Origin of the sequence: Chryseobacterium sp. GP-SGM7 (assembly GCF_049166575.1) — a bacterium.
In the GTDB taxonomy this organism is placed as follows: Bacteria; Bacteroidota; Bacteroidia; order Flavobacteriales; family Weeksellaceae; genus Chryseobacterium.
In genome coordinates this window covers 1,557,128-1,614,798 of sequence record NZ_JBMHFF010000001.1, presented here as the reverse complement: position 1 = coordinate 1,614,798, position 57,671 = coordinate 1,557,128, and the positions used below count along the sequence as shown (strand labels likewise).

At 32.6% G+C, this 57,671-nt stretch carries 54 protein-coding genes and 1 tRNA gene; 29 read left to right on the top strand and 26 right to left on the bottom strand.

Annotated elements, in window-relative coordinates; translation table 11 throughout:
- Positions 1-133 precede the first annotated feature (133 nt).
- Positions 134-1,000, bottom strand: coding sequence for a sigma-70 family RNA polymerase sigma factor (locus tag ACOOWA_RS07180; RefSeq protein WP_027385416.1), 867 nt, complete (start codon positions 998-1,000; stop codon positions 134-136).
- Positions 1,001-1,736: 736 nt separating this feature from the next.
- The gene (locus ACOOWA_RS07175; RefSeq protein WP_421374196.1) at positions 1,737-2,528 is read right to left on the bottom strand and encodes a S1/P1 nuclease; all 792 of its coding nucleotides are present in this window, start codon (positions 2,526-2,528) and stop codon (positions 1,737-1,739) included.
- Between the two features lie 294 nt (positions 2,529-2,822).
- Between ACOOWA_RS07175 and ACOOWA_RS07170 the strand changes: the two genes are divergently transcribed.
- The 7 genes from ACOOWA_RS07170 (at position 2,823) to ACOOWA_RS07140 (ending at position 11,412) form a co-directional block, all read left to right on the top strand.
- Positions 2,823-3,764, top strand: a complete 942-nt coding sequence (locus tag ACOOWA_RS07170; protein ID WP_421374195.1) for a type VI secretion system baseplate subunit TssG — start codon at positions 2,823-2,825, stop codon at positions 3,762-3,764.
- 54 nt (positions 3,765-3,818) lie between these two features.
- Complete coding sequence (locus ACOOWA_RS07165; protein WP_421374193.1) at positions 3,819-4,712, top strand: TssN family type VI secretion system protein; 894 nt, start codon at positions 3,819-3,821, stop codon at positions 4,710-4,712.
- 30 nt (positions 4,713-4,742) lie between these two features.
- Complete coding sequence (locus ACOOWA_RS07160; RefSeq protein WP_421374192.1) at positions 4,743-5,888, top strand: hypothetical protein; 1,146 nt, start codon at positions 4,743-4,745, stop codon at positions 5,886-5,888.
- Positions 5,889-6,130: 242 nt separating this feature from the next.
- Positions 6,131-7,309 carry an aminotransferase class V-fold PLP-dependent enzyme gene (locus tag ACOOWA_RS07155; RefSeq protein ID WP_421374191.1) on the top strand — a complete coding sequence of 393 codons (1,179 nt, stop codon included), beginning with the start codon at positions 6,131-6,133 and terminating at the stop codon, positions 7,307-7,309.
- 412 nt (positions 7,310-7,721) lie between these two features.
- Complete coding sequence (locus tag ACOOWA_RS07150) at positions 7,722-10,124, top strand: prolyl oligopeptidase family serine peptidase (RefSeq protein WP_421374190.1); 2,403 nt, start codon at positions 7,722-7,724, stop codon at positions 10,122-10,124.
- A gap of 154 nt (positions 10,125-10,278) precedes the next feature.
- Positions 10,279-10,854 carry a Crp/Fnr family transcriptional regulator gene (locus ACOOWA_RS07145; protein ID WP_421374189.1) on the top strand — a complete coding sequence of 192 codons (576 nt, stop codon included), beginning with the start codon at positions 10,279-10,281 and terminating at the stop codon, positions 10,852-10,854.
- Between the two features lie 51 nt (positions 10,855-10,905).
- Complete coding sequence (locus ACOOWA_RS07140) at positions 10,906-11,412, top strand: GNAT family N-acetyltransferase (RefSeq protein ID WP_421374188.1); 507 nt, start codon at positions 10,906-10,908, stop codon at positions 11,410-11,412.
- Between the two features lie 51 nt (positions 11,413-11,463).
- Here ACOOWA_RS07140 and ACOOWA_RS07135 read toward each other — a convergent pair whose 3' ends face one another.
- Entirely contained in the window at positions 11,464-11,856 is a 393-nt protein-coding gene (locus ACOOWA_RS07135) for a helix-turn-helix domain-containing protein (RefSeq protein ID WP_421374186.1), read from the bottom strand.
- 114 nt (positions 11,857-11,970) lie between these two features.
- On the opposite strand from ACOOWA_RS07135, the gene ACOOWA_RS07130 reads away from it, so the two are divergent.
- The 5 genes from ACOOWA_RS07130 to ACOOWA_RS07110 all read left to right on the top strand — a co-directional run bounded on the left by ACOOWA_RS07130 (position 11,971) and on the right by ACOOWA_RS07110 (position 15,715).
- Positions 11,971-14,043, top strand: a complete 2,073-nt coding sequence (locus tag ACOOWA_RS07130; RefSeq protein ID WP_421374185.1) for a hypothetical protein — start codon at positions 11,971-11,973, stop codon at positions 14,041-14,043.
- Positions 14,031-14,465 (top strand): hypothetical protein, encoded by a 435-nt coding sequence (locus ACOOWA_RS07125; RefSeq protein ID WP_421374184.1) that lies wholly within the window; start codon positions 14,031-14,033, stop codon positions 14,463-14,465. Before ACOOWA_RS07130 ends, ACOOWA_RS07125 begins: the two co-directional genes overlap by 13 nt.
- A 12-nt stretch (positions 14,466-14,477) precedes the next feature.
- Positions 14,478-14,846, top strand: coding sequence for a hypothetical protein (locus tag ACOOWA_RS07120; RefSeq protein WP_421374183.1), 369 nt, complete (start codon positions 14,478-14,480; stop codon positions 14,844-14,846).
- Positions 14,847-15,050: 204 nt separating this feature from the next.
- Entirely contained in the window at positions 15,051-15,329 is a 279-nt protein-coding gene (locus ACOOWA_RS07115) for a hypothetical protein (RefSeq protein ID WP_421374182.1), read from the top strand.
- The gene (locus ACOOWA_RS07110; RefSeq protein WP_421374180.1) at positions 15,317-15,715 is read left to right on the top strand and encodes a hypothetical protein; all 399 of its coding nucleotides are present in this window, start codon (positions 15,317-15,319) and stop codon (positions 15,713-15,715) included. The genes ACOOWA_RS07115 and ACOOWA_RS07110 overlap by 13 nt, the downstream gene beginning before the upstream one ends.
- A 675-nt stretch (positions 15,716-16,390) precedes the next feature.
- Here the strand turns inward: ACOOWA_RS07110 and ACOOWA_RS07105 are convergent.
- The 10 genes from ACOOWA_RS07105 to ACOOWA_RS07060 all read right to left on the bottom strand — a co-directional run bounded on the left by ACOOWA_RS07105 (position 16,391) and on the right by ACOOWA_RS07060 (position 26,684).
- Positions 16,391-16,777 (bottom strand): HU family DNA-binding protein, encoded by a 387-nt coding sequence (locus ACOOWA_RS07105; protein ID WP_421374179.1) that lies wholly within the window; start codon positions 16,775-16,777, stop codon positions 16,391-16,393.
- Positions 16,778-16,921: 144 nt separating this feature from the next.
- A complete protein-coding gene (locus ACOOWA_RS07100) occupies positions 16,922-17,425 on the bottom strand; it encodes a GNAT family N-acetyltransferase (protein WP_421374178.1) in 504 nt (167 codons plus the stop codon).
- Positions 17,426-17,490: 65 nt separating this feature from the next.
- The gene (locus tag ACOOWA_RS07095) at positions 17,491-18,885 is read right to left on the bottom strand and encodes an MATE family efflux transporter (RefSeq protein WP_421374176.1); all 1,395 of its coding nucleotides are present in this window, start codon (positions 18,883-18,885) and stop codon (positions 17,491-17,493) included.
- A 70-nt stretch (positions 18,886-18,955) separates the two neighbouring features.
- A complete protein-coding gene (locus ACOOWA_RS07090; RefSeq protein WP_421374174.1) occupies positions 18,956-20,140 on the bottom strand; it encodes a sigma-54-dependent transcriptional regulator in 1,185 nt (394 codons plus the stop codon).
- 56 nt (positions 20,141-20,196) lie between these two features.
- Positions 20,197-20,856, bottom strand: a complete 660-nt coding sequence (locus ACOOWA_RS07085; protein WP_421374173.1) for a YggS family pyridoxal phosphate-dependent enzyme — start codon at positions 20,854-20,856, stop codon at positions 20,197-20,199.
- 164 nt (positions 20,857-21,020) lie between these two features.
- Positions 21,021-21,884, bottom strand: a complete 864-nt coding sequence (locus ACOOWA_RS07080; RefSeq protein ID WP_421374171.1) for a polysaccharide deacetylase family protein — start codon at positions 21,882-21,884, stop codon at positions 21,021-21,023.
- A gap of 118 nt (positions 21,885-22,002) precedes the next feature.
- The gene (locus tag ACOOWA_RS07075) at positions 22,003-22,728 is read right to left on the bottom strand and encodes a DUF72 domain-containing protein (RefSeq protein ID WP_421374169.1); all 726 of its coding nucleotides are present in this window, start codon (positions 22,726-22,728) and stop codon (positions 22,003-22,005) included.
- 91 nt (positions 22,729-22,819) lie between these two features.
- On the bottom strand, positions 22,820-25,552 hold the full coding sequence (locus ACOOWA_RS07070) for a heavy metal translocating P-type ATPase (protein WP_421374167.1): 2,733 nt from the start codon (positions 25,550-25,552) through the stop codon (positions 22,820-22,822).
- Between the two features lie 173 nt (positions 25,553-25,725).
- Entirely contained in the window at positions 25,726-26,286 is a 561-nt protein-coding gene (locus ACOOWA_RS07065) for a helix-turn-helix domain-containing protein (protein ID WP_421374166.1), read from the bottom strand.
- Positions 26,283-26,684, bottom strand: a complete 402-nt coding sequence (locus tag ACOOWA_RS07060) for an acyl-CoA thioesterase (RefSeq protein WP_421374165.1) — start codon at positions 26,682-26,684, stop codon at positions 26,283-26,285. Before ACOOWA_RS07060 ends, ACOOWA_RS07065 begins: the two co-directional genes overlap by 4 nt.
- Positions 26,685-26,940: 256 nt before the next feature.
- Here ACOOWA_RS07060 and ACOOWA_RS07055 point away from each other — a divergent pair, with 256 nt between their 5' ends.
- Complete coding sequence (locus tag ACOOWA_RS07055) at positions 26,941-27,318, top strand: RNA recognition motif domain-containing protein (RefSeq protein ID WP_421374164.1); 378 nt, start codon at positions 26,941-26,943, stop codon at positions 27,316-27,318.
- A 114-nt stretch (positions 27,319-27,432) separates the two neighbouring features.
- On the opposite strand, the gene ACOOWA_RS07050 is transcribed toward ACOOWA_RS07055, so the two are convergent.
- On the bottom strand, positions 27,433-27,906 hold the full coding sequence (locus ACOOWA_RS07050; RefSeq protein WP_421374162.1) for a BlaI/MecI/CopY family transcriptional regulator: 474 nt from the start codon (positions 27,904-27,906) through the stop codon (positions 27,433-27,435).
- A 48-nt stretch (positions 27,907-27,954) separates the two neighbouring features.
- Positions 27,955-28,602, bottom strand: coding sequence for a phosphatase PAP2 family protein (locus ACOOWA_RS07045; protein WP_421374160.1), 648 nt, complete (start codon positions 28,600-28,602; stop codon positions 27,955-27,957).
- A gap of 126 nt (positions 28,603-28,728) precedes the next feature.
- Here ACOOWA_RS07045 and pdhA point away from each other — a divergent pair, with 126 nt between their 5' ends.
- Positions 28,729-29,730 (top strand): pyruvate dehydrogenase (acetyl-transferring) E1 component subunit alpha, encoded by a 1,002-nt coding sequence (gene pdhA, locus ACOOWA_RS07040; protein WP_421374159.1) that lies wholly within the window; start codon positions 28,729-28,731, stop codon positions 29,728-29,730.
- An 89-nt stretch (positions 29,731-29,819) separates the two neighbouring features.
- Positions 29,820-31,433, top strand: a complete 1,614-nt coding sequence (locus tag ACOOWA_RS07035) for a 2-oxo acid dehydrogenase subunit E2 (RefSeq protein ID WP_421374158.1) — start codon at positions 29,820-29,822, stop codon at positions 31,431-31,433.
- 559 nt (positions 31,434-31,992) lie between these two features.
- Here ACOOWA_RS07035 and ACOOWA_RS07030 read toward each other — a convergent pair.
- Positions 31,993-32,316, bottom strand: a complete 324-nt coding sequence (locus tag ACOOWA_RS07030) for a hypothetical protein (RefSeq protein WP_421374157.1) — start codon at positions 32,314-32,316, stop codon at positions 31,993-31,995.
- 240 nt (positions 32,317-32,556) lie between these two features.
- Between ACOOWA_RS07030 and ACOOWA_RS07025 the strand changes: the two genes are divergently transcribed.
- The 3 genes from ACOOWA_RS07025 (at position 32,557) to ACOOWA_RS07015 (ending at position 36,058) form a co-directional block, all read left to right on the top strand.
- The gene (locus ACOOWA_RS07025) at positions 32,557-34,272 is read left to right on the top strand and encodes a helix-turn-helix domain-containing protein (protein ID WP_421374156.1); all 1,716 of its coding nucleotides are present in this window, start codon (positions 32,557-32,559) and stop codon (positions 34,270-34,272) included.
- A 559-nt stretch (positions 34,273-34,831) separates the two neighbouring features.
- A complete protein-coding gene (locus ACOOWA_RS07020) occupies positions 34,832-35,710 on the top strand; it encodes an SPFH domain-containing protein (RefSeq protein ID WP_421374155.1) in 879 nt (292 codons plus the stop codon).
- A gap of 159 nt (positions 35,711-35,869) precedes the next feature.
- Positions 35,870-36,058: an Arc family DNA binding domain-containing protein gene (locus ACOOWA_RS07015; protein ID WP_421374154.1), complete on the top strand. Its 189-nt coding sequence runs from the start codon at positions 35,870-35,872 to the stop codon at positions 36,056-36,058.
- Between the two features lie 49 nt (positions 36,059-36,107).
- Here the strand turns inward: ACOOWA_RS07015 and ACOOWA_RS07010 are convergent, their stop codons facing one another.
- Positions 36,108-36,302 carry a hypothetical protein gene (locus ACOOWA_RS07010; protein ID WP_421374153.1) on the bottom strand — a complete coding sequence of 65 codons (195 nt, stop codon included), beginning with the start codon at positions 36,300-36,302 and terminating at the stop codon, positions 36,108-36,110.
- Positions 36,303-36,438: 136 nt separating this feature from the next.
- On the opposite strand from ACOOWA_RS07010, the gene ACOOWA_RS07005 reads away from it, so the two are divergent.
- The 11 genes from ACOOWA_RS07005 to ACOOWA_RS06955 all read left to right on the top strand — a co-directional run bounded on the left by ACOOWA_RS07005 (position 36,439) and on the right by ACOOWA_RS06955 (position 49,217).
- Positions 36,439-37,989: an aldehyde dehydrogenase family protein gene (locus ACOOWA_RS07005; protein WP_421374152.1), complete on the top strand. Its 1,551-nt coding sequence runs from the start codon at positions 36,439-36,441 to the stop codon at positions 37,987-37,989.
- A 30-nt stretch (positions 37,990-38,019) separates the two neighbouring features.
- A complete protein-coding gene (lat, locus tag ACOOWA_RS07000; protein WP_421374151.1) occupies positions 38,020-39,345 on the top strand; it encodes an L-lysine 6-transaminase in 1,326 nt (441 codons plus the stop codon).
- A gap of 62 nt (positions 39,346-39,407) precedes the next feature.
- Positions 39,408-39,638 carry a DUF2007 domain-containing protein gene (locus ACOOWA_RS06995; RefSeq protein ID WP_421374150.1) on the top strand — a complete coding sequence of 77 codons (231 nt, stop codon included), beginning with the start codon at positions 39,408-39,410 and terminating at the stop codon, positions 39,636-39,638.
- A gap of 401 nt (positions 39,639-40,039) precedes the next feature.
- Complete coding sequence (locus ACOOWA_RS06990) at positions 40,040-40,558, top strand: GNAT family N-acetyltransferase (RefSeq protein WP_421374149.1); 519 nt, start codon at positions 40,040-40,042, stop codon at positions 40,556-40,558.
- A gap of 123 nt (positions 40,559-40,681) precedes the next feature.
- Entirely contained in the window at positions 40,682-41,137 is a 456-nt protein-coding gene (locus ACOOWA_RS06985; RefSeq protein WP_421374148.1) for a transcriptional regulator, read from the top strand.
- A 2-nt stretch (positions 41,138-41,139) separates the two neighbouring features.
- Positions 41,140-42,324, top strand: a complete 1,185-nt coding sequence (locus ACOOWA_RS06980; protein WP_421374147.1) for an efflux RND transporter periplasmic adaptor subunit — start codon at positions 41,140-41,142, stop codon at positions 42,322-42,324.
- Position 42,325: 1 nt separating this feature from the next.
- A complete protein-coding gene (locus ACOOWA_RS06975; protein WP_421374146.1) occupies positions 42,326-45,472 on the top strand; it encodes an efflux RND transporter permease subunit in 3,147 nt (1,048 codons plus the stop codon).
- Positions 45,473-45,493: 21 nt separating this feature from the next.
- Positions 45,494-46,903: an efflux transporter outer membrane subunit gene (locus ACOOWA_RS06970; protein ID WP_421374145.1), complete on the top strand. Its 1,410-nt coding sequence runs from the start codon at positions 45,494-45,496 to the stop codon at positions 46,901-46,903.
- Between the two features lie 134 nt (positions 46,904-47,037).
- Positions 47,038-47,111, top strand: a tRNA-Ala gene (locus tag ACOOWA_RS06965).
- Between the two features lie 795 nt (positions 47,112-47,906).
- Complete coding sequence (locus ACOOWA_RS06960; RefSeq protein WP_421374144.1) at positions 47,907-48,230, top strand: hypothetical protein; 324 nt, start codon at positions 47,907-47,909, stop codon at positions 48,228-48,230.
- Between the two features lie 279 nt (positions 48,231-48,509).
- Entirely contained in the window at positions 48,510-49,217 is a 708-nt protein-coding gene (locus ACOOWA_RS06955; protein WP_421374143.1) for a DUF421 domain-containing protein, read from the top strand.
- A 74-nt stretch (positions 49,218-49,291) separates the two neighbouring features.
- Here ACOOWA_RS06955 and ACOOWA_RS06950 read toward each other — a convergent pair whose 3' ends face one another.
- The 9 genes from ACOOWA_RS06950 to ACOOWA_RS06910 all read right to left on the bottom strand — a co-directional run bounded on the left by ACOOWA_RS06950 (position 49,292) and on the right by ACOOWA_RS06910 (position 57,538).
- Positions 49,292-49,708: a hypothetical protein gene (locus ACOOWA_RS06950; protein WP_421374141.1), complete on the bottom strand. Its 417-nt coding sequence runs from the start codon at positions 49,706-49,708 to the stop codon at positions 49,292-49,294.
- A 135-nt stretch (positions 49,709-49,843) separates the two neighbouring features.
- A complete protein-coding gene (locus tag ACOOWA_RS06945; protein WP_421374139.1) occupies positions 49,844-51,133 on the bottom strand; it encodes a cryptochrome/photolyase family protein in 1,290 nt (429 codons plus the stop codon).
- Positions 51,120-51,812 carry a lycopene cyclase domain-containing protein gene (locus tag ACOOWA_RS06940; RefSeq protein ID WP_421374137.1) on the bottom strand — a complete coding sequence of 231 codons (693 nt, stop codon included), beginning with the start codon at positions 51,810-51,812 and terminating at the stop codon, positions 51,120-51,122. Before ACOOWA_RS06940 ends, ACOOWA_RS06945 begins: the two co-directional genes overlap by 14 nt.
- Positions 51,813-52,271 carry a beta-carotene hydroxylase gene (locus ACOOWA_RS06935; RefSeq protein ID WP_421374136.1) on the bottom strand — a complete coding sequence of 153 codons (459 nt, stop codon included), beginning with the start codon at positions 52,269-52,271 and terminating at the stop codon, positions 51,813-51,815.
- 1 nt (position 52,272) lies between these two features.
- A complete protein-coding gene (locus ACOOWA_RS06930) occupies positions 52,273-52,734 on the bottom strand; it encodes an SRPBCC family protein (protein ID WP_421374134.1) in 462 nt (153 codons plus the stop codon).
- 15 nt (positions 52,735-52,749) lie between these two features.
- Positions 52,750-53,586: a phytoene/squalene synthase family protein gene (locus ACOOWA_RS06925; protein ID WP_421374132.1), complete on the bottom strand. Its 837-nt coding sequence runs from the start codon at positions 53,584-53,586 to the stop codon at positions 52,750-52,752.
- 8 nt (positions 53,587-53,594) lie between these two features.
- Positions 53,595-55,061, bottom strand: a complete 1,467-nt coding sequence (locus ACOOWA_RS06920) for a phytoene desaturase family protein (RefSeq protein WP_421374130.1) — start codon at positions 55,059-55,061, stop codon at positions 53,595-53,597.
- 2 nt (positions 55,062-55,063) lie between these two features.
- Positions 55,064-55,735 carry a MarR family winged helix-turn-helix transcriptional regulator gene (locus ACOOWA_RS06915; protein WP_421374129.1) on the bottom strand — a complete coding sequence of 224 codons (672 nt, stop codon included), beginning with the start codon at positions 55,733-55,735 and terminating at the stop codon, positions 55,064-55,066.
- Between the two features lie 435 nt (positions 55,736-56,170).
- Positions 56,171-57,538: a hypothetical protein gene (locus ACOOWA_RS06910; protein ID WP_421374127.1), complete on the bottom strand. Its 1,368-nt coding sequence runs from the start codon at positions 57,536-57,538 to the stop codon at positions 56,171-56,173.
- Positions 57,539-57,671 lie beyond the last annotated feature (133 nt).

Genomic DNA, 57,671 nt, shown 5'->3' with positions numbered 1-57,671 from the left:
GTTAAAAATCTGCAAAATCCCCCAAATCTGCATGAGGCTTTAATTTATTAAAAATTAGTTAAAAAACTTTCAAATTCATAAAAAAACGGAGCCTGAAAAAATCAAGCTCCGCTAATCATTATGTAAACTAAAATTATTTACCTAAATAAGACTTCAAAATCTTACTTCTTGTATTGTGTTTCAGTCTTTTAATTGCTTTTTCTTTAATCTGACGAACTCTTTCTCTTGTAAGGTCAAAAGTTTCTCCGATTTCTTCCAAAGTCATTGGATGTTTTCCGTTCAATCCGAAATACAGTCTTACCAAATCAGCCTCTCTTGGCGTCAAAGTGTTCAATGCTCTTTCAATTTCAATCTGAAGAGATTCAAGCATCAGATCTTTATCCGGACTTGGAGATTCTCCGGAACGTAATACGTCATACAAGTTAGAATCTTCACCTTCCACCAATGGCGCATCCATAGACAAATGTCTTCCGGAGTTTTTCATTGATTCTTTGATGTCTTCCTCGCTCATATCCAAAACTTCAGCCAATTCTTCCGGAGAAGGTGGTCTTTCATTTTCCTGCTCAAGGTGAGCGTAAGCTTTGTTGATTTTATTGATCGAACCGATTTTGTTCAATGGCAATCTTACAATTCTCGACTGTTCTGCCAAAGCCTGTAAAATCGACTGACGAATCCACCAAACTGCGTAAGAGATAAATTTGAAACCTCTGGTCTCGTCATATCTTTTTGCAGCTTTCATTAATCCTAAATTCCCTTCGTTGATCAAATCGGGAAGAGAAAGTCCTTGGTTTTGGTACTGTTTAGAAACGGAAACTACGAAACGAAGGTTGGCTTTAATTAATTTTTCCAAAGCGGCTCTGTCGCCTGCACGGATTCTCTGTGCCAAATCTACTTCTTCGTCTGCCGTAATCAGTTCTACTTTACCAATTTCCTGCAAATACTTGTCTAATGAAGCGGTTTCCCTGTTGGTAACCTGCTTGGTTATTTTTAATTGTCTCATTTAATTTATGCTCAAAAATTGAGTTGCTATTATATTATACGTTTGAAACATTAAAAAGGTTACACACGTTACAATCTTTTTTTACTGAATTAATTTGAAGTAAGAAATTTAGTTGTAAATTATTCCGCTCTACAAAATTGCAATTGCGAAGAACGAAAGAATTCCGAATCAGGAGCTTAATCCCGCTTTCCACTGTATCTTTTTGGTAACAGTCTCCTCTTCGTTCCGCCTGCTACCAAAAAGGATGTCGTTTCTATCGGGGCTATGGTTGGAGTCATAAATTCAACATTCGAAAAAAATATGCACAGAGTTTGCCTTGCCGAAAGGATCTGAGCTGGAATGTTTCAATTATTTTCTTAACCTATGTTGAGATGTTTTTAAAATCAAAAAAAACCTCATAGGTTTCTAAAACCTATGAGGTTTGGAAGATAATTAAAAATCGAAACCGAAGTCCCGTTCAACATTTTAAAGGTACACTTAAAATTGATTTTTAAAATTTTATATCCCGAAAATATCTACAGAGTTTGTCATCCTGAAAGGATCTGAGCTGGAATGTTTCAATTATTTTCTTAAACTATGTTGAGATGTTTTTAGAATCAAAAAAACCTCATAGGTTTCTAAAACCTATGAGGTTTGGGAGAATAATTTCCATAAAAAATCGAAACCGAAGTTCCGCTCTACATTTTAAGGGTAAAAATAAAATTGACTTTTAAAATTCACCATTGACCTTTCACATTTAAAACAAATCATTCAACAACTTCGCCAATCTCAAACCTCCGTACAAAAGCTGTCTTTCCATAATATCATTAAATTTATACTGATAATCAAAAGATAATTTAGATCCATCCGGAGTTTGTGCATAGATTTTATTGGCAATCTGATGAGAATCGTACAACCAGTTTTCCAACGTTCCGGACTGAATCTGTTTTACTTCATCCTTAGTTTTAATATCCAAAAGATGAGCATATTCCGTATAACTGTATTTTTGGGAATCAACCAGTTTTCCGTCCCAAACTGAGTGCAGATTTGTTTTTTCTCCAAAATAAGTAACGTTAATTTTGTTTCCTCCCAAATCTTCAGATCTTCCGGTGTGCATGGGTTGCGCTAAATCTCCCATCATATGAATAAGGAAAATCAAAGCAATTTTTCTGTCTTTTTCAGAAGTTTTTTCATCCTTAATCTGGCTGGATAAAATTTTAATCTGTGAATAAAGATTCGCTCCAGCCTGAGCTTTCAAATCTTTTTCGAACAATGTAAAATCTGTTTTAGGATCGATATTTACATAATGCCAAGCTGAAGCCTGTTTCCAGGTTCCTGTAGTATCAGATTTTATAAAATCCGGCCAGTTTGCCCAATACGCCATTCTTTCCTGCCCCAACATTTTTCTGATTTCTCTTTTTGCTTTCCCGGAGAGATGGTTTTCTGCAATTTCTGCAATCACTCTGTGCCCCGTTAATCCCCATGCATAAGAATAAACTGAACTTGCAACGAATGCCAAAAGCAGAATTTTAGAATAAATACTTTTCATTTCTTTAAATTAATTTTCGAGTTGCAAAGATAAGTCAGCCTTATGGAAATTCAGGTTTAAAATCATTATTTGTTGGTTGTGTCATTGTTAATTTTATGTAAAATTCGTATTAGGAGTTTAGTTTTAATTTGACTATATTCAAAGAATATCTACTTTAATAAAGATTAATATATAAGCAAATCAATAGTTTAGATTTAATTTTAAGATTATGCCTGAAAAACTGGTGCAAATACTTTTTCAATATGAAGAGATAATTTATCTTTACAATACCAATCATGACTACAGAATATAAATATGTACGACCACAGCACGATAGATATGCAATACAACAAGCTGCAAACGGACTTCAGAGCCGAAGCAGTTGCTGTAAATCTTCTCAAATATCACAGATCTGTAAGCAATATTTTTATTGAAAGAATAGGAATTAACGACAGAGCTTATCTTAAAGATATTAAAAGTATTTCAAGCCATTATTTGGGCTTTGATGAAGAAGTTTTGAATATTAAGACGTATAGAGAAGGTATTTACGATTATCTTCCGGAAGGTCTTTTTCATCCGCCGTCACTCAATACTTCTAGAAAAAATATTGAAAGTGTAGTAAAAGAAATTCGTAAACAGAAAAGAGTAGAAAACGATGCCAGGAAATTCTTCAGACCTTTTGAGCTTGAAATTTTCTTTACAGAAATCAGTGCTTTGCTTAAAGAATACGATTTTGATTTGGCAAGTGACACAGATTCTCTCCTTCATATTTTCAGCGAACTCTGGCCAATTATTAAAATGCTGGACAAACAGGATGCTTACATTTTTCTTCATATTTTACCATTTTTTCACAACATCAGGGGTGATAAAAAATGGTTTGAGCGATGTATGACCGCTTTTCTGAAAGTTCCTGTTGAAATTACTTTTACGCCCAATGAAATCGACAGGATGAAAGAAGATGATTCTTCCATTCTTTTAGGAAATTCGAGATTGGGAGTCACCTATATTGCAAGCGGAAAACACATGGATGGCGAAAGAAACTGGATTGTAAATATTGGTCCTATTCCTTATGACGAAATGAAAAATTACATTCCCGGACACCCTTTCAGAAAAGTTTTGCAAGCTTTGTACGATTATTGCCTTCCTGTTTCTGTAGATATTGAAGAAAATTTTATTACAGAAAAAAAAGACTATTCGTTTGTGCTCGAAGACGGCCAAAGAAATGCAAACAGACTCGGTTATTCTACGTTTCTGTAAAATATTTTAATTATATTTACAATTCATCAATCAATTAAATATTAAAAGAAATAAATGGAAATTTCTTCAGTAAAAGGTATATTTTTAAGGTATATTTTGGTGCCGCTTATTGCTGTTATCATGATGGTGATTTTGGGGCTAATCAGAAAAAATCAACCTGCTGTAAAAATAAGAGTCATTATTATTTATGTGCTTTTAAGCAGCTTATGTCTTGCATTGCCTGGTTTTTTTGGTTTTGCAGGAAATTCATTTAGTCCTTATTGGTATTTAATTTCACAGATTATATACTTGATTTTTGGGATTATTCATGTAAATTTAATGCACAATTTCTTTAGAAAACATTTTCAGTCTCAAACGTTAAGCATTACTTTCGAATCGGTTTTATCGGTAACCTGCGCTCTTGTAGGAGCTTATCTTTTCGTTTTGATCTTCGGATGGATCAGTAAAGGAGCGGGATATCCTGTAATGTCTGCAACCAGCGTTCTGATATTTTTTGTACCAATGGTTTTCTATTACTGTTACATTATGTTTATCAGCATTCCTGTTGATATTTATAAAACCTGGAGATATTCTCCGGATCAGAAACCTCCGGATTTCGACGGAGCAGATTTTGATCGTTTAATGGTTTTGAATGTTGAATTGAGCAAAAATCTGGAGGATGCCAACAGATTCAGAATTAAAGCTAAAACTTTACCTACCGGAGTGACTTTCGGAGACTGGTTTTTCAGAGTTGTGGACGATTATAATCACAAAAACCCGAAATCGGTTATTCATTTGACAAACGAACAAAAAGAGTCTTATTACTGGATATTTTATACAAAAAAATCTTTTTTCAGTTTCAGAAAATATATCGATTTCGATCAGGATATTACGACAAATACAATTTCTGAGAATGAAGTGGTAATTTGTAAAAGAGTAATTCAGCACGAAGAAGAAGGAAAAAAATAAATCAAATCACACCAATAAAAATATGACACTATGATACAGCCCATAAAACATTTTGCTATCAACTGGGTTGATGGAATGAAAGTTTCGCAGAGACATCTTAATGATCAGGATAATTTTTTAATAGACACGATAAGAGATGCCAATTCTCTTGCGATCACCAATTATAATTACGGTTTGCTGCCTTTATCGAATGAGTATACAGATAAAACCATTTTTGATGTTCATAATACGGCAACAAATGACGTTCAGCTATTTATTAAAAACTGCAGTGCTGTAACTTTGGCAGGTTACAGGCTGGAACTGAAAGATAGAAGAGTCAGCGTCAAAACTCTGGCTAAATCTTTAAATATCGACGAAAATCAAATGGATGGAGATTATTACATTCTGATATCCGTAAATCCTTTTGATAAAGTACCTTTCGGAGATATTGACCCCGAAGAAATTCCCCCGAGACATCCGAATGCCCATTCAAATTATCACATCGAATTGCTTCCTGTAAGTTCGCTGAACAGCAATTATTCCGGAGGAAATTACCTTGTTGTAGGGAAAGTAGATTTTAAAGGAAATATTGCACAGGTGAACACCAATTTTATTCCGCCTTGTACATCAATTCAGAGTCATCCTGTTTTAATTGATTATTACAACGGATTTGCAAAATCAATCGGTAATTTGCAGCAATATGCGTTTAAAATCATTCAGAAAGCTTCCCATAAAAATCAGAATACATCTTTGGCATTGAATGTAAAAGCTTTGTGTAATGTTTTGGTCAATACTTTCGGCGATATGTATTTCCAGTTCAGAAATATCATTCCGTATCAACCGCCGGTATTTTTAATTGAAACTTTTGCAAAATTAGCGTTGAGAATGTACAATTCAACCCAGATTTTAGTTCCCGGAGAGTTGGAAGAAATGCTGAATTACAGCTTGGAATGGAGTGAAATTGCGCCTCATACTTTATTGAATCAGCTTTCGACCGTTGCAGAAACGAATTATGATCATCACAATTCCGGCGAACCACTTTTACATATCAGCCTGATGCTTAAAAGTTTGGAAAGTATTTTCTCAAAACTGAGTGAGCTTGATTATATCGGTCAGCGAAAAGAAAATATCATTGTCAACGAGCAGGAAGTTTCTTCAAATACCAATCCGAAAAGAGGTTGGAGTGTTTTAGACTAAATAAAATAAATTTTAAAATAGATAAATCCCGATACTTCAGATTCGGGATTTTTTGTATAAAATTGTTGCATCTAATTACGGATGAAGTTTTTTTTAAGTAGAGAAGAAAGTAAACATTGGTTTGTCATTCCGCAGGAATCTAAATCTATTATTAAAATCTTTGCTGAGATTCCTACGGGATGACAAACTCTGTGAATAAAAGTGTAAATAAATTACAGAAAAATATTCAAATTAAATGTAAAATGAATACAGATAAAATAAGACAGGAAATAAGAGGTTTATCAGACGGAAAATTATTTTTCAACAATGCTGGCTCATCATTAATGCCCAATATTGTTTTAGATTCAATGATTGATTATCTTAAACAGGAAGAGCAGTTCGGAGGATATGAAGTTGCCAACAGAAATACGGATTTACTTGAAGAATTTTATTCTGAAACCGCAAAACTCGTTAACTGCAAACCTTCCAATATCGGTTTCATGACGAGTGCTACAGAAGCTTTTGCAAAAGCGCTTTCAAGTATTATTTTTAAAGATGGAGATGTTATTATTACGACAGTTGATGACTATATTTCCAATCAGATTACCTTTATTTCACTGCAAAAAAGATTAAATATAAAAATTATCAGAGTTCAAAAATTGGAAGATAATGAACTCGATTTAGAACAACTTGAAAATTTAATAAAACAACATCAGCCAAAATTGGTCGCTGTTACGCATATTCCGACTAATTCAGGATTGATTCAGGATGTTGAAAGTGTTGGAAAAATTTGTCGTCAATATAATATTCTGTATTTGGCAGATTGTTGTCAGTCGGTCGGACAAATGGTTGTTGATGTTGAAAAAATCGGTTGTGATTTTCTGACTGCAACAGGACGAAAATTTATGAGAGGACCAAGAGGAAGTGGATTTTTATATGTTTCTGACAGAGCTTTGGAACAAGATTACGCTCCGGTTTTACTGGATATGAGAGGAGCACATTGGTCTGAATACGATAATTATGAATTATTTAAAACAGCCAAAAGATTCGAGCATTGGGAAGTTTCCTATGCTGCCGTTTTAGGAATGATGGAAGCTGTGAAATATGCTAATAATATTGGTTTAGACCATATTGAAAATTACAATAGAAATTTAGCTGAAACACTTCGGACAAATTTAGCAGAAAGTGGTTTTAAAGTTTTAGATATTGGAAAAAACTTAAGCAGTATCGTTACTTTTTGCGGTCCGGATAACGATTTGGAAAATATTCAAACTGTTTTAAGAGAAAATAATGTATTCTTTTCTGCAAGTTATAAACATTCAGCACTAATTGATTTTACGGATAAAAAAGTGGACGGCGCGGTAAGACTTTCACCTCATTATTTCAACACTTTAAAGGAAATAGAACAGGTTTCTGAAATTCTAAGGAATAGTTTAAAATAAAATATATTCTGTTTTATTTAAATAGAGACAATAGAAATTTTAACTTATTGATTTTTCAAAATAAGATTATTTTATCGCAAGGAAAAACAAAGAAATATTACTTTTTGAAATGCTTTTAAGTTAAACAATGCCACTTCGTTTATCAAGATAATACAAGAATATTAAATTTTTTGAAATTATGCGATTAATACATTTGTTTTGCTTTGCGTTTTATATAGATTTATCCTGAACTGAGGCTTAAAAAATATTTTGGTCTTTGATGAGTGAAATCGAAGATTCGACGAAGTCAAACGCCTTTGCGAACAAAAAAATATGAATAACAATATTAAAAAATCTTTGCGCACTCTGCGTTAAAAACAAATATCAAGATTATAATTACTTTTCATTAAATTCGTAAAAAATCAAAAAGGAAATGAAGATCAAGCTAACCATCTGTCTTCTTGCGTTTCTCAATTTTTACGAAGCACAGGAAAATATTACGTATCAAAAACCATCTGCTGAAATTCTCAAACTGGCAGATTATGACCGACCGCCGAGTGTGATGACCAATTCAAAAAAAGACTGGGTAGTTTTCACTTATCGTCCGACATATAAAACTTTGGATGATCTTAACCAGCAGGAAATGAAACTGGGAGGTTTAAGAATCAATCCCGTGACGAATATTTCAAGTTCAATTACCTATTCCAATAATCTTAAAGTTCGTAAAATAAATGATAAGACCGAGGTTAAGGTAAAAGGTCTTCCGCAAAATCCAAAAATTACGAATACTTCTTTTTCGCCAGACGAAAAGAAATTAGCATTTACCAATACAACAGATCAGGGAGTTGAACTTTGGATTGTTGACCTGGAAACAGCAATGGCAAAAAAGATTACAAAAGATAATCTTAATTCAAACCTGGGAAATCCTTATTCTTGGATGAAAGATTCTCAGAGTTTTCTGATTAAAGTTCTTCCGGAAAACCGCCCGAAATTAATTGATGTGTCAAAAGATCTTCCGACGGGACCGATTGTTTCAACTGCAGACGGAAAAGTTTCTCAGAACAGAACCTACCAGGATTTGCTTAAAAATCCGCAGGATGAAAAGAATTTCGAAACACTTACCAACTCAGAATTGTATCATGTAGATTTTAACGGAAATCTGAAAAAATTTAAAGACAAAGATATTTTTGCAGGTCTGAGTTATTCTCCTGATGGAAATTATTTAATGGCAACAACGATCAAAAAGCCGTTTTCCTATATTGTTCCTTTAAGCAGATTTCCGTCAACAACAAAAATTTATGATGCAAAAGGAAACGAAATAAAAGTAGTGAATGAAGTTCCGCTTACCGAAATTATGCCTAAAGGTTTCTCATCGGTAAGGACGGGCAAAAGAGATATGAGCTGGAGAGCAGATCAACCTGCAACTTTGGTTTTTGCTGAAGCTTTGGATGGAGGAGATCAGTCTAAAACCGTTGATTTCAGAGACGAAATTTTCACATGGAATGCACCGTTTTCTGATCAGCCGAAATCTTTTTTTAAAACAAAACAGAGATATGAAGGAACAAGCTGGACGAATAATCATTACGCCATTGTTTCTGAAGGTTGGTATGATACGAGAAATACAAAATCTTACCTGGTTGATTTGAATAACGGCGAATCAAAAGTTATAGAGGACAGAAATTATCAGGATGTTTACAACGATCCCGGAAATTTCAACACCACAAAAAATGATTTTGGAAGATACGTAATCGATATGAAGGGCGAAAAATCTTATCTGATCGGAGACGGATTTACCAAAGACGGACAACATCCATTCATTGATGAGATGGATATGAAATCTTTAAAAAAGAAGAGACTGTACACCTCAAATCTTAAAGGGGCTAAAGAAGAAATCATTGATATTATTGATCCTAAAAAAGGAGAGGTATTGACGATTCAGCAATCGGCAAGTCAGTATCCGAATTATTTTAAGAAAAATATTAAATCTAATAAAACGGAGGCTGTAACCAATTTTGCCAATCCGTTTGAAAGCATCAAAGATGTTTACAAAGAGGTGATTACTTACAAAAGAAATGACGGAGTTACTTTAACGGGAACACTTTATTTACCTGCAAACTACGACCGAAAAGCGAAAAAAGAAAAACTTCCGTTGTTAATCTGGGCATATCCTACAGAATATAAAGATAAAAATACAGCAGGACAGAATACGCAGAATCCAAACGATTTTACGTTTCCTTATTACGGTTCGTTTGTGTATTGGACGGCAAAAGGTTATGCAGTTTTGGATGATGCTGCATTCCCGATTATCGGAGAAGGAAAAACAGAACCGAATGATACGTTTATTCCGCAACTGGTTGCCAATGGAAAAGCTGCTATTGATGCAGTTGATCAGTTAGGATATATTGACCGGACAAAAGTTGCAGTAGGTGGACATTCTTACGGTGCATTTATGACGGCGAATCTTTTAACGCATTCCAAAGATTACGCTTGTGGAATTGCAAGAAGTGGAGCGTACAACAGAACTTTGACGCCATTTGGTTTCCAGAGCGAACAGAGAAATTACTGGGACGTTCCCGAAATTTATAATACAATGTCTCCATTTATGAATGCCGATAAAATGAAAACACCATTATTGCTGGTTCATGGTGACGCAGACAACAATCCGGGAACATTTACTTTGCAGACCGAAAGATACTTTCAGGCTTTGAAAAACCTGGGTGCTCCGGTAAGGATGGTTCTTCTTCCGAAAGAGTCTCACGGCTACGCCGCAAAAGAAAATATTCTTCATTTGCTTTGGGAACAGGATCAGTTTCTGGAGAAATGTCTGAAAAAATAATGATATTTAAAACTCGTTCTTTGGAGCGAGTTTTTTTTATGGATTTAATTTTAAATAATTCATATTCTATTCATTTAAGTTTTTGTAATTTTCTGCTGATAAAACTGAGTATAAATAATAGATTCCGAAAGGGAGTCTGAATGAAATAAAAATTATGTTAAGAACGAATCAAGCTTTTTTAAATTATTTAGAAATACTTTACAGCAATCAGGAACATAAAGAAAACATCATTTTAGAATCTTTTGAAAAAGACGAAAAATTATTGACCCAAAATGAGGTTTCCGACAAAATAATGCTGATAAAAAGTGGCATTACCAAATGTTTTTTTACTGAAGAAAATAAAGAGGAATATATTGTTGAGTTTTTAGGAAAAGGAGAAATTCTTGGGGAAATAGAAATGATGAAAAATGTTCCGTGTATCTGCAGCATTGAAGCGATTACCGAGGTTACTGTATTCACCATAACAATTCCGTATTTCCAATCGTTGATTAAAAGTGATTTGAACTTAAACAATCTACTGTTGGATGTTTTTGCAGAACGTATTGTGAATACCTCAAACAGGTCATCTTATCAGCAACTTCACGCTACAGAACATACGTTGTCTCAGCTTCTAGATTTAAAAGCCAAAGAAATGAAAATTTCGAAAGAAGACATGGCTTCCTATTTAGGAACGACAGTGAAAAGTCTTACCAAAGCCATTAAAGATTATGAAAAGAAAAAGGCTGTGTAATTAAAGTCTCAATTAAATCTTCCATTATCTTTGTAGAAATTCTGTTATAAAATGAGTGAATTGAAGTTCAGAGATGCAAAATTTGAAGACTTAGAACGAATCGTTGAAATTTACAACTCAACCATCGAATCCAGGATGGTTACTGCAGATACAGAATCTATTTCTGTAGAAAGCCGGCATCAATGGTTTTACGAGCATATTCCTGAAAGAAGACCGCTTTGGGTAATCGAAGATTCTGAAAATAGTATCGTGGGATGGGTAAGTTTTTCTTCATTTTATGGAAGACCGGCTTACAACGAAACGGTTGAAGTCAGTATTTATATGGATGAAAATTTCCGTGGTAAAGGTTATGGTAAAAAAACGTTGCAGTACTGTATCGACAATGCCGGGAAATTTGGCGTAAAAACTTTGCTGGGTTTTATATTTCTTCACAACGAACCAAGTATAAAACTCTTTCAGCATTTCCGGTTTGAAGATTGGGGAATTTTGCCTAATGTTGCGGTTTTGGATGGAGTAGAGCGTAGTTTGAAAATATTGGGGAAAAGAATTGATGAATAAAAACTGCGCCTCGTTTGAAAAATGAGGCGCAGGTTTTTAATTGAATTTTATTTATCCTTTCAGTGTTTTGATAATATCCTGAAGTTGCTCAATCATTTTATCTTTGTCTTTTAGTCTTTCTTCGTAGAGTGTTTCTATTTTTTCTGTTTTGTCTTTATTTTCCTGATAAAGATTTTGAATATCCTGATAACCTACAGAAGCATCATAAAAATTCTGCTGATTATAAATATTGTTAGGATTTGCATCTAATAGCTCATAAACAGGAGCTTCTAATATATCGGCAATCTGATACAATCTGTCTACCGTCAGTTTGGTTTCATTCTTTTCGATTTTACTGTAAGCTGCCTGACTTATATGTAATTCTTCTGCCATATTCTCGTGAGAATAGCCTTTCTTTTTGCGGTATTCTTTTATTTTTTCGATAATAACTTCCATGGTGTCCATAACTAAATGTTATAATTATAAGAGCAAAAGTAATATTATTTTTGAAAAAGTTGTGTGAATTATTTAAGAAATGTTTTAATATTGTAATATTAAATAATTTAAAAACAAACAAATATGAAAAAAAACAGTTTCCTGATGCTTTTTGCATTAATGCTATTTTTTGTAAGCTGTAGAAACGAATTAGATTCGCTACAGGAAAGTACTCCAAGTTCTCTACAGGCTCAAGAGTTCAGCTCATCTCAACTTATTTCTATGAGTAGGGTGAAAAAAGAAATTAAAAGTTTCAGTAAGATACATAATAAATTTATTGGATCTAAAACAGCTAAAACTTCTGGAATTGTAAATTCAGACAATGTTTTATACCGTAAGTGGGAAAATGCGGCGACAGGAGCTAAAACATATACATTGCCAATCAATACCTATTCTGCTGAAAATCCCTATTACATGATACAGCAAATTTTAGTATCTTCTACAGGAGTTGAGACGACGAGATATTTGAAAATAATCCCAACAACACCTCCTGCTTACAAAACACAAGATGTACTAAAAACACTCACAGGAAGTATTGAAATCTATGATGAAGATCTTTCTTTTGTTTTTGCTACAGATTATATTAATGGTATTGCAACGGAAAACGGTAACAAACAATTAGCCAATAAATCTGCAGGAGAATGTACAGTTAGCTATTCTATTAGTGAAGTTACCTGTTCCAATGGTGGAGGCCACGGTGTCGGTGCATCTTGTAACCCTGGATTAACCAATGATGCACATTATGTAGTAAATATTGATATCAGTTGTCCGCATGATTTTGGACCATCCGGAATCGGAAATCCTGGAACAGGAAGCAGTGGAAGCGGTAGTTTAGGCGGAGGTTATGTATTTGATGAGCAGCTGAACTCATTGCTGACTAATCCGACTTTTTTATATGGAGATTATTTAACTTCGCCTGGTCATGAACTTCTTTTGCAAATTGTAAGACAATGGATTCCGTCTAACATTACAGATCTAAATGGAGATCTATCTGATCTGAACAACAGATTGCAACATTTCTCTAATAACGATCAAATGTTTAATGATCTTGCCGTATATAACCAAAATACACCTAATGTACCAAATGCAGAAGTAACTGATTATAGCATCAGAGTGTATGAGCTTTTTAAGTTTCTGCTCAATAATCCTTCTCCTGAAAATGGTCAGATTGCAGCTTGGGCTGTAAGTTTCTTTGATCAAAACAGGTTCGTATCTTGGGAAGAGTTCAGAAACACTCATATTCTAAATACAGGATTTGTTTCTTATATAAATACATTGCCTATGACGTTGAAACAGACAATATACAATCAATCAAATCAAGCGTTTTTATTTGGGCTTAACAGTTATTATTCTTCTCAAGGGGGAAGTCAGAAAACACAAAATTTTATCAATTGGGCGCTGCAGTTTAAAGCAAACGATTCTTCTCTAACTTGGGCGCAATTTCAAAACTGGTTTATAGAAGAACCAATATTAAACAACACTTTACAAAATGAGTTGTTTGAAGATTGGGCAGATCCTAATAGGGTAAAACCTACAACGAGATTTAAAAATCACACTAAAATTAATGGAATTTATAATCAAATAAAATCAGCTTCTAATTTTAAGCAGTATCTACAAAATTTTGAACCTACTTTTTCTGTAGCACATTTAATGTTTGATCTGGATGCTACACAAAATCCAAATGCGCTAGCAGAAACTAATCCTCCAAGTAATTATTGGATAAAGATTATATTTAATAAAAATAAAGATTGGAATAATACTCCTAAAGTAGTAATTGCTGATACTTTTATGCACGAAATGATTCATGCGGAGATTTATAGAAAATTAATGTCGCTTGCTTCAACTAATGGAAATATCGATGTAAATAAAATAACGGCTGATCTTTTGCAACATAATTATCCCGGACTTTTTGACTACTATGTTAGATTTACTAACGGCGATGCCGATGCACAACATCAATTGATGGCAGCACATTATGTAAATATTATGGTAAATTTTTTGAAGCAGGTTTATGGAACTCAATATTCCGATGTTGAGTACAAAACAATTGTCTGGATGGGTCTGCAAGGTACTAAGGCATGGAATCTTTTGCAGCAATCTGAAAAAACACTATATTTAAATACTTGGAATTCAAATTATTGGTTATGGGAATTATAAAAAAAATACTATTAGTATACGGTTTATTATTAAATCTATTATTTGTCAAACCTCAAATTGTCAAATTACAAAAAGACGACTCAATAAAATTGATTAAAAAAGATGAGCTTAAAGAAGATGGGCTTACTTTTTATAAAGATGAATATGTTCTTACTATTTATAATAAAGACAATATTAGTTTTAATAAAAAAAATGGGTACAAATATAAATTGCTAGCGGGTGGAGTAAGATATTGTGACAAATGTAAAAAAGAAAGCTATGGTTTTATTATTAAAAAGATTAAAAGCGTTCCATCACAAAAATATAGTGTTTACTCAACTAATTATCTATTTAAAAATATAAATAAATATTCATTTGGTGGAAGTTCATATTTTCTAATAAAAGGAGTGTATTATAAGAGTTTGGGAATGCCAATAGAATAAAAACTATTTAAGATGAAGAAAACATTAATTTTATTTTTTATAGTTTTCACGCCTCTATTTTTTTTCTCTCAGAAAAAAAATCCAGATACAATTTATATACAGTTTGATTATACGAAAGATAGGCATCATGAGAAAAAAAATGAAATAAATTTTTTTGAAATCTGTATTGATAATAAGAGATATGTTCATTTCCAATATGGAACATCTAAAACTAAAACAATTAAGAGTTTTGATAATAAAGTTATGAACAGAACTAACTTATCTGCATTTATTAAGAATGATAGTGGAGAAAAAAATGTCAAATACATTATAGTAAAAAAATTGAAGAATAATTATAATTTATACGACGCAGATCATATCTTCAGAACAATAAGAGACTAATTTCTAAAATAATTTTTTACCGCAGAAAACTCTGCGGTTTTGTTATTTGTAAAACATTCCCAAAATCCTCTTGGGGAAATAGAGGTGGGAAGTTACCAAAGTCCCGCCTTCATTTTATAGCTGCTTTTAAAAAAAATTAAAATGAAAAAAATATTACATTTATTTTCATCTAATTGAAATATTGATGCTTCTCTATTAGGTACAATGCTTAATCAAAATAATTATCCTGGATTATTTGATTATTATATTAAAAATGTGAAAGGAAATGAATCAGCTCAACATCAAATGATGGGTGCTCATTATATGAATATTATTGTAAACTTTTTTAAACAAGTTTATGGCAATCAATATACGGATACAGAATATCGATCTATTGCTTGGCAAGGGCTGAAAGGAACTACCGCATGGACTTTGCTGACACAAGCTGAACGAGATTTATATGATAATACATATCAAAATAACTATAATTCATGGGAAAAATAAAATACTTAATTGTTTTAATATATAGTTTACTTTATTCAAAATTACCAGCACAAACTACTGTTGTTAAGATTAACAAAAAAGACTCTATACAGTTAAATAAAATTGAATCTGAACGATTATATATTAGAATATATGATATTGAACATGTAAAATTCAATAAAACTAAGAAAAAAGTAAAGCAAATCGATGGTACCACTTATTGTGCAGAATGCAAAAAAGAATATTTTGTCTACATTGTAGAAAAAATCAATCGAAAGCATATACCTGCTAATTTGAAAGTCATTAATGTCGATCAGTTAAAGAAGCAAAAATTCTATGTTTTTTATAAAGGTTATTTTTTGATAAATAAGATTTATTATAAATCTTATGGCACTGTTGAAAGTTAAGTCTCTTCAAATTAAAAATATAAAAAATAGGTTAGCAACTATATTATATTTAATACAAATTATTGGTTATGGGAGTTATAAAAAAATGCATTATATTAATATTCCTATTAATTATTAGTATTAATGTTTCCTCACAAATTTTAGAGATTAAAAAAAACGATTCTATTTTGTTGAGAAAATCCTGATAATAAAAATGAATACTATATTACTTTATTTAATAAAGAAAATATTAAGTATAACAAAATAAATGGATTTAAGTATGATACTATTCCGCACATAGGAACAGTTATAAAATGTAATGAATGTAGAGTACAGTCATATGGGTTTTTGATTAGAAAAATAAAAGATAACAAAAAAAATAAAGGCTCTATTCGTACTGTTGAAAGTCTGTTTAAAGATAAGAAAGGTTTTAATTTTGGCGGAGGATACTTTCTGATAAATGGTATTTATTACAAAAATTTAGGTACACCAATAGAATAATTGGAATAATCCCCAAGCAACCTCCCAAGGATTATACCAAAAGCTCCCGTCGATTTACACAAATCCTCGGGAGCTTTTGGTAAAATAGAGGCGGGGACTTCGATAAGTCCCCGCCTGCATTTTTAAAATGCCCGCCAGTAATTTAAAAATGCTCAGTAAGCAGTTTAAAATTACTGGCGAGGAGTTTATTTTTCCTTACTTAGCTTTTTCAAACTTCGTAATGGCAAGCATTTCCTTGAGGTCTATTCCCGGACGAAAAGTTATTTTGGGTGCTTTAATCATCGAAGAATTAAACTTCTCAGCACTTTCTGCACCTTCACTGCTTAGTCGCATGCTGAAAGAACCAAAATCACCGAATCTTACGATTCTTCCCTCTGAAAGATGTTTTGCAAGAGCTTTGCTTAAATCGTTTAAAACTGCTAAAACATCAGTGTCGCTCACTGTAGTAGAAGCTCCTGCAATCTCCTTGCTAAGGCTTCTGAAAGTAACTTCACCTGTAGATTTTGCAGTTGCATAGAATTTTTTAGGGGCAGATTGATCTGCAGGATTTCCTTTTTCGCTTAATGTATACTGTACTGGCATATCATTGTGTTTTTAATTGTTAATAATATCAAATATACTATTTATGGCGATATTTTAAAATAATATTTCAAATATTTTTACTTTTCGTTATAAAAGTCGTTAAATTTATTTTGTTAATCGGGGTTTTCAATAATATCTTACAAGTCAATGACGATCAATTTTGTATATCAAGCCATCTTTTCCATCAAAGTCAAAATCTTTTTCATATTGAAGTCCGATTTTCTCTAAAACTTTTATGGAAGCTGTATTTTCTTTCATGGCTCTTCCTAAAATCGTTTTTAAATTTAATTCTTTAAAACCATAATCGATACAGGCTTTAGCACTTTCTGTAGCCAATCCCTGATTCCAGAAATGTTCAAAAAATCGGAAACCGATATCGGTTTCGTCTAATTTTTCATCATATTTTAATCCGCACCAACCGAGAAATTGATTTGTAAATTTATCAATAACTGCCCATCTTCCGTATCCGTTTTTATGATAATCAGAATAGTTTTCAAGAAATTCCCTGGCTTCATCAATATCTTTAAACGCAGAATTTCCGGTATATTTTATAACGTTTGGATTTAAGTTTAATTCATAGAAACTTTCTGCATCGATGATCTCAAATTCCCGAAGTAAAAGACGGTTGGTTTCAAGTATTTTTTTCATCAGGAATTATTTTTCGAGTTTTAAAGATAATAAATAAAAAAAGCGATCCAAAGACCGCTTTCAAATTATATTTTATTTCCTTTAATACGTTTTGCAGACATATTCAGAAACCTTTTTACCAACATACATGCGGAAATCGTTAATCCCAATCCGAGAGCAATCCACATTCCGAAAGCACCCATTTTCAATGTTACGCAAAGAAAATATCCCAAAGGAATTGTAATCAGCCAATACGCAATAAATGTAATGATGGACGGAATTTTCACATCCTGCAAACCTCTCAACATTCCCAGAGCCGTTACCTGAATTCCATCAGAGAGCTGGAATAATGCAGCAATAATCATCAGTTTTGAAGCTAACATAATTACTTCGATTTCGTTTGCTTTTGTAAAAAATGTAGGCAGAATATGTCTTGCTAAAATGAAAATGATTCCACAAATACACATGAAAAGAAAGGCAATCTTAAGGTTGTTAACTCCTATTTTTCTTAATTCGATAAAATTCTGTTCGCCCAGTTTTCTACCAATCATCACTGTTGAAGCCACACTGAAACCAATACACAAATTAAAGGTAAACGAAGCTACACTTAAAGCAATTTGATGAGATGCAATTTGATGGGCTGCATATTGTTGTGAAATCAGATCGTCACCAAAAGTTATACCGCAGATAAATGCTGCACCAGCAAAAGCGGTAACTTCAAAAAACATCTGTAAAGCAGTAGGAAAACCTAACCGTACCATTTTTTCAAACATTTTTTTAGAGAAAACCTGCATCTTCAATGAAAATTCTTTGATGTATTGCTTGGTTTTTGGTTCTTTGATCAATACAAAATAAAGGAAAACAACCATAGAAATTCTGGCAATTAAACTTGCTAATGCAGAACCTTTTACGCCCATTTCGGGGAAAATCCAAAGTCCTTTGATTAAAATGTAATTCAAAATTATGTTAATAACATTCGCAATAATGGTGGCTTTTGTAACTCCGATTGTATATGATAATCCTTCAGAAACTTCTCTCAAAGTCTGAAATGCCATAAACGGAATAATACTGATTGCCATGATCCAAAGAAAATCTACTGTGTCAGGAATAATTTTCGCCGGTTGTCCAGAATGATAGAGTAGCGGTAAACCTGCAAATAAAACCAGCATTAAAATAATTCCGACCGTCATATTGATTACAAATCCATGACTGAAAACTGAATTAATCGTTTTATGATCATTCTGAGAATGCGCCTCAGATACCAATGGCGGAATAGCAAATGAAAAACCCAATGCCAAAACGAACATTGAGAAAAACACAGCATTTCCCAAAGAAACCGACGCCAAAGCATCTGCACCCAACAATTTTCCAACAATGATATTGTCGAAAAGGTTTACAGAAGCCTGCCCAACCTGCGTAAGCATTACAGGAAGAGCCAATGTTAAGGCTTCTTTCGTGTAATTTTTATTTAAAAAGCTCATAATAGTTCAAAAAAAAATCTGCAGCATAAATACTGCAAATTTTTTATATATATTTTAATTTATAATTAAATTATTTTCTCACAAAACTTGCAACGTCTTCTTCAGAAACCGAGTTTCCTCCAAGAATAATTAGCCTTTCCACAACGTTTCTCAGCTCTCTGATATTTCCAGTCCACGAAAGTGCTTTTAAAGCATCAATCGCTTTATCATCAAATTTTTTCACAGCAGTTCCATGTTCATCAGCAATCATTCCGGAGAAATGACTTACCAAAAGACTGATGTCTTCTTTTCTGTCATCCAATGGCGGAACGTAGATTTCAATCACAGAAAGTCTGTGGTATAAATCTTCTCTGAATCTTCCTGCTTCAATTTCGGTCTGCATATTTTTGTTGGTTGCAGCCAAAACTCTTACGTCAACTTTAATTTCTTTGTCGCTTCCAACTGGAGAAACCTTGCTTTCCTGCAATGCTCTCAACACTTTTGCCTGAGCGATAAGACTCATATCTCCAATTTCGTCTAAGAAAATCGTTCCACCGTTTGCCTGTTCGAATTTTCCCTGTTTGTCTTTTATTGCACCTGTAAATGAACCCTTCACATGTCCGAAAAGTTCAGATTCAATCAATTCAGAAGGAATAGCCGCACAGTTTACTTCAACCATCGGTCCTCTCGATCTTTCACTTAAATTGTGAATCGAATGAGCTACCAATTCTTTTCCGGCTCCGTTGGGTCCTGTAATCAAAACTCTCGCATCAGAAGCAGCGACTTTTTCGATCATATCCTGAATTTTTTTCAAGGCAGCAGATTCACCAATCATTTGGTATTTCTTGTTGACTTTCTTTTTCAGGGTTTTATTTTCAGTCTGAAGATTTTTGTTTTCTTTCTTCAACGTTTCCTTTACCAAAGCATTTTTTACGCTTGTAATCAGTCGGTTGATATCAATTGGCTTGGAAATAAAATCGTATGCACCATCCTTTAAGCAAGAAACTGCAGAATCGATGTCGGCGTGTCCGGAAATCATGATGAATGTAGATTCCGGTTTTAGAGCTAAACTTTGCTTTAAAAGCTCAGTTCCTGAAAGTTTTGGCATTTTTATATCTGAGATAATCAATGCGAAATCTTCTTTCTCAACTTGTTTATAGCCTTCTAAGCCGTCGTCGGCAATGACAAATTCATAGTCAGTTAATTCATCCGATAAGATACTGTGAAGTACCCCGGAGATTGCTTTTTCGTCTTCTACAATAAGGATTTTTTGCATAGTCGCAAATTTAGGTATTTTTTGCTTGATTATTAGCAAATATCATTCCTAAATCTTTAGTTTGAATAATCCCTTCTCCCAAATATTGCCGAACCTACACGTACCGAATTGGCACCACTTTCAATCGCAATAGGAAAGTCGTCGCTCATTCCCATGGATAACGTTTCAAGTTTTTGAATCTGACTTAATTCATCAAATAAATTTTTTAATACTGAAAATTCTTTTCTGATTTGATTTTTATCTTCAGTAAATGTTGCCATTCCCATTAAGCCTGTAATCTCAACATTTGGAAATTCTCCACTAACGAATTTTTGAAACAAATCTTCAGCTTCAGTAATCTCAAGCCCAAATTTACTTTCTTCCTCGGCAATTTTTACCTGAAGTAAAACTTTTATTTTACGGTTGTGTTTTGCTGCTTCTTTATTGATCTCATTCAAAAGTTTTTCAGAATCTATACTTTGAATGGTGTCAATAAATTCTGCAATATATTTTACTTTATTGGTTTGAAGATGCCCAATCAAATGCCATTGAATATCTTTCGGAAGTAAAGGGTATTTTTCAGTAAGTTCCTGTACTTTATTTTCACCAAAAACTCTTTGTCCGAGATCATAAACTTCCTGAATGACAGAAACGGGATGGGTTTTTGATACCGCAACCAATTCTACATTTTCCGAAAGCTGATTTTTTATATTATTGTAATTTTCCTGAATACTCATACCTGCAAATTTCTGAATTTTAAAATAAAAAGTAATATTTATTGTTGTGAAATATAAGACCACAGATTTCACAGATTTTCACAGATGATTTTGCATACTTTAATGTATAAAATTATAACATAAACATCTGTGAAAATCTGTTTGATCTGTGGGAGATTAAAATATTAATTCAAAATTTCATTAATTTTCGGATAGGCCGATATTTTTCTGAAAACAAAACGATTTGATTTCTGTAATTTTTCAATAAACAAATCCAGCTCATTAATAGAATCAGCATCGGTAAGATATTGGTCATGCGTAAGAAAAACCAGATGTCTTGATGTTTTTTCAAGATCATTGAAGAAAATGCTGTCTACTTTTTTCAGCATTTCCTGATGATTTCCTTTAAGTTGCATTTTATTGTTGGGTTTCCATTCAAGATCCCAACCGATTACTTTGTAGCCTGCTGTTTTTAATCTGTCGGCGGCTTCAGACGAACTTTTAATATCGGTCACATTGATATTATTCAGTCTCCAGATATTTCTTCCGGGCGTTCTTGCTATTTTTCCGGGAAGTTTTAAGCTGTCTTTTGCAATATCAAAATCTCTGACAACCGCTTCTGGATTTTTATAGTAATCTGAATATTTGTTGTGAGCGTGCGCAAAACTGTGATTGGCAATTTCAAGCAAACCATCAGTTCTCATTTTTTCAAAATCTTCTTTTTGTCTTTTGCTGTCTGAAGCGTGTTTTCCGACAAGAAAAGCGGTTGCTGCAACATTTCTTTTGTGTAAAATTTTTAAAAGATTTTCGGTGCCGCGATTGGGACCGTCGTCAAAAGTAAGATAAATCACTCTTTTATCGGTAGGTACATTTTCATCATCTATTCTGGGGACTTTTGCGGTGGGAGGCAGTTTCGAAAGAATTTTTTCAGTTTCTCTTACTTCGTTTTTTGGGTTGCATCCTGTAAATAGGGCTGATGTCACAGTCACCACTGTAATCATCCTTAGAAAAGTCTTGTATACAGACTTTTCCGCAAAAGTTTTTTTCATAAAGATTAATGGAAATTAAATTGTTAAATAGTGTTAAATTTTACAAAATTTAGTTAACAAATATAAAACCATTTTTCTTATAATTTCACATTTTAATGAAATTTTAATATAATTTTTTTTATAAATATTTTTTGATTTGAATTGCATTTTTTATGGCAGCTGTTCCCCAAGTATTATTAAAGAAAATAAAACCTTTTCTTCCTGATTTTAAGATCATTTCAGCTAAATTTTTTAATTCTCCTTCAGGGTATTCAGATTTATACAGTACAGGTTTACCGTGAAGACGATAATAAAATACTTCAGAATTATTAACAATAAAATCGTCCGGAAGATTTCCCGGAAAACTTACTCCAGAGAAAATAATATTTTTAGATTTTAATACTGAATAAATGTCATCATTCCACCAAGAATTATGTCGAAATTCAATTACATTTAAATAAGAAAAGTCTAAATTTTTTAAGATCAAATCTAAATTTTCTTCCGTATTTTTAAATGAGGGAGGAAATTGATATAAAAATCCCGAAAGTTTTTCTTTTAAGTTGGTTTGAATATGTTCGCAAAACTCCTGAATCTCATCTTTACAATCTTTTAAACGTTTTTCATGAGAAATGGCTTTCGGAATTTTAATAAAGAATCGAAAATCATCTGGAGTTTCGTCAAACCATTTCAATAAAGTTTTTGGGGTGGGTTTCCTGTAAAAAGTAGAATTGATTTCAACAGCATTAAATTCTTTAGAATACAGTGTCAGAAAGTCTTTACTTTTCGCATCTTCGGGATATAATGAGCCTTTCCAGTCATTATTGTAGAAACCTGAACATCCGATGTAAATATTTTCTTTTTTCATATTTTATTTGTCTCTCCAGATTTTGCAGATAACGCAGATTTTTTATTTAATTACTGTTATGATCTGCATAATCAGCTAAATCTGCGAGAATTTATTTGATGTTTAAATCAACAGAATTTAACCTCAAAGAATTTAAAATCACTGATAAAGAACTGCAGCTCATCGCCGCTGCCGCAATCATCGGAGATAATAAAATTCCAAAAAAGGGATACAACAATCCTGCCGCAATCGGAATTCCCAAAACGTTATAAATAAAGGCAAAGAATAAATTTTCTTTGATGTTTCTCAAAAGTTTTTCGCTTAGAATTTTTGCTTTTGCAATTCCTAAAATATCGCCATTTAATAAAGTAATTTCTGCAGTTTCAATGGCAACATCAGTTCCGGTTCCCATTGCGATACCGATATTTGCCTGAGCAAGAGCAGGAGAATCGTTGATTCCGTCGCCGGTCATTGCTACAATTTTTCCTTCATGTTGAAGTTTTTTCACTTCGTTTAATTTATCTTCAGGAAGACAATTTGCTTTAAAATGTTTGATTCCCAATTCATCTGCAACAGCTTTTGCAGTATTTTCATTGTCCCCGGTCATCATAATAACATCTATCCCTTCATCCATGAGAAGTTGGACAGCTTTTTTTGAACTTTCTTTAATTTTATCCGTAAAACTAATACATCCTAAAACTTCATTTTCCTGAGCCAAATAAGAAATCGTATGCGCTTTTGACTGAATTTCTGCGGCTTTTAATTTTAAATTCTCAGGAATTTGAATATCTCTGGAAACTAAAAGATTTTCATTTCCTAAATAAACTGTCTTTTCATTGATGATTCCTTTTACACCTTTTCCGGAAATATTTTCAAATTTTTCAACCTTTTCAGCAGAAATATTTTGATCTTTTGCCTTTTTAATGACTGCATTTGAAAGAGGATGTTCTGAATTTTGATTTAATGAATAGGCTAATTTTAAAATTAAATTTTGGTCGGAATTTTTTGCAATTTCTATATGTTCCAACGACGGCTTTCCTTCGGTTAAAGTTCCTGTTTTATCAGTAATTAGAACGTTTACTTTATTCATTAATTCAAGTGCTTCGGCGTTTTTGATAAGAATTCCGTTTTTAGCACCTTTACCAATTCCGACCATTAAAGACATTGGCGTCGCCAAACCTAAAGTACACGGACAAGCCACAATTAAAACCGCAACAGCATTCACAAAAGCAAACAAAGTTTTCTGATTTTCGGGACCGAAAATTTGCCATAAAATAAAGGTAAGAACTGCAATAAAAATCACAGCCGGAACAAAAACTTTTGCGACTTTATCAGTGAGTTTCTGAATCGGAGCGCGGCTTCTGCTTGCATCATTCACCATTTTAATAATCTTGGAAAGTAAAGTTTCGTCGCCCACTTTTTCAGCTTTCATAATGAAAACCTGATCTCCGTTGATAGTTCCTGAAGTTACCTGATCATCTACATTTTTTTCTATGGGAATGGGTTCTCCGGTGATCATACTTTCATCTACAATTGAATTTCCTTCTATGATTTTTCCGTCAACAGGGATTTTTTCGCCCGGTTTTACTTTCAATAAATCACCCAATTTTACTTCGGAAAGCGGAACTTTTTTCTCTTCATTATTAATTATTAAATTGGCTTCATCTGGAGAAAGATTCATCAGTTCTTTTATGGCATTTCCTGTTTTTTTATGAGCCAAAGCTTCCATTAACTGGCCAAGAATTACCAGAGTCATAATGACGCAAACCGCTTCAAAATAAAGAAGAATTTCATGATTGTGTCCACGAATTTCATGGGGAATCAAATCGGGAAAAACTAGAGCAATCACGCTGAAAATAAATGCCGCCGCAACTCCTAAAGCGATTAAACTGAACATATTTAAGTTCCATGTTTTAAAAGAAACCCAACCTCTTTTCATTAAAAACCATCCGGAATAAAACAGAACGGGAAGCGTGAGAATCAATTCAAAAGTCCCCTGAATCTGATGTGAGAATGGAAAATCTATAAACATTCCGCCCATTGAAAGGATGAAAACAGGAATAGTAAAGACTAAAGAAATAATGAATTTGCGTTTTAAAATTGAGTAAGTATCATCAGTTTCTTCTTCGCCTTTTTCGGGATATTTTACCAGATCCATTCCGCAAACCGGACAACCGACGTTGCTGTCATACGTTTTGTCGCCTTCACAGAACATCGGGCAATAATATTTTCCCGCCATATCATCTGTGACTTTTGGCGCTTCATGTTGATGATTGTGATGATGAGAACGTGATTTGGAATTTTTAACCAAATCCTCCGTAATTTCTTCCAAATGCATGTGACAAACCGGACAATCGGTTTTTTCATCATATATTTTATCATCTTCGCAGAACATCGGACAGTAATATTTTCCAATATTATCTTTGAAGTTTTCAGGAAGATTTGTTGAAGAATAAGTTGGCTTATAATTAGGATCTTTTGCTAATTTCTCTTCAATCGGAACCAGATACATATTACAAACCGGACATCTTTTTCCTTGCTGAAAATAGACTTTATCATCTTCACATTCCATCGGACAATAATAAACCGACGACGGAGAAACCCGGTCTTGTGGTTTTATAAAAATATTATCGGTTTTTTTTGAATCATCAAGCTTATAATTCCCAATCTCAGACAGCGATTGATTAAGTTCCGTTAAATCAATTTCTTTATCTGAATGAATTTCAATGGTGCTGTTTTCAAGATTGACATCGGCAGAAATTCCCTCTAAACTGTTCAGTTTGTCTGAAATCTTTTTCTGACAACCCGAACAGGTCATTCCTAAAACTTTATATTGTTTGTGCATAATCTAAATTTATGTTACAAATTTCCGAAAAGGATTTTGGAAGCTGTTATAAATTTAGGGATAATGTTTACAATATTTTGGAGGTTATTGTGTTGGAGAGTGGGAAAATTTTAGATTAAAATGTTATTTTTTAACTTATCTGAAACTCAAAATATGCTACAACGCTAAAAATCTCAAACCTGATCCAGCGGTTTTCTGTTGTGAACTTTCAGTTTTTTAAATTCGGTAGGAGTGAAGCCTGTAATTGTTCTGAATTGCGATGATAAATGCTGCACACTTTTATAGCCTAATTTTCCTGCAATTTCTGTTAAATTAAATTCATTATAAAGTAACAGTTCTTTTACTTTTTCAATTTTTTGAAGAATGAAAAACTGTTCTACGGTAATATTTTCGTTTTGCGAAAAGGTTTTAGAAAGAGAACTGTAATCTTTGTTTAGTTCAGAGCTTAAAAATTTAGACAACAAAAAATTTTCATCAATATCCAATTTTCCGATCTTGACGATGATTAAATTTTTGATTTTATCGACGAGTTGGTGAGAAATGTCTTTGATTCTTTCAAAACCTGTTTCGATTAAACGAGTTTCTATTGAATGAAGATCTTTTTTGGAAATCTCATCACCAGTTTCTATTTCACCTAAACGGATTTTAGTGATTTTTATATCGAATTCATCAAAAATATGGGCCACTGCAGAAATACATCTTTCGCATACCATATTTTTTACGAAGATTTTCATAATTCTTCTTTAGGTTTAATTCTGTCTTTTACAAATTCAACCTGAGTTTTACCGTGTGGAGCAGGATTTCCTTCTTCATCAAGATTCACCATCACGATTCTGTCAACAGTAATAATGGTTTGATGCGTCATTTTATTTCTCACCTGACAAGCAAGAGTAAGAGAAGTTGAACCGAATTTTGTAACCTCAATTCCGATTTCGATAATGTCGCCTTGTTTTGCTGAACTTACAAAGTTGATTTCTGATATAAATTTGGTGACGATTTTTTTGTTTTCGAGCTGAATAACAGCGTATAAAGCAGCTTCTTCATCAATCCACTGCAGTAATCTTCCTCCGAAAAGTGACTGATTGGGATTCAAATCTTCGGGCTTTACCCATTTTCTAGTATGATAATTCATGTTTTATAATGTTTTCAGTACAAATTTAGCTTTAAAAAAAGAATTTTTCAAATAAATATTTAATGAAAAATCGTCTATTTCAGGAGTATTTTGAATAGTTTAGAAGAGATTTGAATTAAATGTTTAAAATGTTTTGATTTATTGTTTTTAATTGTATCTTGCACCTGTTTATATTTGGAATCAATATCATGTTCATTTATTATGTTGCTTTTCTTTTATATACCAAGACTTATATTAATTTTTAATTTTTTTTAAAATGAACATTTTTGTTTCAAACATCAATTACGCAACTAAAGAATACGAGTTGCACGACTTATTTGCAGAATTTGGCGATGTATCATCTGCTAAAATCGTAACAGACAGAGAAACTGGTCGTTCTAGAGGTTTCGGTTTCATCGAAATGGGTGACGAAGAAGGAGCTCAAGCTATTGAAGCTCTTAACCAAAAAGAACTTAACGGGAAAATTCTTAACGTGTCTGAGGCTAAGCCAAGAGAAGAAAAACCAAGAAGAAGCTTTGATAATAACAGAAGCGGTGGTGGAAGTTATGGTAACAACCGTGGAGGAGGTAACTCTGGAGGTGGTTACGGAAACAACAACCGTGGAGGTAACGGTGGCGGTGGAAACCGTTGGTAAAAAATTGAAGCGGCTTCTAAGCCGCTTTTTTTATGTCATTATTTTTTGAAATTGATTGGTGTACGAGATTTTTAGCTAATGTTTTTCTGACAACAAAAACCTAACAACCATCAACTAATCATCATTTTTTTTCTTCTTTTTTTTCTTATCTTTTCCTTTTTTATCTTTTTTAGGATTCAGAATTTCTTCTGCGTATTCTAATTTTGGTTCTTTTGTTTTCACAGGTTTCATTTCAATTTTTAAATCAAAATAAGACTGTAAGTCTTTTTGTGAAATCATATTTTCGTTAAATAAAAATTCTAAAATTTCTTTGCCTGAATTATTGAAAAATTGAGATGAAAGTTCTTTCAGTAAAAACTTTTTATAATCGTCAAAAGGTACAATTACGGAATACTTAAAAATTCTCCCTTCTTTTTCTGTTGAAAGATATCCCTTTTCAACCAATATTTTTAAATAGGTTGATACTGTATTTTGATGGGGTTTTGGTTCGTGATGTTGCTCCATCACGTCTTTTAAGTAAAAACTTTCAAGCTTCCAAAACAGCTTCATGAGATTTTCTTCGGCAGAGGTAAGGTGATTTATTTTCATATTCGAATTTAAATTTAGTAAAAATAGAGTAGCGTTTTGCAGAATTATTTATTTAATAGTTGTCTCCACAGGAATCACTTCTGTGGGTATATCGTTACGCTGATATTTATTGTTGCAATAAAGATAAATAAAAGAAACCAAAACAGCGATTCCTGCACCCATAAATACTTCTTTTACGGTGTGTCTTTTTAAAATTATTCTCGTAATTCCTACTAAAACTGCGATTGCAAGCCAACCAAAACCAATTTTCATATCAAAAGCGAAAAATAATGCTGCTACAAAAACATTAAATGCTGTATGCATGGAGCTTTTTATATATAAATTACTGAATTGTAAAGCAAACAAAAGAATTAAGATAAATAACATGACAAAATCGATGAATCCATTCTTTATATAATTAAATGCTAAATATGAAATGATACATACCGCAATAAAAATATAAAGTGTTTTCCGCTGAACTCTGTTTGAAACATCCATATTGGTGTATCGGCCTGTCTTTACGTTCCAGACAATCCAAAAAATTACAGGAAGAATGGTAATGAGTAAAATAGGTAAAAAGTGTGTAAAAGCTTCTTTAAAAGTATAATTATGAATACTGAAATACACAAAATAGATGACCAAGGAAACTAAAGGATTAAAAAAATCTGAGATAATTCTTGAGACAATATGTATAGATGAAGTCTTTTTTCCTTCCATAAAGTAGTTTAAAATGTAAATATAACATTATAAGTAAAAAAACTATTGCTGTGCATATAATAAAAACGAAGTTTTTTTTATATTTTTGCTCAACTATTTCATAATAAATAAGCAAGAAGCTCGCACATGAAAGAATTTTCTAAAGAGATATACCTTAAGTGGTATGAAGATATGACAATGTGGAGAAGGTTTGAAGACAAATGCCGTTCTCTTTATCTAAAACAAAAAATCAGAGGTTTTTTACATTTGTATAACGGTCAGGAAGCTATTCCTGCAGGTTTTACGCATGCAATGGATTTAACAAAAGACAGTATGATCACTGCATACAGATGTCACATCCATCCAATGGCAATGGGAGTAGATCCTAAAAGAATCATGGCAGAACTTTGTGGTAAAGCTACGGGTACTTCCGGAGGTATGGGTGGATCTATGCACATTTTCAGCAAAGAACACCGTTTTTATGGAGGTCATGGTATCGTTGGAGGACAAATTCCTTTGGGAGCAGGTATTGCTTTCGCAGATCAGTATTTCGACAGAAAAGCAGTAAATATCTGTTTCTTCGGAGATGGTGCTGCAAGACAGGGTTCACTTCACGAAACTTTCAATATGGCAATGAACTGGAAACTTCCTGTAGTATTTGTTGTTGAAAACAATCAATATGCGATGGGAACTTCTGTAAAAAGAACTGCCAATCACGAAGATATCTATAAATTAGGTTTAGGTTACGAAATGCCATGTCTTGCTGTAGATGCGATGGATCCTGAGAAAGTGGCTGAAGCTGCTTACGAAGCTATTGAAAGAGCAAGAAGAGGTGATGGGCCAACTTTTATCGAAGCGAGAACATACCGTTTCAGAGGTCACTCAATGTCTGATGCTGAACCTTACAGATCTAAAGAAGAAGTTGCAATTCATAAAAATGATGACCCGATTGAATTAATTAAGCAAAGAATTTTGGCTAATAATTGGGCAACTGAAGAAGAATTGGAAGCTACAGATAACAAATCTAGAGATTTTGTAGAAGAATGTATCGAATTTATGGAAAACTCTCCATATCCAGATGTAGAGAAAGTTTACGAGTATGTATATGCTCAGGAAAACTATCCGTTCTTAGATAAATTAGAAAACTAAAAAATAATAATTAATAATTAATTTGATGTTTGAATTTGAGTTTCCCTAATCTCAAATCTCGAATCTCAAATCTCAAATCAATATATATTATGGCAGAAGTGATTACAATGCCACGTCTTTCCGATACAATGACGGAAGGGAAAGTGGCTAAATGGCATAAAAAAGTAGGAAATAAGGTAAAAGAAGGAGATATTTTAGCTGAAATCGAAACTGATAAAGCAGTGCAGGATTTTGAATCTGAAGTTGAAGGAACCCTTTTATACATTGGCGTTGAAGAAGGTTCAGCAGCTGCTGTAGATTTAGTTTTGGCTATTATCGGAAACGAAGGTGAAGATATTTCTGGATTAACAGGTGGAACTACAGCCTCAGCAAGTGGTTCTGAAGAAAAAAAATCTGAAGAAGAGTCTAAAACTGAAAATGAATCTACCAGTGTTGAGCAAACTTCTGCAGAAGTCCCTGCTGGAGTAGAAGTGATTACAATGCCTCGTCTTTCTGATACAATGACAGAAGGAAAGGTTGCTAAATGGCACAAAAACGTAGGAGATACAGTAAAAGAAGGTGATCTTCTTGCTGAAATCGAAACCGATAAAGCTGTACAGGATTTTGAATCAGAATTCAACGGAATCCTTTTAAAGCAAGGTGTTGAGGAAGGTGGCGCTGCCCCCGTAGATACAGTTTTGGCAATTATCGGACCTGAAGGAACAGATGTTTCTTCGGTTGGTGCTCCAAAAACTGCTGAAAAATCATCAGATAAACCTGCTGAACAAAAAAATGAAACTAAAACAGAAGAAAAATCGGTTGCACCAACTGCAAATACTTCTTCGTCAGACAGAATAGCAATTTCTCCTTTAGCTAAAAAAATGGCACAGGATAAAGGTGTTGACATCAATTCCGTACAAGGTTCAGGTGAAAATGGAAGAATTGTGAAAAAAGATATTGAAAATTATCAACCATCTGCAAAACCTTCTTCTTCAGTTCCGACTGTAAATCCCGCGGCGCAAGTTGCATTGAGTTTTGTTCAGGGTGAAGATACTGAGACTCCAAACTCTCAGGTAAGAAATATTATTGCAAAACGTCTTTCTGAAAGTAAATTCTCTGCGCCTCACTATTATCTGATGGTAGAGATCAACATGGATAAAGCAATTGAAGCAAGAAAAGAAATCAATTCTTTACCAGATACTAAAATTTCCTTCAACGATATGGTGATTAAAGCGACTGCGATTGCTTTGAGAAAACATCCGCAAGTAAATTCCAGTTGGGCAGGAGATAAAGTAATTCACAGAGGAAATATCAACGTTGGTGTTGCGGTTGCAATTCCTGACGGATTGGTTGTTCCGGTTCTTAAGAATACAGATCAGATGAGTTACACTCAGATTTCAGCTGCTGTAAAAGATATGGCTGGAAGAGCAAAATCTAAAGGTCTTAAAGCAAACGAAATGGAAGGTTCTACATTCTCAATCTCCAACTTAGGAATGTTTGGAATTGAAACTTTCACAAGTATCATTAACCAACCCAATGCTGCAATTCTTTCGGTGGGTGCAATTATTGAGAAACCAATTGTTAAGAATGGGCAAATCGTGGTTGGAAATATTATGAAGCTTTCATTAGCTTGTGACCATAGAGTAGTAGATGGTGCAACTGGTGCTCAGTTCTTACAAACATTAAAAACATATTTAGAAAGCCCTTTAACTCTGTTACTGTAACTTTTGAAATTTAAGCATTAAAACCTCTCTTTTTGAGAGGTTTTTTATTCAATGTCAATTGCTGCTTTTGAATTTGCTAATTTTAATAATTTAAACGTAAAATTAAAGTCACTCAATATTTATAGAATGTATTGAAACTAAATTTTATGAAAATTATTATTCCTAAAAAATAGATAAAAATATTATTAAGTAGGATAAAAGGTTTACTTTAGTAAAAAATCTTTATGAAGATTCTGAGAATTCTTTCTTCTTAGTATTCTATTTTCGGCAAAAAATCAACGTTTTTCTTATGAGTATAAAGTCATAAAAGATTCTACAAAAACATGTAGTCGATTCTGGAAATAATCCTACAAAAGATATTCGACAAATGATACCGGAAACACAAAATAACAATGATTGATGAAAACGGAAAACCTTTGGATATAGATAAAATGATGAAAGACCATGTGATAAATGTAAAATCAAATAATACAAAAATAATAATCTACTAGAATTAGATTTGTTGAAATTATTGAATTAAAAAAAACACCTATTGCAATTTTGCAATAGGTGTTTTAAATTATTTTATTTTCCAGTGACTTCCATCCTTTGGAGGTTCTTTTGGTCCATTGTCAACACTAGCATCTAATTTTATAGAATCTGCTTTTAAAATAATATTCTTTGGAGGCGTTGTTACTGTGGTTGAATCTGTAGCTCTCCAATGAGAACCATCTTTGGGAGGTTCCGTTGCCAAAGAATCATTTTTGGAATTTTGAGATTCAGTCTGATTTGATTGTACGGCTGACTGTATGTCATCTTCTAAAAGGTTGTTATCTGTCTGCCTACATGCAGTGCTACAGATTGCAATAGCAATTAAGCTTATTGCGATTAATTTTGTTTTCATTTTATTCTAGGATTAATGATTGAGACTATACTTAATTTAGATGTCCGAAAGTACTTAAAAATAGATATATATTACAAACTTATGATGGTTCGATTTATAAATTTTTACCATAAAATAAAAATATGTTTGAAACACAATCAGATTCGTTGTTGATTAATTAAATTAAACTCATCTCACTAAAATAGCTTATAGTATGTAGATTTTATGTATTTTTGAATAAAATTTCTTAGGAAATATCCGATGATCAAAAGATTTTTTATAGTTTTTTACTGCCTTATATCTGCAATACTCTATTCGCAGGATTTTTATTCGAATATTAGGGAGAAATATTGGGTTTATGAGGAGAACGACCCTAGAGCTTTAGTATATATTAATCAATACATTAAAAGAGCAAAATCAGAAAAAAACTTTCCCGAACTTTTTCAGGCTTACAAAGATGCAATTACATATTCTGAAAATAAAAAAATTATTTATGCAGATAGTGCAATTGTTGCCGCCAAAAATTCAAAGAATAATGATCTGATAGGTGATGCATTTTTAACAAAAGGAGTCATATATTATTTTAATCAGAGAAAATTTCAATTTGCTTTAGATGAATATTTAAAAGCATATGAATATTTAAAAGATTCTAAAAATGAATATTTAAAATATAGAAATATATATCATATCGGTGTAGTAAAAAGTTATTTAGGCTATTATGATGAAGCACTAGAGATATTTGAACAGTGTATAGATTTTTTTGAAACTAAAATTAATGGTAATATAAAGGAAAATTTAGTTTTCAATAATACTAAAGGCTATTTAAATTCCATACATCAGGCAATTATATGCTACCAGAATCTGGGCAAGAATAAGGAAGCTACAGAACTGTTAAAGATTGTTGCTAAAAAAATACCTAAAACAAAAGATTTTTACCTGGAGAGTAGTTATTTCAAAAAGAGTTTAGGAGTATCTGAGTTTAAAAATAAAAATTACACCGCTGCTATTACCCAATTTGATTTAGCACTTCCCGAACTTATAAAAGTAAATGATTTTACCTGGGCATCATACATATATTTCTATAAAGGAAAGAGTTATGAGCTTTTAGGTAATCAAAAACTTGAAGTAGAAAATTACACTAAAGTTGATTCCATATTTAATAAAAATAAATTTATTCTTCCTGAGCTCAGAAGCAATTACGAAGAATTGATTGAATATTATAAAAAGAATAACAATCATAAGCAAGAATTATATTATACCAATCAGCTTCTTAAAGTTGACAGCGTTATTGCATCAGACTTCAAACATCTTTCAACTCGAATTTACAAAGAATATGATACTAAGATGCTTCTGGAAACAAAGGAAAATCTTGAAAAGTCCAATTCGTACAACAAATTGTTTATCATTATTTGTCTGGCAATAATTATTGCACTTGGATTTGTTATTTATTATAGAATCAGAAAACAAAAAAATATTCAAAAAATCTACGAAGATTTACTTGTTAAACTTGAAGAAACCAGTCGCCCGGAAATTGTTTCTGTTCCGATAAAACCTGAAATATCAAGTTCTTCTGATTCAAATGATAAAAGTATTAAATTTGATAGCAGTATCGTAGAAAAGCTTCTTAATGATATTCATACATTCGAGAAAAATCAAGGCTATCTTGAACAGGGTATTACTCTTAAAAAACTTGCTGAACAATTTAAAACAAATACTTCCTACTTATCTCAGGTCATAAACGAATACAAAGGAAGTAACTTCAATACTTATATTAATGTTTTAAGAATCAACTTTGCCACTCAAAAAATTTATCAGGATAAGGAATGGAGAAAATATTCAATCGAACATATTGCTTCTGCTGCCGGTTTTAGTAACAGACAAAGTTTTTCTAATATTTTCCTAGAGCAGAACGGAATAAGGCCTGCCGATTTTATTAAGAAAAGAATAAAAGAACTGGAAGATCAGAATAATTCATAATCCTATTTAATATTATAAAACAAAATAGAACCTCAATTGAGGTTCTATTTTTCTATTAATATAAATGTAAATATGGTGTCTTTTAAAATTGTAGAGAACAGGGTTCTTTTCCCTAGATTGTCAGAACCCTGATTTTCTACATGAAAACTGAATGATGAAAAGTTATTATATCTGAATGATTAAGTGTCTCATTTTATCTGTAACAAATATATTATCATATAATTTCAATTGCAATTTATTGTGGGTAGCATTTATAAATATTGACAGAGCTTAAACAAATTTTCCGATCAATTAATTTTTAATCAACTATTTTTCAGAAACTTATAATTTTTGTTTTAAAATAAATTTTAATTGATTATTTTACAGCTATTATTCATTTTTATGCATTTATTCAGATTCTCAGTAGAATTTATCCGCAATTAACTACGTAAGTTTGGAACATTTTACTAATTTTTTTCTGAAATAATTTTCTGAAATTCAATTCATAATATAATTCATAATTCAAAACTTATACATATCTTTATGATATCAAAATAATATCATTTTAAAAATTACAATCATGGAAAAAGTTTTAAAACCAATGTCAGGTTATTTGGCGTTAATACTATCTTTAATCTTATTGGGAGTTTCAGCGTATCTTTTTATTTATGGAATTAATGATGGTGAAAATGTAGATATCACTTACATTATCATCTCGATTATTGCATTTTTTGTCACCTTTTTTTTATTAAAGGGTCTAATGATTATTCAGCCCAACCATTCAAGAGTTCTCAATTTTTTCGGAAGATATGTAGGAACAGTGAAAGACAACGGAATGTTCTTCATCAACCCGTTATATTCATCGCAAAAAATGTCGTTGCGTTCTGAAAATTTACAGGGGCAAACTTTGAAAGTGAATGATAAAATGGGTAACCCTATTGAAATTGCAGTCGTAATGGTGTGGAAAGTAGGAGATACTTACAAAGCTGCATTTGACGTGGAAAGATATTCGGATTTTGTGAAAATGCAGAGTGAAGCGGCAGTTCGTCATCTGGCGATGAGCTTTCCGTATGATAATCTGGAAGACGATCATGCCCCGATTACATTAAGAGAAGGTGGAGATAAAATCAATTCAATCCTTGAACAGGAATTGACAGACAGACTTTCAAAAGCCGGAATTATCATTCAGGAAGCAAGAATTTCTCATTTAGCTTATGCATCAGAAATTGCAGGAGCAATGCTTCAAAGACAGCAGGCAACGGCAATTGTAGCAGCAAGAACAAAAATTGTGGAAGGTGCAGTGGGAATGGTAGATTTAGCCCTAAAGAAACTTTCAGAAGAGAATATTGTTGAACTAGATGACGAAAGAAAAGCAGCTATGGTAAGTAATTTAATGGTCGTTTTATGTGGTGAAAAAGCAGCACAACCCATTTTAAATGCCGGAACGTTGTATAATTAAGGTTTAGGCTTAGACTTAGATTAATAATAAAATTTATCATTAAATAAAAGTCTTTGCTGAGCGAAGCGCCTTTGCGAACGAAAAATATTCTCAATAATTTAAGAAAAAAATCTTTGCGACCTTTGCGTTAAAAGAAATTTCCGACTAGAAAACAAGAAAATGAAATCAGAAAAAGCTCAAAACTCTCCAGAAAACAAAAGCAAAAAATCTTTCGTGATAAGGATAGATGAGTCTACCTATAAACTTCTTGAAAAATGGGCAAATGACGAATTCAGAAGTGTCAACGGACAAATTGAATATCTTCTTAATCAGAGTTTAAATAATTCAGGAAGAAAGAAAAAAGAATAAAATACAATTTTAAAATAATTAAAAGCAGAGAATAGTTTCTTTGCTTTTTTTATTCAGCAGTTCCGGTAAAATAGCCACTTATAATGCTCCAGAAATTTTTACCCATGAAATAAATTAGAGTAGAAGTGATAATTCCCTTTACCGTAAAAAATACAATTCCCCAAATCCCGAATTTTTTCAGCATTTTCTTCCATCTTGTACTTTTTTCTGCATTTTGTTCGTTTAAAACTTCCTTATTTTCCATTTCAGTATAGTAAATATTGATACACAAAGATAAGCATGTTTAAAATGATTCCAAATAAGAAATAGGTTAAAAAAAATTAAAATTTTTCAGTTGAGTAATATTTTCTATCTTAGGCAAAACGAAAAGTTAAATTTTTATGTCAAAAAAAATCAAAGATTTCGGAATTGAAAATTCATTAAAAAAATTAGGAATTAAAGATGAAAATAAGGGAACTTCCGTTGGTGGAAAATTCTTTGCATCAGGAAAATCTATAGAAAGTTATTCTCCGGCAGACGGAAGATTAATCGGAAAAGTAAAATTGTCGAACGAAAAAGATTACGACAAAGTAATAGAATCTGCTCAGAAAGCATTCTTAGAATTCAGAACAATGCCTGCGCCGAAAAGGGGCGAAATCGTACGTCAACTCGGACAAAAATTAAGAGAATATAAAGACGATCTTGGAAAATTGGTTTCTTACGAAATGGGAAAATCTCTGCAGGAAGGTCTTGGTGAAGTTCAGGAAATGATCGACATCTGCGATTTTGCAGTAGGCTTATCAAGACAGCTTCACGGCTACACAATGCATTCTGAAAGACCGGGTCACAGAATGTACGAGCAATATCATCCGCTTGGAATTGTAAGCATTATTACCGCTTTCAATTTCCCGGTTGCAGTTTGGGCCTGGAATACGGCTTTAGCTTGGATCTGTGGAAATGTTACCATCTGGAAACCATCAGAAAAAACTCCGCTTTGTGCAATTGCCTGTCAAAATATTATGAATGAAGTTTTGGCAGAAAATAATATATTTGAAGGAATTTCAAGTGTTTTGGTTGCAGATCACACGATCGGACAAAAATTAGTTGATGACAAACGTGTTGCCTTAGTTTCATTCACAGGCTCTACAAGAGTCGGAAGAATGGTATCATCTAAAGTGGCGGAAAGATTTGGTAAGTCAATTTTAGAGTTGGGGGGAAATAATGCCATCATTATTTCTAAAGATGCCGATTTGGATATGTCAATTATCGGAGCTGTTTTCGGAGCCGTTGGAACTGCAGGACAAAGATGTACCTCTACGAGAAGATTGATTATTCATGAATCTGTTTATGACGAAGTGAAAAACCGTCTGGCAAAAGCTTACGGACAGTTAAAAATCGGAAATCCGTTAGACGAAAATATGCACGTTGGTCCGCTGATCGATGTTGAAGCAGTTAATCAATATGAATTAGCGATTGAAAAATGTAAGAAAGAAGGCGGGAAATTCGTGGTTGAAGGTGGGGTTTTAGAAGGAAAAAACTATGAATCTGGGTGTTATGTAAAACCATGCATCGCTGAAGTTAAAAATTCTTTTGAAATCGTGCAGCACGAAACTTTTGCACCGATTTTATATTTAATTAAATATTCCACGCTGGAAGAAGCCATTGCAATTCAGAATGATGTTCCACAAGGTTTATCATCAGCAATTATGACTCAGAATTTAAGAGAAGCAGAATTATTCCTTTCTCATGCAGGTTCAGATTGCGGAATTGCCAATGTAAATATCGGAACTTCCGGTGCTGAAATAGGTGGTGCTTTTGGTGGTGAAAAAGAAACTGGAGGCGGTAGAGAATCTGGTTCTGATGTTTGGAAATACTACATGAGAAGACAGACAAATACCATCAATTATACGGCAAGTCTTCCATTAGCTCAGGGAATTAAATTTGATTTGTAAATAAGTTCTAAATCTTTCAATCACAATTATATGGACAATATATTAGAAATTCAGTCAAATAAAATAAAAGAAACCGTTGGAAAGCACGTTTTGGCAGACGGTTTTGATTTTGTAATGGATATTGAAAACTCTCACGGATCATGGATTCACGATTCGGTTTCGGGAAAAAATTTCCTTGATATGTTTTCAATGTTCGGCTCAGCTTCAATTGGTTATAATCATCCTTATTTGGTTGAAAAATCTGAATGGCTGGGAAAAATGGCTGTCAACAAACCGACTTTAGCTGATGTTTATTCAAAAGAATATGCGCATTTTCTTGATGTTTTCGAAAGAGTGGTTTTGCCTAAAGAATTGCAATATGCTTTCTTTATTGAAGGCGGAGCTTTAGCTGTTGAAAATGCTATGAAAGCGTGTTTCGACTGGAAGACAAGAAAAAATTTCGAAAAAGGCTTAGATTTGGAAGCCGGAATCTGTATTCATTTCAGACAGGCTTTTCATGGAAGAAGCGGTTATACATTAAGTTTAACAAATACTTCAGACCCAAGAAAATATCAATATTTTCCGATGTTTGACTGGCCAAGAATTTTGAATCCCAAATTGAATTTCCCGATTACGGAAGAAAATTTAGAGGAAACCATTAAAAACGAAAATTTAGCTTTACTTCAGATTACAGAAGCCATTCTTTCGAAGCCTAATAAAGTGGCCTGTATCATTATAGAACCGATTCAGGCTGAAGGTGGCGATAATCATTTCAGAGATGAATTCTTTGTTGGTCTAAGAAAAATCTGTGATGAGCATGAAGTTCTGTTGATTTTTGATGAAGTTCAGACAGGAATCGGAATCACCGGTAAAATGTGGGCATTTGAACATCTGAGTGTAAGACCGGATATTATTTCTTTCGGTAAAAAAACCCAGGTTTGCGGAGTTTTAGCAAACAAAGAAAAGTTTGATGAGATCCCTAATAATGTTTTCCGTGAAAGCTCAAGAATCAACTCTACTTTTGGGGGTAATTTAATAGATATGCTCCGTTTCCAATTGGTAATGGAGGTGATTGAAAAAGAAAATCTTTTAGAAAATGCCAATATTGTTGGTGAATATCTTTTGGAAGGTCTGCAAAATTTAGCTCAGAAATTTCCTGAAAAACTGTCTAATGCAAGAGGAAAAGGTCTGATGTGTGCAATAGATTTGCCTTCCGGAGAGCAAAGAGATCACATCAGAAATGTACTGTATAACGACGGTTTGATTATCCTTTCCTGTGGCGATCAATCCATCCGTTTCAGGCCGCATTTGAATGTTACGAAAGAGGAAATTCAGATTGCTTTAGATAAAATTGAAAATAATATTGATAAGATTTAAAACTGTAAATTTGGAATTCTGAAAAAAAAATTCTAAATTTAGATACTCAAAATGGATTTTATATGGAAAGAAACACGAGAGTATCAGTTTTTGAAAGTGACAAGCCTGCAGAAATACAGTTGATAAAATCAAAATTAGAAGATGCACAGATCACGAATAATGTAGAAAATAATTATCTTACTTTTACAACAACACCTACGGCAACAACTTTAAAAGTAATGGTAGATTTGCAGGACGAAAAGAAAGCATTTGACGTTATAGATGCTTATCTTCAACAAAATCAGAATCAATAAAAAAACAATTTCATAATTTTAAATTTTACTACTTCGAAACCGAAAATTAATTCATGTTAATTTTCGGTTTTTTTATTAAAAGATATTTAAAACTGATGAATGTCCGCTTAAATATAAAGTTAAAATCGGCGATCATTTTGTCATTTCTTAAAAATCTAAAATACTTTATTTCCAGTATATTCAGATTTCTTCAGAATGATAAAGAAACCGTTAAAACCAAATTATTACTATTTACGGACATCTATTTTAAATTTTATTAATAAACTTTATGTAGCTAATATCTCTAATCATAAAATATTAAAATAAAAATTAGAATTTTAAACTGACCATTAATTATGATCAATAACTTTTGGCATTAATTATGTTATTCCCAATTTTAAATTCCTTACTAAAAACTTCTTATGATTGATAAAAACGAAATCCAATTTAAAAAAGCAGAATCATCGGATATTAACATCATATGGGAAATCATTCAACAGTCGGTCGAAAGAAGGAGAATAGATGGAAGCCAACAATGGCAAAATGGTTATCCAAATCTGCAAACCATAGAAAATGACGTAGCAAAGGGATTCGGATATGTTCTTACAGTTAATCATGAAGTTGCCATTTATGTAGCACTAATTTTTAATGATGAACCAGCTTATAGCACGATTGAAGGAGAATGGTTAACGAATGGGGAATTTGTGGTCGTTCACAGAGTAGCAGTTTCCGAAAAATTCGCAGGACAGGGTCTTGCAAAAAAGCTTTTTGATTATATCGAAGATTTTACAAAGTCTCAGAATGTCTTAAGTGTAAAAGTTGATACAAATTATGATAACCTTGCAATGCTTAAAATTTTAGAATCAAAAGGATATACGTATTGCGGAGAAGTTTTTCTTGCAGGTGGAGTGAGAAAAGCATTCGAAAAAGTATTGATTTAAAAAAACGTGAAAGGTTAAATGCACTTTCATTGATTCTTTAAGAAACTATTTATTTATAAACTCTATTAAGTTTGTTCGTTTAGTTCCGAACTAATTTTTACTTTTGTTGAAAATTATTTTATAATGAAAAAAAGTCTGGAAGTAGATGAGAAAATATTTCAGGATGCTGTGAAGTTTTACGGTACTATTCTCAATCTGCCACCTTTGGCTTCAAAAATTTATTCCTACCTGATTTTCGATTTTGATAAGGTGGGAATTACTTTTGATGAGTTTGTGGAAGTATTTTCAGCGAGTAAAAGCTCAGTTTCTACCAGTCTAAATGTACTTCTTAATGCAGAACTAATCATCGACGTTAATAAAATGGACGAGAGAAAAAGATATTTTTTCGCAAACGATGATTACAAGAAAATAAGATTTGAAAAAATAGTTCAGAAAATGCAGGATGAATTGAAACTTTTAGATGATCTTAAAAATTTCAGAAAAACGGAACACAAAGATACTGATGACAGAAATGAAGCTTATAAAGCTCTTTTAAACAAAAGCATATCAAATATTCAGGAATCTCTTAATAAATTATAAAAATGACAAATAAGCTTATACTATTTTCTGTAGCAGCATTTTCACTGACTGCCTGCAAAAAAGAAGCTCCGAAACAGGATGGGCCAAAAACTTTTCCTGTCGTTTCGGTAGAAAATAAAAATGTTGTAGGATACGATATTTTTCCGGCAACTATTCAAGGTAGAGTAAATAATGACGTAAGAGCAAAAATCTCAGGTTACATTACCCAGGTTTTGGTGGATGAAGGTCAGTATGTGACTAAAGGACAGCCTTTATTCCGTTTGGAAACCAACACTTTAAACGAAACAGCTGCAGCAGCAAAAGCTGGAGTTGGAGCGGCACAATCTAATATTGCAGCAGCTCAGGCAGCGGTAAGTGCAGCTCAGGTTGAAGTAAATAAACTAAAACCTTTGGTTGCAAAAAATATCATCAGTAATATTCAGCTTCAGACGGCACAGGCAAATCTTTCTCAGGCTCAAGCTCAGGTTCAGCAAGCAATTGCAGCGAGAGAGCAGGCTAATGCAAATTACAAAGGAGCAGCAGCAAACGTTGATTATTCTATCATTCGTGCGCCTATTTCCGGTGTTATAGGAAAATTACCGTTGAAAGTCGGAAGTTTGGTAGGTCCAACTGATCAAACTGCTTTAACTACGATTTCAGATACTTCAGAGATATTTGCTTATTTTTCAATGAATGAAAAAGAGTATTTCGATTTCCTTGAAAAATCAGTAGGAGCAAGCGTTCCAGAAAAAATAAAAAATCTTCCAATGGTTGAACTTCAGTTGGCAAACGGAAGTATTTATCCTGAAAAAGGCAGAATCGAAGCTATTACCGGTTCTATTGATCCGACAACAGGAACTATTCAGTTTAGAGTTTCATTTAAAAATGCTCAAAAACTTTTAAGTAACGGAAATAGCGGAAGCATAAGATTCCCTAAAAATTATGATAATGTTTTGGTTGTTCCTGAAAGTTCTACTTACGAGCAGCAAGGTATTGTTTACGTTTATAAAGTTGAAAAAGATACTGTTAGAAATGCAGTTGTTGAAGTAATCGAAAGAATAGACAATTTAGCTTTAATAAAATCTGGTGTTAAAAAAGGTGATAAAATTATCGCAGCCGGAACAGGAAATATCAAACCTGGAACAGCAGTGAAACAGAAAGAAATAAAAATGGACAGTTTAGTACAATCAGTAAAACCGAAATTCTAAAATGATAAAAAACTTTATTAACAGACCGGTTTTATCCACTGTAGTCTCTATTCTTATCGTGATACTCGGTGTTTTGGGATTGACGGCGCTTCCGGTGACTCAATATCCAGACATTGCACCTGCAACGGTGAGTGTAAGAGCCAATTATACCGGAGCAAACGCAGAAACTGTGATGAAGAGTGTTGTTGTTCCTTTGGAGGAACAGATCAATGGTGTTGAAGGGATGGATTATATTACATCAACAGCAGGAAACGATGGTTCAGCTCAGATTCAGGTATTCTTTAAACAAGGTGTAGATGCAGATATTGCTGCAGTAAACGTTCAAAACCGTGTGTCAAGAGCCAGCCCGTTACTTCCGAGTGAAGTGACAAGAGCCGGTGTTGTTACTCAGAAGCAGCAAACCAGTGCATTGATGTACCTTTCGTTTTATTCTGAAAATAAGAATATTGATGATGTTTATCTTCAGAACTTTTTGAATATTAACGTTATCCCTAATCTTCAAAGAATTAATGGAGTAGGTGAAGCCAACGTTTTTGGTGGGAAAAACTATTCCATGAGAATCTGGTTGGATCCTGCGAAATTGGCAGCTTACGGAATTACACCCACCGAAGTTACAAACGCAATCAACGATCAGAGTAGAGAAGCCGCTGCTGGATCTTTGGGTCAAAACAGCGGAAGTTCTTTCGAATATATTATCAAATATGTCGGAAAATTCAGTGAAAAAGAACAATATGATGATATTATCATTAAATCTCTTCCGGACGGACAGAATTTAATGTTAAAAGATGTTGCTAAAGTTGAATTAGGCGGACTTTCGTACTCAGGAGTTGGTGAAAACGGAGACAATCCTTCCATCAGTATGGGTGTTTTCCAGACTCCGGGATCAAATGCTCAGGAAATTATTGAAAACATTAAAAAACAGCTGAAAGAAAACGAAAGTACTTATCCTGAAGGGGTAAAATATACTTTTAACTTTGATACCAATGAGTTTTTGGATGCATCAATTGAAAAAGTAATTCATACGCTGATAGAAGCATTTATCTTAGTTTTCATCGTGGTTTATATCTTCTTACAGGATTTCAGATCAACATTGATCCCGGCAATTGCGGTTCCGGTTTCTATTGTAGGAACATTTTTCTTCTTGAATTTATTTGGATATTCTTTAAACTTACTAACGCTATTTGCTTTGGTATTGGCAATTGGTATTGTGGTCGATGATGCAATTGTCGTCGTCGAAGCTGTACACGCAAAAATGGAACAAGGAATTTCAAATGCGAAAAAAGCTACCGTTGAAGCAATGGACGAAATTACCGGAGCGATTATCTCTATTACTTTGGTGATGGCAGCAGTATTTATCCCGGTGACCTTTATTACGGGTCCAACTGGTGTATTTTATCAGCAATTTGGGATTACTTTAATTATTGCTATTATTATTTCTGCAATTAATGCTTTGACCTTGAGTCCGGTTTTATGTTCGTTATTTTTAAAACCTCACGAAGAGCATCACGAAGATTATAAAAATAAAAATTTCATTCAGAAGTTCTTTTATAAATTTAATATAGGATTTAGAACTGCTACAGAACGTTACGGTAGAGGATTTAATTTCTTAATTAAGCATAAATGGGTTACGGTAATAATTCTTATTGCGACTTGTGGGATTATTTATTGGGCAAACGGAAGCATGAAAAAAGGTTTCGTTCCGACAGAAGACCGGGGAATTATCTTTACTGATGTGCAGCTTCCTCCTGGAGCTTCAATGGAAAGAACCTACAATGTTCTGAAAACTTTGCAGAAAGATGCGCTTAAAATTCCGGGAATTCAGAATGTGACAATCTCAACAGGTAGAGGATTGCTTTCCGGAAACGGAAGTAACAACGGTCTTGCTTTCGTTAAATTAAAACCATTTGACGACAGAAAAGGAGACGGTTTATCTTCTGATGAGATTACAAAACGATTGTTTGGCTTGGCAGGAAAAGTTCCGGATGCTAAAGTAGTATTCTTCCAACCACCAAGTGTACCAGGTTTTGGTAACAGTGCAGGTTTTGAGATGGTTCTTTTAGATAAATCCGGTGGCGATTTTGCTCAGCTTGATGCTAAAACGAATGAATTTATCGGGAATTTAATGCAGAGACCTGAAATTGAATTTGCTCAGACTTCATTCAATACAAAATATCCGCAATATATGATGGAAATAAATGTTCCGTTAGCGAAGCAGAAAGGGGTTTCCGTAAATGATATTTTGTCAACAATGCAGGGCTATATTGGTGGAATTTATGGTGCTGACTTTACCAAATACGGAAAACAGTTCAGAGTAATGATTCAGGCACTTCCTGAAAACAGAGTAAGCGCGGAAGATCTTAACAAATATTATGTAAAAACAAGTTCTGGGGAAATGTCGCCAATTTCACAGTTTGTAACTTTGACTAAAACGTACGGACCTCAATCTGTTGGACGTTACAACCTCTTTACTTCGGTAAAAATTACAGGAGCCAACAAAGCAGGATTTAGTTCCGGTGATGCGATTACGGCAGTTCAGCAAGTTGCTAATGAAACACTAGATCAGAATTATGATGTTGAGTTTACAGGTCTTACAAGAGAAGAATTAAGTTCAGGTTCGCAGACTTTATTGATTTTTGCTTTGAGTTTAGTATTTGTTTATTTCATTCTTTCTGCTCAGTACGAAAGTTATATTTTACCTTTAGTTGTAGTAATCTCGCTTCCACTTGGGGTAATGGGAGCTTATTTCGGACAGAAAATAATGGGATTGGAGAACAACATTTATTTCCAGATTGCATTGATCATGTTGGTTGGATTATTAGCTAAAAATGCGATTTTGATTATTGAATTTGCAGTTCAGAGAAGACATCATGGCGAAACCATTGTAGAATCAGCCATTAATGCAGCTAAAGCAAGATTAAGACCTATTTTGATGACCTCATTAGCATTTATCTTCGGTTTATTACCATTGGTTTTAGCAAGCGGAATCGGTGCAGTCGGTAACCGATCAATTGCAACAGGTGCTTCAATTGGATTGTTAATAGGTACAATCTTAGGTGTTTTTGTAATTCCTGTTTTGTATGTGGTTTTCCAGACTTTGCAGGAGAAAATTAAACCTATCAAACCAAAAGACATCAATTTAGCTGAATAAGAAATCTCTAAGATTTAAATAATGAAAAATTTATCAATAATAAAAGGAACGGCTTTATCGGTGCTTACCGCTGTAGTTATTACTTCTTGTCATGTGAGAAAAGAGTACGAAAGACCTGCAGCAGTAGATGAAAAACTTTTCCGAACAGATATGCTTCCGAAAGACAGCACAAGTACCGCAAATGTTTCATGGAAAGAAATTTTCACCGACCCTGTTCTTCAGAAACATATTTCTAAAGCTTTAGAAAACAATTTAGATATAAGAATCGCCCTGCAGAATATTAATTCTGCAGAAGCGTATTTAAGACAAAGTAAAGCGGCATATCAACCTACATTAGCAGTTGGTCCCGGTTATACTTTTCAGACTCAGTCAATCAATACCCAGTTCGGACAAATCATTGGTGAAAGAAGATATGTGAACCAGTTTGATATTACCGGAAGCATTGCTTGGGAAGCGGATTTGTGGGGAAAATTAAAATCTCAGGAAAAAGCCCAGCTTGCAACATATTTAGGAAACGTTGCCGCACATCAGGCGGTAAAAAGTGATCTGGTTTCATCAATTGCATCGAGTTACTATCAATTATTGACTTTAGATAATCAAAAAAAGATTATTAACGAGACCATAGAAGTGCGTGAAAATAATCTTGAAACAACGAAAGCATTAAAAGAAGCAGGAACTTTAACGGAAGTTGCAGTTCAGCAAAGTCAGGCTTTGGTTTATAATGCTCAGTCTTTATTAATCGATATTGATACTCAGATTCAACAGTTGGAAAACACAATGAGTCTTTTGATGGGTGAACCTTCGCAGCCAATCGAAAGATCAACACTGGAAAATCAAAGACTTCCTGAAAACTTTGCATTGGGTTATCCAGCCAATTTGTTGGCAAACCGTCCCGATGTAATGGAAGCTGAATTTAGACTGAAAAATGCTTTTGAATTGACAAATTCAGCGAAAGCACAGTTTTATCCGACACTAAAACTGACGGGAAGTGGAGGATTACAGTCTGTTGACATCGATCATTTGTTCAGTGTTAATTCACTTTTTGCAAGTTTAATTGGAGGATTAGCTCAGCCGATTTTAAATAAAAGACAAATAAAAACCAACTACGAAGTGAGTCTGGCGAATAAAGAAACGGCGTATCTAAATTTTAGAAAAACCATTCTTACTGCCGGAAAAGAGGTTTCAGATGCCATCAGAGTTTTCTCGGTACAGGATTCTTTTATTGATTTAAAGCAGAAAGAACTAGATTCTTATAAAAAATCTGTTGATTATTCCCAGGAATTGGTTAACTACGGAATGGCAAACTATCTTGAAGTTTTAAATGCCAATGTTAATTCTTTAAATGCCGAACTAAACATTTCTAATGCGCAATACAGTAAAATGAAAGCAGCAGTAGATTTGTACAGAGCTTTAGGCGGTGGCTGGAAATAAAAAAAGTTAGTTATTATATATTCAATCTTGTTAAGACGTGTGCTGGAAACAGTGCACGTTTTTTTATAAAAATTTATCCAAAGATTTGCAAATTGTCTATAAATACTTACATTTGTACCGCTTTAATGCAGATAGGGGAATTAGCTCATCTGGCTAGAGCGTTAGACTGGCAGTCTAAAGGTGACGGGTTCGATCCCCGTATTCTCCACTTGATAATGAAAGAGTTGTAAGGTTTTAACTTGCAGCTCTTTTTTTATTTACACAAAAGCTTTTCATTTTTTATATTAAGCTTTAAAATAAGCTCAATCTCAAAACTTGGGGGCTATGCAAAGAGCTTAGATAATCTAAACTTTTGCATATTGAACCATAACAAATACAATTTGTAAAATTTTAAATTAATACTTTATTTAATTAGAACCTGTTGTGCATTTATGGGAAAATATTAAACAAACTGAAAATCAAAACTTGTATTTCTTTGATAAGCGAAGCGCCCTTGTTTTACTTTATTTCAGCATAGTTTTTGAGTTACTTTTGCTTAACCTTGCGTTTATTTTATCGCAAAGTAAAACAAAGAATTTAAATCAAAAAGTTTTTTTTAAAGGTAAACAAAGGCGTTTCACTTACTGAAGTAAAACAAATTTATAAATGCACAACAGGTTTAATTAGAGAACAATTACTGTCTGTAAATAATGACTTGGTTCTAATAGCTGTCATTTTAAAGGATAAAATGAAAAAAAATTTGCTGGCCTTTCCTTCATATCAAAGCGCACATTCAAAAAGAAAAATAATTTATGACTTCAGTCATAAATTATTTTTTTTTAACTTCTTAGTTTTGACTGATAGATAAGTATCAATCCAGATTTATATCTATGTTTTTAACTCAAGTTTTTTTTAGGCTGTCAATTCATTGACGGTCTATTTTATTTTAGATTTAAAAATATCATATATACCACAGATTCAATCGTTGGCAATAGTTTTGTTTATATAATTCAAAATATTATTTATGAAAAATTCAGTAAAAATAGCTTTAGGAATTGTTACAGGTGGAGTTTTGATTTTTTTAAATCAAAAAAGAAGACAGAGAAAAAACAACGGAGAAATTTTTACCGCTCCTGATGGAAATCAATACAAAGAAAATCAAATGTACCGGGCTGCAAACGGTGAAGTTTTTAGAAATGGTAAAAAATTGCGCTCTCAGATTCCTTTAGATTTTTCTTATAAACAGAATAAATTTGATTCAAATATGAACAATCAAAATCTTAATGAAAATTTTAATTTGCCAAAAAATAATGTTTCTTACCACCATAAAGGTGACAGACACAGGTAGAACTACCAATTTTTCATATAAGTTTGGTTTTAGTTAATCCTCATTTTTAAATTGACCTTACTTATCTCTCTATGTGAGGACAAATATAAAAACTATAGAGATTTTCTATATTTAATAACACTAGTTTTGTACTGCTCAACAAAAATATATTGTTGGGCTTTTTTATAATAAGTATATTTATTTATTTATTTATTTAATCATTCTATAAAAGTATATCAATATCATTTTTCTGATTAATATGAATTTTCATACATTTTTAAACCTTAAATAAAATTTATCATGTTTTCATATGCATTTTTAAATTTCAGCTGGAAAGAATTGTTTTTGGGAACTGAAGATTGGGCTTTTCTTCTGGAGATTATTTTAAGAACAGTCATCATGTTTCTTACCATAATTGTAAGTCTCCGTGTTTTAGGAAAAAGAGGAGTGAAGCAGCTATCTATTTTTGAGCTCGTCGTAATAATAGGTTTAGGTTCTGCTGCAGGTGATCCTATGTTTTATAAAGAAGTGGGAGTTGTTTCTTCGATGATTGTTTTTTTAGTTATAATCATACTGTATTCATCGATAACTGCCTTGATTGGAAGATTTAAAAAGATAGAAAACTTATTTGAAGGACAGGCAATGTACTTAATAAAAAACGGAGTTTTTGCAATTGAAAATTTCAAAAAAGAAAATCTGGGAAGCGATGAGTTTTTTGCTGAACTAAGAGTGAAAAACATTTCGCATCTGGGTCAGATTGAGTTTGCTATTGAAGAAGTTTCCGGAGAAATAAGTGTGTTTTTCTTTGAGGATGACAAAGTAAAATTTGGTCTTCCTATTATGCTCAATTCTTTGGATAATCCTCTTCAAGAGATTCAGAATTCCGGTTATTATTCTTGTACCTTCTGCGGTTATACTGAAGAAAAAAATGTAGGCACTGCAGGAAGATGTCATCATTGTGGTAAAAAAAACTGGGTTGCGGCGAGTAAAAGAAAAAGAATTAGTTAACATAAGAAATCCCCAACTTTCGTCAGGGAAATTCAAAAATAGATATAATTTGATTATTTCTTTCAGAGCAATATTTAAACCGCCGCTTTGTGAAACGATGATTTAAAAAAAGCTGTAGTTTCTTTTCCGAAAAGACATGAAAAAATATTCTGAAACTCGTGAATATATTTACATTTAATCGTATTTCCGTAAATTTTAAGACCTTCAACTATTTTTTTAGAATTCAGGTCGATATCATATTTAATGAATGATTCAGGGCTTTCGTAACGGATTTGATGATCTGAAGCATACGTTCTTTTAAAACCAAATTTTTCTAACCAGTCTCCGGTAATTTTAATAGGATTTATTTTTTCTGCTGATAAAGACACGCTATGCAAATCATTCTCAATCTTCACAAAATAATCGTTGTTATTTTGATAGATTTCAGTAATTGTAAAAATCTCATTTTGGTATTCAACCAAATTTTTAATTTTTAGATCAGTAACTTTCATATTATTTTGTAGTGTATTTGTTATTATTGTATGTTGTTACTATTGGCAAATACTATGCCTTGCATTGTTGATGTGGTATATAAAGTTAAATATACTTGATAAATTTTTGTGATTATTTTTTCAAATATGGCAAAATTAATCTTTTACTACTTTTTTATAAGTTTCTAAAGCTCTGTTTCTTGCGAAAGAGTGGTCAACAATCTGAGAAATTTCAGAATAATTTTGTGGCAACCATTTTCTGATATATTTTTGATCTTTATCAAATTTTTTCGTCTGTTCTGCAGGATTAAAAATTCTGAAATAAGGTGCTGCATCACAGCCGCAACCTGCTGCCCATTGCCAGTTTCCGTTGTTTGATGAAAGCTCGTAATCCAAAAGTTTTTCGGCAAAATAAACTTCGCCCCATCTCCAGTCTATCAAAAGGTGTTTGGTGAGAAAACTGGCAACAACCATTCTTACCCGATTATGCATAAATCCGGTTTCGTTAAGCTGTCGCATTCCTGCATCTACAATAGGGTAGCCGGTTTTTCCTTCGCACCAGAGTTTAAATTCTTTCTCACTATTTCTCCATTCAATTTTTTCATATTTTTCTTTAAAACAATTTTTTACCACTTTTGGAAAGTGATATAGGATCTGCATAAAAAATTCTCTCCAAATTAATTCATTCAGCCAGGTTTCATTGTGTTCAGAAGCATATTTTACACATTTTCTTACTGAAATTGTACCGAATCTTAAAGCAATACCCAATCTTGTTGTGTGATCTAATGACGGAAAATCTCTGTTTTTATCATAAGATTCTATGATTTTTTTATCTAAAATAGGTTTTTCAAAAACCAGATCTGTTTTTTCAAAGCCAATTTCTTTTAGACTGTGAATTTTTTTAGCTTTAAATGAATAAAAATCACCAAAATCTGTCAGAGGTAAAAGAATTTCTGTCTGAAAAAATTTTTCTTTCCACTTTTTAGAAAACGGTGTATAAACGGTGTATGGTAAACCGTCGTTTTTTACAATTTCATCTTTTTCAAAAATGACCTGATCTTTAAAATCTTTAAACTCTATATTATTTTTTTTGAAAAAATCAGTAATTTCTTTGTCACGCTGTATTGCTTGAGGTTCGTAATCACGGTTGCAGAAAACAGTTTTAACATCAAACTCTTTTATAATTTCTTTAAAAATTTCAAGTGGTTTTCCCAGATAAGTTTTAATTCCGGATTGATGTTTCACTAATTCTTCATTCATTCCTTCTAAAACCTGATGAATATAATCAACGCGTCGGTCAGATTTATTTTCAAGTTGATTTAAAATTTCACTATCAAAAATAAAAATCGGTAGAACTTTATGATCTGATTTTAATGCTGAATTCAAACCTGTATTATCCTGAAGTCTCAAATCTCTGCGAAACCAGAATATATTAATTTTGTTCATCTTTTTTGAATTTATAAAAGAAAAAAAGATTCCAGAGAATCATTTCGTAACCGTAAACAATATCTTCAACAGGAATCGTTAAAATTCTGAAACCTATAAAATCTTTCGGATTATAATTAACAACAGGAGAATCGAGACCAGTTCCCGTGAGAATTCCGTTGACAGCTAAAAATCCGGGCATCAAAAACAGATAAATCAAAGAAGCTTTACCAATCCATCTTACTTTTAAAACAAAATAAAGTGAAGTTAGGCTGATTGCTGTTGTCAGAAAAGTAACAAAAGAGTATATTTTATCTCTGAAAAACAGGGCTAAAATACAATACAATATTATTGAAATAACAACAAAAACCTTTTCGACAGAAGGCTTCCAATCAAGTTTGAAAAATTTATCTAAACAGAAATAAGTAAAAACACACGAAAACGGAATGCAGATAAAAAAGAGTAATTCCTCAATCGGAAGACCAAAAAGTCGTTTTCCGATAAGATATTGATCATTAAACCACCAAACTCCTTTTTCTGTAAACCAAGTATCCCAGGCAATAAAAAAGACAGCAACGGTGAGAGATGCCATTAAGAATGCTCCAAAATGCCTGTGAAATTTAATTTTTGGATGAAAAGAAAATATAAAACAGATAATTATGGTGAAAAAATTGATCGCTAAATACGTGTATTGCCACATTTATACTCTTTTTTTATTGAAAAACATTTTAAAATATTTCACAGGAACCCAAAGAAATCCGAAACATTCGCCATATTCTTTGCCTGTATGTTTGTGATGTTGCTTATGCCCTCTTCGAATTGCCAGTAAATAAGGATTTTTAGTATTTTTTAAAATCTTAAAACGTTGATGAATAAAAATATCGTGCACGAAAAAATACGCCATTCCGTACAGAGTAATTCCTATGGCAATGTAAAAATAAGTATTAAAATTATTTATGGTTCCATAATACATTAAAGCTATAGTCGGAATAGCGAAAATGGCGAAGAAGTAGTCATTTCTCTCCATTTTTCCTTCATTGCTGTGATCGTGATGATCACGGTGAAGCGTCCACAGAAAACCATGCATAATGTATTTGTGAATCAGCCAGGTCATACCTTCCATCACAAAAAAAGTGGTAAAAACAATTAAAAAATTCATGTTATTTTTTGTTAAATGCTTCTTCTAAAACTTTAAAACGATAATCAAAAATATTTTCGAGCTTTTTCTTAACCATCAGTTTGTGAGCAATTTCGCCCAAAAAACCGAAAGGAAGTTCATAATCTACGTTATCAACCATTAAAACGCCATCCTCATTTGCAACGAAAAAGTGATGATGATGCCACATTTTGAAAGGACCTTTATTTTGAATATCAGTAAACATTTTTTGTGGCTCAACCTTCGCAATGATAGTCTGCCACTTTAATTTTACTCCAAAAAGCGGAGAAACATAATAATCTATGACCATGCCTTCGTAGATTTCTTTGTCATCAAGTTTTGTTCTTACAATAAACTTCATATCTTTTGGAGTAATTTCTGCAAGATTATTGGCTGATGAAAAAAATTTCCAGGCAGTTTCTAAATCGCAATTGAGCTGTTGCTGTCGTTGAAGTCTGTGTATCATTTTACATTAAATTATTTACAGAAATGACATTTTGTATTGTACATAACTGCTCATCATTAAAGAGAATTTTCGTCCGTTTGAAATCCTGATTCTCTGATTGATGATATTATTTGCTGAAGTTCTCTTTATTTTTCTGAAAAGAGAAATGTAATACCGGTATGCTAAATACACGCCAAATCTTGAGGAATTGGGTAATTTCTTGATGCCCTCCAATGCTTCTTTAAACTCTTCATAGATTTCCTGCTCGATCTGAGCTTTTACCACATTATCGAAATAAGAAATATCAACATTCGGGAAATAGGTTCGTCCTAAAATCTGATAATCGTCTTTCATATCGCGCAAAAAATTTACCTTTTGAAAAGCAGAACCCAACTTCATCGCTGTAGGTTTTAATCTGTCATACATTTCTTTGTTTCCGTCGACGAAAATATGAAGGCACATTAAACCGATAACTTCGGCAGAACCAAGAATATACTCTCTATACAGATCTGAGTTATAGTCTATTTTATGTAAATCCATTTCCATACTTTTTAGAAACTGATTGATCAATTGCACATCAATGTTATACTGATGAATTGTCTCCTGGAAAGATTGTAGAATAGGGTTTAAAGATATTTTTTCTTCTAAAGCCTGATTGGTTTGTTCACGAAATCTTGATAAAAGAGTTGAACGGTCAAAATTATGAAAGCTGTCTACAATTTCGTCTGCCAATCTTGCATAACCATAAATGGCGTAAATAGCATTTCTAATTTTGGGAGAAAGAGCCAAAATCCCAAGGGAAAAACTTGTGCTGTATTGTTTTGTGGTCTGTTTACTGATCTTATAAGAAAGATCATCGAAAAGTTTTTTCATATGTCTGGTTATTTGGTGGCTTCGGTTGCAGCTATTTTTCCGGAAATAATTGATGGCGGAACTCCCGGTCCCGGAACGGTAAGTTGCCCTGTGTAAAAGAGATTCTTTACTTTTTTGTTTCGTAGTGATGGTTTTAAAACTGCAGTCTGATTCAGTGTATTTGCCAAACCGTACGCATTACCCTGATACGCATTATAATCTTTTTTAAAATCACTGATGCAATAACTTTTTTTATACTCTATTTTTGATAAAAGATCTGATGATTTGGTATGTTTTTCAAGTCTTTGTATCATTTCAAGAAAATATTTTTCCCTTGTATCTTCATTATCTTCAATGCCTGTCGCCACGGGCATGAGTAAGAATACATTTTCACAGTTTGCGGGTGCTACATTTTTATCAGTTTTAGATGGACAACAAGCATAAAATAAAGGTTTTGTAGGCCATTTTTTATTTTCATAAATCTCTGAGGTGTGTAGTTCCAAATCGTTTTCAAAAAACAGAGTATGATGTTTTAAATTTGGTATTTTTTCTTTAAAACCTAAATAATAAATCAGACAAGAAGGTGCAAAAGTTTTCTTTTTCCAGTATTCTTCATTGTAATTTTTATATTCTTTTTGAATTAAACTTTCCTCAGTATGATGGTAATCAGAGGATGCAATTACAGTATCAAATTCAATTTCATTCCCATTGACGATAACTGATTTTGCTTTTCCATCTTTTATTTTAATTTCATCAACATTTGAATTTAAATGAAATTTTGCGCCTTGCTCTTTAGCAATTTCCGACATCGCTTCAATTACTTTATAAAAGCCTCCCATCGGATACCATGTTCCTAATCTGTAACCGCCATAATTCATCAGACTGTACAAAGCAGGAATGTCTTTTGGTGCTGCGCCGAGAAAAATAACGGGGAATTCCATCAGCATAATCAGTTTGGGATGGGAGAAATATTTTCTTACAAAACGATGAAAATTTGATAATAAATCTAGCTTTAAAGCACTTTTGGCAATTTTAGGAGATACAAATTCAAGCCATGAATGACAAGGTTTTGTAACAAAATCTTTCATGCCGACTTCATACTTGTATTGCGCATCTTCCATAAATTCGTCAAGCTTTTTTGCAGCACCTTTTTCTATGCTTTCAAAAAGATTTCTCATTTCTGAATAATCTTGCGGAATTGCCATAGTTCCGTCAGAAAAAACCATCTCAAATTGTGGGTTTAGAGAAATAAGCTGATAATAGTCTGATGAAGTTTTCCAGAAATCATTAAAAAAATCTTCAATAATATCGGGCATCCAATACCAGCTCGGTCCCATATCAAAAACATACCCATTATCTGTTTTGAATTGTCTGGCTCTTCCTCCCAAAGTACTGTTTTTCTCAAAAATATGAACTTCATGGCCGTTTTTTGCTGCATAAGCTGCTGCGGATAATCCCGAAAATCCTGAACCGATAATTGCTATTTTCTTAATCATATTTAATTATTCTTTGAAAAATTTTCTTCGTAAACAGTTTTTATTAAATCTAAGCTGTCAATATTTCTGCCAAAAATAGGATTATGGAAGTGATCAAGTTTATTTAATAATTCAATTAAAGTATATTTTTCGTCCTCAGTAAGATTTCCGCTTACAATTTTGGACGCTGCTCTTATATTATCCATTTGTTTTTCAAGCACCTGAGTACCTTTTTCCGTCACACTGATTACTTTTGTTCTTTTATCTTTCTTAGAATCAACCTGTTTTACCCATCCGTTTTTTATAAGGCGGTTGATAATCAAATTTCCCACGGGTTTGTCCTGAATATTTTTCTTGATTAATTCGGTTTTTGTCATTTCACCGAAAGTTTTCAAATTAATAAGATAAATAAACTCTTCCTGGGTAGAAAATTCAGAATCTGCAATTGCTGATTTTGAATAGGTTTTTGCATATCGATTCAGATGAACAAGTAGGGTACTGATAACACTTTCTGCACTTCTTCCGTTTTCTTTACCATCCCAGTCAATGTTTTTTTCTGAAGGTTTTATTTTGTTTTGCTGATGATGAATCCAGCTTTTAAAACCATCTATATCAGAAGTATAATGTGCATTTATATTTTCAGAATCGAATTGTTCTAAAAGCTGAATAACATCTTTTGCCAAACTATAATTCATATCAAAATTGTTTTAATAGTAAACAAATATACTTTATTTATATTAAATAATATATTTATATACTATTTAATTTCATAAAAAAAATAAGGCTTTGAATAAACAAAGCCTCATCTTTCTAAATTTAATTTCTATGTACGATTTATTTCATTAGTTTTTGATTATTTTCTTTAGATATTTGTTTTAATGAAGTTTAAATTTTACAGATTTGTCTATAAAGTATTAATGTTTTTTTAGATAAATTGTAATCATTTTATCCGTTGACAAATATATTATGTGAAAAATTGTTTTGAAAGTATTTTTACGGAATCTTTATCAAATTACCTACTCATTAGGTACTTTTTTAAATTTATAACGGTTTTCTGACATTATTCAAGATAAATTATTTGAAATATTAAAAAGAGAAAATAAATATTGTATAACCTAAATCTGAAATATTTATATCTGATCGATCCAATAATAGATATCGATATTCTGAGGAATATCTAATTTTTTTCTGATTCTGTATTTTTTATTCTGAACCGTTCTGGTTTCTATAAAACTGATCTTTGCAATTTCTTTTGTTGTCAGCTTCATTTTCAAAAGTGCACAAAATTCTATTTCAGATTGTTGCAGATCCGAACAATTAGCTAAAAGTTTTTTAGAAAAATCTGGATAAATGTTTTCAAAAGCAAACATAAACGCAGGATCTCTTTTTTCTAAAAGCTCCATCAAGTCGTGATAAGCTTCGCCAAGATTAATCTCGGGTTTTGTTTCAGGCCCTGTTATCGTATTTTTACTTCTCTTCTTATAAGTAAAAAATAGAGTAGTACCGATTGCTGCAAAAACAGGAATAATCCAATACCAGAAAGAATTCTGAGAGCTTTCCTGCTCTTTTTTATCTTTATTAATAACTTCTTGTAAAGAATTGTACTTACTTTTCAGTGTTTTCAACTCATATTGCTCAATTTTATCAGAGTAAAAATCAAAACTGTCTTTCACATTTAAAATTTCATAAATTTCTTTTAAAGAATGATAAATTTGATTAGCATTAATCTCTGTTCCGTCTTTTTTGCTAATGAAAAGAGCCTTATGATAGTTCTTTAATGAACTTTCATAATTTTTTTTGTCCTTATAAACTTTTCCAATTACAGAATAATTATCAATCATCGACTTATCATCAGCAACATCGCCAGGTTTTATCATAATCGATTTTTTTGCGTAATGATAAGCTGAATCTACATTGTATTGACTGTAAATATTAGCCAGATTTGCGTAATTCAAATACTGAAAATTATCACGCTCATATTTATTTTTCAGCTGTTTTCCGCTTTCAATTTCTTCATAGATTTTTTTTGCGGCTTCTTTTGGCTGGTTTTTATCGAGATAGATATTGGCAAAACTATTGAGAACATTCGATTTTGCGTAAAAAATTCTATCACTGTTTGCATCTCCTTTCTGTAAAATTTTATATGCCGAATTCAGGTAAGAAATAGCTTTATCGGGAAATTTATTCATAGAATATATTTCGGCAATGTAAATATTAGACATTGCTTCAAAATAAATATCATTATAAAGATGAGATTTTTTCTGAAGATTTTCGCTGGTAATAATCAGGCTGTCCATCATATTTTTGCTGTAAAAATATCGGCATTTTCTGTCGAGAAGCTTCATTTCAGAAACAGAATCTTTCAGAATAACAGACTGTTTCAGAAGACCGTTTAATTCGCTGTAAGCTTTATCAATATTGGTTTTGTAGAGTTTAGAATTATTTGTAATCCTGATTTTTAATTCTTTGGCGGTCAGTTTTTGCTGGGCTGTAGCCAAAAAACTAAAAAATAGGATAAGTAAAAGGAATATTTTTCTAAACTTAAACATTATAGATATGTAAAATATTTACTGAATTAAAAAAGTAAATTTAATAAATAAAGATTTAAAAAACCACCAATTTATTATGATT

Excerpts from the sequence above, each read along its gene's own strand:
- ACOOWA_RS07095 (WP_421374176.1), bottom strand. The coding sequence starts at position 18,885 with ATGAGCTTTTTAAATAAAAATTACACGAAAGAAGCCTTAACATTGGCT.
- ACOOWA_RS07155 (WP_421374191.1), top strand. The coding sequence starts at position 6,131 with ATGAATACAGATAAAATAAGACAGGAAATAAGAGGTTTATCAGACGGA.
- ACOOWA_RS07135 (WP_421374186.1), bottom strand. The coding sequence starts at position 11,856 with ATGGACACCATGGAAGTTATTATCGAAAAAATAAAAGAATACCGCAAA.
- ACOOWA_RS06955 (WP_421374143.1), top strand. The coding sequence starts at position 48,510 with ATGTTTTCATATGCATTTTTAAATTTCAGCTGGAAAGAATTGTTTTTG.
- ACOOWA_RS07030 (WP_421374157.1), bottom strand. The coding sequence starts at position 32,316 with ATGAAAACAAAATTAATCGCAATAAGCTTAATTGCTATTGCAATCTGT.
- ACOOWA_RS07060 (WP_421374165.1), bottom strand. The coding sequence starts at position 26,684 with ATGAATTATCATACTAGAAAATGGGTAAAGCCCGAAGATTTGAATCCC.
- ACOOWA_RS07085 (WP_421374173.1), bottom strand. The coding sequence starts at position 20,856 with ATGAGTATTCAGGAAAATTACAATAATATAAAAAATCAGCTTTCGGAA.
- ACOOWA_RS06990 (WP_421374149.1), top strand. The coding sequence starts at position 40,040 with ATGATTGATAAAAACGAAATCCAATTTAAAAAAGCAGAATCATCGGAT.
- ACOOWA_RS07110 (WP_421374180.1), top strand. The coding sequence starts at position 15,317 with ATGGGAAAAATAAAATACTTAATTGTTTTAATATATAGTTTACTTTAT.
- ACOOWA_RS07025 (WP_421374156.1), top strand. The coding sequence starts at position 32,557 with ATGATCAAAAGATTTTTTATAGTTTTTTACTGCCTTATATCTGCAATA.
- ACOOWA_RS07170 (WP_421374195.1), top strand. The coding sequence starts at position 2,823 with ATGTACGACCACAGCACGATAGATATGCAATACAACAAGCTGCAAACG.
- ACOOWA_RS06985 (WP_421374148.1), top strand. The coding sequence starts at position 40,682 with ATGAAAAAAAGTCTGGAAGTAGATGAGAAAATATTTCAGGATGCTGTG.
- ACOOWA_RS07035 (WP_421374158.1), top strand. The coding sequence starts at position 29,820 with ATGGCAGAAGTGATTACAATGCCACGTCTTTCCGATACAATGACGGAA.
- ACOOWA_RS07090 (WP_421374174.1), bottom strand. The coding sequence starts at position 20,140 with ATGCAAAAAATCCTTATTGTAGAAGACGAAAAAGCAATCTCCGGGGTA.
- ACOOWA_RS07120 (WP_421374183.1), top strand. The coding sequence starts at position 14,478 with ATGAAGAAAACATTAATTTTATTTTTTATAGTTTTCACGCCTCTATTT.
- ACOOWA_RS06960 (WP_421374144.1), top strand. The coding sequence starts at position 47,907 with ATGAAAAATTCAGTAAAAATAGCTTTAGGAATTGTTACAGGTGGAGTT.
- ACOOWA_RS06950 (WP_421374141.1), bottom strand. The coding sequence starts at position 49,708 with ATGAAAGTTACTGATCTAAAAATTAAAAATTTGGTTGAATACCAAAAT.
- ACOOWA_RS07150 (WP_421374190.1), top strand. The coding sequence starts at position 7,722 with ATGAAGATCAAGCTAACCATCTGTCTTCTTGCGTTTCTCAATTTTTAC.
- pdhA (WP_421374159.1), top strand. The coding sequence starts at position 28,729 with ATGAAAGAATTTTCTAAAGAGATATACCTTAAGTGGTATGAAGATATG.
- ACOOWA_RS07145 (WP_421374189.1), top strand. The coding sequence starts at position 10,279 with ATGTTAAGAACGAATCAAGCTTTTTTAAATTATTTAGAAATACTTTAC.
- ACOOWA_RS07080 (WP_421374171.1), bottom strand. The coding sequence starts at position 21,884 with ATGAAAAAAACTTTTGCGGAAAAGTCTGTATACAAGACTTTTCTAAGG.
- ACOOWA_RS06925 (WP_421374132.1), bottom strand. The coding sequence starts at position 53,586 with ATGAAAAAACTTTTCGATGATCTTTCTTATAAGATCAGTAAACAGACC.
- ACOOWA_RS07020 (WP_421374155.1), top strand. The coding sequence starts at position 34,832 with ATGGAAAAAGTTTTAAAACCAATGTCAGGTTATTTGGCGTTAATACTA.
- ACOOWA_RS07140 (WP_421374188.1), top strand. The coding sequence starts at position 10,906 with ATGAGTGAATTGAAGTTCAGAGATGCAAAATTTGAAGACTTAGAACGA.
- ACOOWA_RS07105 (WP_421374179.1), bottom strand. The coding sequence starts at position 16,777 with ATGCCAGTACAGTATACATTAAGCGAAAAAGGAAATCCTGCAGATCAA.
- ACOOWA_RS06940 (WP_421374137.1), bottom strand. The coding sequence starts at position 51,812 with ATGTGGCAATACACGTATTTAGCGATCAATTTTTTCACCATAATTATC.
- ACOOWA_RS07125 (WP_421374184.1), top strand. The coding sequence starts at position 14,031 with ATGGGAATTATAAAAAAAATACTATTAGTATACGGTTTATTATTAAAT.
- ACOOWA_RS06920 (WP_421374130.1), bottom strand. The coding sequence starts at position 55,061 with ATGATTAAGAAAATAGCAATTATCGGTTCAGGATTTTCGGGATTATCC.
- ACOOWA_RS07050 (WP_421374162.1), bottom strand. The coding sequence starts at position 27,906 with ATGAAAATAAATCACCTTACCTCTGCCGAAGAAAATCTCATGAAGCTG.
- ACOOWA_RS07010 (WP_421374153.1), bottom strand. The coding sequence starts at position 36,302 with ATGGAAAATAAGGAAGTTTTAAACGAACAAAATGCAGAAAAAAGTACA.
- ACOOWA_RS07115 (WP_421374182.1), top strand. The coding sequence starts at position 15,051 with ATGCTTAATCAAAATAATTATCCTGGATTATTTGATTATTATATTAAA.
- ACOOWA_RS06915 (WP_421374129.1), bottom strand. The coding sequence starts at position 55,735 with ATGAATTATAGTTTGGCAAAAGATGTTATTCAGCTTTTAGAACAATTC.
- ACOOWA_RS07160 (WP_421374192.1), top strand. The coding sequence starts at position 4,743 with ATGATACAGCCCATAAAACATTTTGCTATCAACTGGGTTGATGGAATG.
- lat (WP_421374151.1), top strand. The coding sequence starts at position 38,020 with ATGGACAATATATTAGAAATTCAGTCAAATAAAATAAAAGAAACCGTT.
- ACOOWA_RS07005 (WP_421374152.1), top strand. The coding sequence starts at position 36,439 with ATGTCAAAAAAAATCAAAGATTTCGGAATTGAAAATTCATTAAAAAAA.
- ACOOWA_RS07075 (WP_421374169.1), bottom strand. The coding sequence starts at position 22,728 with ATGAAAAAAGAAAATATTTACATCGGATGTTCAGGTTTCTACAATAAT.
- ACOOWA_RS07045 (WP_421374160.1), bottom strand. The coding sequence starts at position 28,602 with ATGGAAGGAAAAAAGACTTCATCTATACATATTGTCTCAAGAATTATC.
- ACOOWA_RS07100 (WP_421374178.1), bottom strand. The coding sequence starts at position 17,425 with ATGAAAAAAATACTTGAAACCAACCGTCTTTTACTTCGGGAATTTGAG.
- ACOOWA_RS06945 (WP_421374139.1), bottom strand. The coding sequence starts at position 51,133 with ATGAACAAAATTAATATATTCTGGTTTCGCAGAGATTTGAGACTTCAG.
- ACOOWA_RS06980 (WP_421374147.1), top strand. The coding sequence starts at position 41,140 with ATGACAAATAAGCTTATACTATTTTCTGTAGCAGCATTTTCACTGACT.
- ACOOWA_RS06930 (WP_421374134.1), bottom strand. The coding sequence starts at position 52,734 with ATGATACACAGACTTCAACGACAGCAACAGCTCAATTGCGATTTAGAA.
- ACOOWA_RS07165 (WP_421374193.1), top strand. The coding sequence starts at position 3,819 with ATGGAAATTTCTTCAGTAAAAGGTATATTTTTAAGGTATATTTTGGTG.
- ACOOWA_RS07015 (WP_421374154.1), top strand. The coding sequence starts at position 35,870 with ATGAAATCAGAAAAAGCTCAAAACTCTCCAGAAAACAAAAGCAAAAAA.
- ACOOWA_RS06970 (WP_421374145.1), top strand. The coding sequence starts at position 45,494 with ATGAAAAATTTATCAATAATAAAAGGAACGGCTTTATCGGTGCTTACC.
- ACOOWA_RS07055 (WP_421374164.1), top strand. The coding sequence starts at position 26,941 with ATGAACATTTTTGTTTCAAACATCAATTACGCAACTAAAGAATACGAG.
- ACOOWA_RS07065 (WP_421374166.1), bottom strand. The coding sequence starts at position 26,286 with ATGAAAATCTTCGTAAAAAATATGGTATGCGAAAGATGTATTTCTGCA.
- ACOOWA_RS06935 (WP_421374136.1), bottom strand. The coding sequence starts at position 52,271 with ATGAATTTTTTAATTGTTTTTACCACTTTTTTTGTGATGGAAGGTATG.
- ACOOWA_RS06995 (WP_421374150.1), top strand. The coding sequence starts at position 39,408 with ATGGAAAGAAACACGAGAGTATCAGTTTTTGAAAGTGACAAGCCTGCA.
- ACOOWA_RS07130 (WP_421374185.1), top strand. The coding sequence starts at position 11,971 with ATGAAAAAAAACAGTTTCCTGATGCTTTTTGCATTAATGCTATTTTTT.
- ACOOWA_RS07070 (WP_421374167.1), bottom strand. The coding sequence starts at position 25,552 with ATGCACAAACAATATAAAGTTTTAGGAATGACCTGTTCGGGTTGTCAG.
- ACOOWA_RS07180 (WP_027385416.1), bottom strand. The coding sequence starts at position 1,000 with ATGAGACAATTAAAAATAACCAAGCAGGTTACCAACAGGGAAACCGCT.
- ACOOWA_RS07175 (WP_421374196.1), bottom strand. The coding sequence starts at position 2,528 with ATGAAAAGTATTTATTCTAAAATTCTGCTTTTGGCATTCGTTGCAAGT.
- ACOOWA_RS06975 (WP_421374146.1), top strand. The coding sequence starts at position 42,326 with ATGATAAAAAACTTTATTAACAGACCGGTTTTATCCACTGTAGTCTCT.